Genomic DNA, 56,646 nt, shown 5'->3' on the forward strand with positions numbered 1-56,646 from the left:
TGAGTCATGAGTGGGTCTTTTCGGGCAGGTGGGTGGTGTAGGAACTTCCATCCTGCGGGAGAGGCCCACTCGTCTCATCTCAGCCCGGTACCCATGTCAAGAACCTCATGACCCACAACACCTAGGCTGGAGGGGTGGATCGTCAGCCCCTTCGTCTCGCAGCCCTGGCCGCCGCGGCCGTCCCCGGCCTCGCCCCCGTCTCCGCGGAGGCGAGCCCGGACGACCCCGCGGACTTCTCGACCGCCGTCGTCGTGGACGGTGAGGGCCAGCGGTGGCGGGTCCGCTCGCCCCGCACCCCGGAGGCGGGCATCCGTCTCGAGACGGAGCTGCAGGTGCTGGCGGGCCTGACCCCGGCGGTGCGCGCCGGCCTGCCGTTCCGCACGCCCTCCGTGGCGGGCGCGGTGCGGCTCGAGGGGCTGCGCACCTTCGTCTATCAGGACATGCCCGGGCGTCCCGTCACCCTGGATGAGCTGGCCCGGCTCGGCGAGCCCGCGGTGCAGGACGTGGGCCGTGTGCTGGCCGCGATCCACACGCTGCCCTCGGATGTCGTGGACCACGCGGACCTGCCCTCCTACACGGCGGAGCAGATCCGGCAGCGTCACCTCCACGCCCTCGACCAGGCGGCCACCTCCGGCCGCGTGCCGCCCCTGCTGCTGCGCCGCTGGGAGGAGGCCATGGAGGAGGAGGCCCTGTGGCGGTTCACCCCGGTGCCTGTGCACGGTGACCTGCACGAGGACAACCTGCTCCTCGAGCGCGGCCGCGTGGTGGGCGTGACGGGCTGGACGGACCTGCACGTGGGCGACCCGGCCGGCGACGTCGCCTGGCTGGCCGCCGCCACGGACCCGGACCTGGCCGACCGCGTCCTCGACGCCTACGCGGCCCGGCGGGCCGACGCGGGGGCCGCCGACGACGGCGACGCCCACCTGATGCGCCGTGCGGCGCTGCTCGCCGAGTTCGCCCTCGCCCAGTGGCTCACGCGGGGCCTGGACCGGCACGACGCGGGGATGGTCGCCGAGGCGGAGGCCATGCTGGCCGAGCTCGAGGGCGACGTGCGCGCCGCGCAGGAGGCGGCCGCGCGCCAGGCGGAGGCCGACGCGGCCGCCGACGCCGCCGAGGACGCCCGGGATGCGGCGGAGGACGCCCGGGAGGCCGCGGCCGCGAGGACCGCGGACCCGGAGACGGGCCCGCTGCCCGCCGTCGAGGTGGTGCGGCCGATCAACGGCGGGCCAGGGCGTCCGTGATGTGACGCTCGAGCTCCTCCTCCCCCGGCAGGTCCGGGAAGGAGCGCTCCTGCCCGTGGGCCACGTACACGAAGCTGGCCCCGATCCGTTCCAGCGGGATCCCGTGCAGCCGTGACCAGGCGAGCCGGTAGACGGCCAGCTGCAGCGACTTGAGCTCGAGGTCGCGGCCCCGCGGCACGGCGCCGGTCTTCCAGTCGACGAGCTCCCAGTCGGCCTCGGGGTCGAAGGGCAGGCGGGGGTCGCCGCCGGAGCGGTAGATCGCGTCGACCCGGCCCCGCAGTGTGATCCCGCCGACCGTCGTCTCGACCGGGGCCTCGACGAAGGCCGGGGTGCGCTCCGCCCAGCGCGAGGAGCGGAACCACTCCTGCATCGGGCCGAGGTCGAGGGCCTCGTCGACCCACAGGTCCGCGGCGTCCTCGGCCGAGTCGATGTCCAGCATGCCGGTGGCCCCGAAGCGCTCCTCGAGCCACGCGTGGAACGCCGTGCCGCGCCGCGCCGCGTGCGCGGGCGGCCGGGGCAGGGGCCGGCGCAGCTGCTCGGCCACGGCCTGCGGGTCGGCGGCGAGCTCGCCGTAGAGGGACACGGAGACGTGCTCGGGCAGGGCGGTCTCCCCGCCCGTCCCGGCGACGTCCCGGCGGCGCAGCAGCACCCAGTCCACCTGGCGGGCCAGCTCCGGGTCGTCCCCGAGCGCCGCCGGGTCCGCGGCGTGCACGGCCGCGGCGGCCGCCTCCACCCCGTGCCGGCGGGCCCGGGAGCGGCGCGGCAGCGGCTGCCAGCGTTCCTCGTCCTCGGGGTCCTCCGGGTCGGCGACGAAGGCCTCCGGGCCGTCGAGCGGGTCGAAGGGCCAGCGGGCGACCAGCGTCCGGCCCGCGGCGGGGTTGGCCTCGGGCAGGTCGTCCTCGGCCGGGGCGGGGCCGAGCGCGACGCCGGGCACCTCCCCCGCCAGACCGGCCACCTCCTCGAGGAAGGCCGAGGCCGGCAGGGGCTCCTTGTTGACTCCCTTGAACAGGGAGGTGCTCAGCCACAGGGCGGATCGCGCGCGCGTGTACGCGACGTAGGCCAGGCGCCGCTCCTCGCGCTCGGCGTGGGCGGCCACGGCCACGGCATAGGGGTCCGGGTTGCCCTCCTGGGCCGCCTTCGAGCTGTATCCGGTGCCGGCCGACTGGACCCAGTCCCGCTGGTCCTGCGCCCACGAGCCGTCCCACTGCGGCAGCGACGCGCGGTCCCCGCGCAGGGGCCACGGCAGCGCGCCGGCCCGGGGGCTGGTCCAGCGGTCCGCCCGCGTGGAGGGGAACGTGCCCTCCTGCAGGCCGGGGACCGCGACGACGTCCCACTCGAGCCCCTTCGAGGCGTGCGCGGTGAGCACCTGGACCAGGCCGGGGGTGGGCTCGGCGTTCTCGACGCCGAGGCCGTCCTCGTGCTCGAGGACGGACTCCGTCCAGGCCAGGAACGCCGTCAGGTCCGTCGCCGTGGTGCCGGCGCCGAAGTCGCGGGCCGCGTCCTGGAACGCGTTCAGGTGCCGCCGGGCCGCGGCCGCGGAGACGCCGGGCCGCAGGGCCACCTCGACGTCCAGCCCCGTCTCACGGATCACCTCCGCGATGAGGTCGGCCGGGTCCTCCCCGGTGCGCGTAGAGAGCCGGCGCAGCTCGGCGTTGACGGCCCTCAGTCGGGCCAGGCCCTCGGGTGAGAAGCCGCGGCCGCGCGAGCCGACCCAGTCCGTCCCCTCCCCGGGCAGGGAGTCGAGGGCCTCCAGCAGGGCGGCGGCGTCGGCGTCCTCCTCGGGGCTCACGTCCCGGGCCGGGTCCGGGGCGTCCCCGGCGGGGTCCTCCCGCCCACCGCCGGCCCGCCGGGCCCGCAGCCGCGAGACGAACCGGGCGCGCTCCTGCAGCACCTCGAGGTCGGCCACGCCGATGCGCCAGCGCGGGCCGGTGAGCAGGCGGACGAGCTGGTCGCTGCGCGTGGGGTCGGCCAGCACGTGGAGGACGGCGAGCACCTCGGCGACCTCCGGCAGCGCCAGCAGCCCGGAGAGCCCGAGCACCTCGTAGGGCAGGCCGGCGGCGTCGAGCGCGTCCAGCACGGGGCCGAACTGGGCGCGGGTGCGGCACAGGACGGCGCGGCTCGGGGTGGCCCCCCCGGGCCCGGACCCGGTGAGGGCGCCGAGGCGGGCGACGACGTCGGCGGCCTCCTCCTCCGCGGTGACGAACCGGTCCACCCGGACGACGCCCTCCCCCGCGCCCGGCCGGGGCCGCAGGGTGCGCACCTCCACCGGCGCGCCGCCCGTCGCGGCGGCGTGGGCGTTCAGCGGTGCGGCGACGGCGTTGGCGACCGCCAGGATCGACTCCTCGTTGCGCCACGCGATCGTCAGGTGCGAGACGTCCGCGTTCACGCGCCGCGGGGCGCCGCCGGGGCCGGTCTCCAGTCGGGGGAAGGCGTGCGGGAAGGCGAAGAGCTGCCCGGCGGAGGCGCCGCGGAAGCCGTAGATCGACTGGTGGGGGTCACCCACCGCGGTGACGCAGTGCCCCAACCCGGGCGCGTCGTCCTCGGGGCCGCGCGGGCCGAACAGCCCGGCGAAGATCCGCATCTGGGCGTGGGAGGTGTCCTGGAATTCGTCCAGCAGCACCACGGGGAACCGCGCGCGCTCCTGCTCGCCGGCCGCCGGCACCTCGACGGCGATGCGCGCCGCGTGGCGCAGCAGGTCGCCGAAGTCCATCACGTCCTGCTCGCGCTTGACCTCGTCGTAGCGGGCCACGAGGTCCGCCATGAGGGCGCGGTCCGCCAGGCCGGTCAGGAACTCCTGGATCTCCTTCGAGGGGGTCTTGGCGCGCGGGGGCAGCGGCAGGGCGCTCCCCTGCTCGGCCAGCCGGGCGAGGAACTCGCGCACCTCGTCCGCACTCACCAGGTGCTCGGCCATGTCCCCGGCCAGCCGCAACGCCTGCGTGATGAGCCGGGACGGGGCCACGCCGAGGGTGTCCGCGACCACCGGATGCGAACGCACGACGGCGCCCATGAGCCGGTGGGCGTCCGCGCCTCCGAGCAGCCGCGCCTCCGGTTCCACGCCGATCCGCAGGCCGTGGTCCCTGACGAGCGCGCCGGCGTAGGAGTGGTACGTGGACACCGAGGCGCGGCCCAGGTCCTCGGGCTCCCCGTCGAAGCCGGGGATCTCGAGGCCGGAGCGCAGCAGGGCGTCCACGCGCCCGTTGATCCGCTCGGCGAGCTCACCGGACGCCTTCCGGGTGAACGTGACGCCGAGGACCTCGTCCGGGCGCACGAGACCGTTGGCCACGAGCCAGACCACGCGGTCGGCCATGGTGGCGGTCTTGCCGGAGCCGGCGCCGGCCAGCACCAGGCGCGGAGTGAGCGGGGCGGTGACCACCTCGGCCTGCTCCTCCGTGGGCGGGGGCAGCCGCAGCCGTGCCGCGATGTCCTCCGGCGAGTGGACCGCGTCCTCGACGCGCGGACGATCGGTCTGGGCGGCGGGATCGCCGGTCAGCGGGGCCATTCGGTGACCTGCCTTCCTTCGGAGCAGAGCGGACAGACGGAGGGCAGCGCGCACCGGCGGGCGCCGGCCTCGTGGAGGGCGAGGAAGCGCGGCCCCGTGGTGCGGCGGGCCGCCGTGAACACCTGCTCGAGCGCCCAGGTGTCCTCGTCCTCGAGGGCCGGCTGGTCCTGCACCTTGGTCTTCTGGGTGCCGGCGCCGAGCTGGACGAGGGCCGCGCCGGCCGGTGTCGTGGGGTGCTCCAGACCGGCGAGCGCGGCGCGCAGGGCGGGGTCCGTGGCGGGGTCGTCCCGGACCTGCTCCAGACCGCCGGCGCGGACGGCCACCTGATAGGCGGCCAGCTGGGGCTGGCGCGCCATCTCCGCGCCGGTGGGCGCGCTGCGGCCGGTCTTGAGGTCGGCGATGAAGGGTCGGCCCTGCGCATCCGCCTCGAGCCGGTCCACGACGCCGGTGATCCGGACGGTGGTCCCGCCCCAGGTCAGGTCCGCGAGGAGCCGCACCTCCTGGGCCACGGGCCGACGCCCGGCCGCCCGGGCGATGCTCCAGTAGCCGATGTAGGCGTCCACCAGGCCGCGGGCCCGGTCGTGCTCGATCTCCGTGATCCAGCCCTCCGGCAGGCCGAGTTCGGGCAGGCGGCGTTCCAGTTCGGCGCGCACGTCCTCGGGCACGCCCTCGGGGTGGTGTTCGGCCACCGAGTGCACGAGCGTGCCCACGGACTGGGCGAGGGTTCCGCCCGCGTTCGCGCCGACGTGGTACAGCACCCAGTTCAGCGGATTGCGCAGGGCCGTCTCCACGCGGGAGGGCGAGAGCGCGACGACCTCGCGCTCCGGGTCGACGAGCGCGGCCTCGGTGGACAGCGGCAGCAGGCCCCACCAGCGTCGGGGGTCCGCGACGGTCACGCCGTCCTCGGCGAGGACCGCCAGGCCGGCGGCCGCCGCGGCCCGGGATGTCGCCCCGTCGGCCGCGTCCGCCTCGTCCCCGGCCTCCAGGACGCGGCGCAGCCGGCCGACGAGCGCGGACGCCGTGATCGGGTCGGGGACCGCGGTGAGCCGCCGGACGCCGGCGGCGTCGCGCGCCTCGGCGGGCAGCCGTTCGGGCGGGTCCACCAGGTCGAGGAAGTCGGAGGGGCCCTCATCCGGCGAGCGGACGGCCGTGACGACCACCTGACGCCGTGCCCGGGAGACCGCGGCCGCGAGCATGCGCAGCTCGTCCTGACGCACCTCGCGCAGCCGGGTGCGGTGATCCGTGGGCCACGGGGCGTCCGCGGGCAGGGTCACGAGGTCCACGAGGTCGGTGGCGCCGAGCAGCTGGCCGCGCAGCCGGGTGTTCGGCCACACGCCCTCCTGCAGGCCCACGACGATCACCGTGTCCCACTCCTGGCCGGCCGCCGCGGCGGGGGTGCGCACGTGCACGGCGTCACCGGACTCGGCACGGCGGGCCAGGGTGTCCACGGGCAGGTCCTGGGACTCCATGTAGACGGCGAACGACTCGGGCGACGCGCCCGGGAACTGGTCCACGAAGCGCTCGGCCACCTTGAACAGGGCGACGACGGCGTCGAGGTCCGCGTCCGCCCGGCGGGACTCGCGGCGGTCGTTCGCGTGCTCGGCGGGCCGCAGCGCGAGCGAACGCCACCGCTCGGCCCGACCGGAGGCGGACCACAGCGCCCACAGCACGGTCTCGGGCGAGGCCGAGGGGGCGCGGGCGGCCTCCAGGCCGTCCCGGAGCATCCAGTGGACGCGGCGCAGGGCGCGGTGCCGCTCGTGCTCGGGGCCGGCCAGGCTCGGGTCCAGCAGGGCCGCGGCGAGCAGCGCGTCCGAGGTGCGCCGGCCGCCCCGGCCCCGCTCGGCGGCCAGCAGGTCCTGGCGCAGCCGCCGCACGTGCAGCGCGCTGGCCATCCCGTACCGGCCGGTGAGCAGTCCCACGACCTCGTCCGGGTCGAGCACGTCCTCGACCCGGGCCTCCGGATCCTCCGCGAGCGCCCCCGCCGCGTCCACCAGCGTGAGCAGGGGCGCGACGGCGGGCTCCTCCTTCAGCACGAGCCCGGCGGCGTCGCGCAGCACGGGGACGCCCTCGGCCTCCAGGTGGCGGGCGAGCGCGGCCACACGGGAGCCGGAGCGGGCGACCACGAGGATCCGGTCCAGGGGCACCCCGTCCTCGTGGTGGACCCGCAGCACCCGTTCGAGGACGAGCTGGTCCTCGTGGGCGCGGGTGGGCACGACGTGCGCGCGGACGGCGCCGTCACCGTCCGCCGGGACGGTCTCGGTCCGGGTCCGTTCGACGCCGGCGGTGCGCTGGCGGACCCGGCGGGCCACGCGCAGGTAGGCGTCCTGGACCTCGGCGCGCATGCGGTGCCCGCGCGTCAGCACCCGGACGCGCCCGTCCGGGGACGCGGGCGGGGCGGCCCCCGGCACGGGATCGGGGTCGAGGACCCCGGGGTACCGGGCGAGGAGGTCGGGCCGGGCGCCGCGGAAGCCCTCCACGGTGGTGTCCGGCGACGCGGTGAGCAGCACGTCCCGCCCGCGTCCGAGCACGGTGAGCAGGTCGTGCACGGCGGGGGTGGCCTCGTGGAGGTCCTCGACCACGAGCACGGCCAGGCGGTCCCGCTCCGCCGCCACGAACGCCTGCGCCGCGGCGTCGCGCTCCGGGTCCTCGGGATGCCGCTCGGTGAGCACGCGGACGGCGGCGGACAGCAGCCCGGCGGCGTCGAACGCCTCGGCCATGCCCAGGTCGATCCGGTCCCGGTAGTCCTGCAGCAGCACGGCCGCGGCCTCCCACTCGGGGCGCCCGTGGGCGGTGCCGAGCTCCTGCAGGCGGCCCGGCTCGAGGCCGAGCTCGCTCATGCGGTCCACGAGCTCGCGGACCTCGCGGCGGAATCCCCGCGCCTCCACGGCGGGGGCGACGTCGGCCGGCCAGTCCGGCGCGGCGGCGAGGCCGGCGGCGTAGCCCTCGAGCAGCTCGGCGATGACCGTGTCCTGCTCGGCACCGGTGAGCAGCCGGGGGGCGACCTCCAGATGCCTCAGCGGTCCCGTGACGCGGGCACGGCGCAGCAGGTCGAACGCGTAGGAGGACCAGGTCCGCACGGGGGTGACGGCGCGGGTGCCCCGACCGGCGGCGGCGAGCCGGCGGGTCAGCGCGTCGCGCAGCCGCGCCGCCGCATCCCGGCTCGGGGCCAGCAGCAGGAGGGACTCGGGGTCCAGCCCCGCCTCGATCCGGCGGGCCGCGTACTCGACCGCCACGGTGGTGCGCCCCGTGCCGGGGGCGCCCAGCACGAGCACGGCGTTGTGCCCGGGGGCGAGCGAGGCGATCGCCTCCTGCTCGTCCGTGAGCGTGATCCGGTCCTCGGGCGCGGCGGCCGTGCGCACCAGCCGAGCGGCCCGTTCCGGCGCCGCCGCGTCGTCGTCGAAGGGGTCCACCCCGTGTTCCCTGGTCATGGCCTCATCCTCGCACCGGGCCCGGACACGATACGGTCGGCGATCGCACGGATCGCCCGCGCGGCGCCGTCGTCGGGCTCCCAGCGGGCCCGGGGCAGGTCCACGCGCCCGGCCGGGGTGCGGGGCATGGCCTCGCGTTCGTGCTCGACGGCGGCCCGCGCGGCCAGCTCCGGAGGCAGCGAGCCGTCGGCCCGGACCACCCGCCACCACGGCGTGCCGGGGCTCGATTCGGCCATCGCCCGGCCGGCCTGCCGCGGACCGCCGACCCCCAGCAGGCCGGCCAGCCCCCCGTAGCTGACGGCGCGTCCGGGCGGGACCAGACGGGCGAGCGCCTCGAGCCCCTCGCCGAGGGTGAGCGGTCCGTCGTCGCGGTGGCGGGCGCCGGGGAGCACAGGGTGATCGGTCACGACCCCATCCTGTCGTGTCCGCCGCTCCGGGTAGCGTGAGGCGCGTGACTTGGCATGAGAGCATCCGCGCCGGCTTCGACCTCGAGACCACCGGACGTGATCCGCGCACCGCGCTGATCGTGACCGCCACCCTGGTGATGGTGGACGAGCAGGGCCGCGCCGCGTCGTCGGCCGAGTGGCTCGTGGACCCGGGCGTGCCCATCCCGGCCGAGGCGGCCGAGGTCCACGGCGTCACCACGGAGCGGGCGCAGGCGGAGGGCATGCCCGCCGCGCAGGGTGTCACGGAGATCACCGAGACCCTGCGGGACCTGTTCGCCGCGGGCATCCCCGTGGTGGCGTTCAACGGCGTGTACGACTTCACGGTGATGGACCGGGAGGCGCGCCACCACGGGCTGACGCCGCTCGAGGCCCGCCCCGTGATCGACCCGTTCGTGCTGGACAAGCAGGTGGACCGGTTCCGCAAGGGCAAGCGCACGCTCTCCGCGGTGTCCGAGCACTACGGGGTGACCCTGGAGAACGCGCACACCTCCGCGGCGGACGCCCTCGCCGCCGTCCAGGTGGCCGACGCCCTGGCCGCCCGGTACGAGCAGCTGCGCGTCGCGCCGGTGGACCTGCACGAGCGGCAGGTCCGCTGGAAGGCCGAGCAGGCGGAGAGCTTCGAGCAGTACCTGCGACGCAAGGACCCGCAGGCCACCGTCTCGCGCCACTGGCCGGTCGAGGCCGAGCGCTGAGCGCCCGGCCCCGACCCGCACCCGGGTCTCAGCCCTGGGGCGTCGCCGCCGCGGCCGCCTTCGCCGCGGCCGGCAGCGCGTCGAGCACCCGGGTGACCGCCGCGTCGTCGTGGGCGGCGGAGACGAACCAGGCCTCGAACACGGACGGCGGCAGGTACACGCCGGAGGCCAGCAGCGACTGGAAGAACGGGGCGTAGCGGAAGACCTCCTGGCCCTGGGCGTCCCGGTAGTCCCGCACGCCGGTGCCGGAGGTGCCGAACGCCAGGGAGAACAGGGTGCCGGCCCGCTGGATCGAGTGGTCCACGCCCTCGGCGTCGAGCGCGGCCACGAGGCCCTCGCGCACGGCGTCCGAGGCGCGCGTCACGGCCGCGTAGACGGCCTCGTCGGCGCGGGAGAGCGTGGCGTGGCCGGCGGCCATGGCCACCGGATTCCCGGAGAGGGTGCCGGCCTGGTACACGGGGCCGAGCGGGGCCAGGTGGTCCATGATCTCGGCGGAGCCGCCCAGGGCGGCCGCGGGCATGCCGCCGCCGATCACCTTGCCGAAGCACCAGACGTCCGGGGTCCAGCCCTCGGGCTGTCCGGACAGGCCCCAGCCGCCCGTGGCGGTGGCGCGGAAGCCGGTGAGCACCTCGTCCCAGATCAGCAGCGCGCCGTGGCGGCGGGTGATCTCGCGCAGGAACGCGTTGAAGCCCTCGGCGGGCTCCACGACGCCCATGTTGCAGGGCACGGCCTCCGTGATGAGCGCGGCGATGCGCTCGCCGTGCTCGGCGAACACGGCCTCGACGGCGGCGCGGTCGTTGTAGTCCACCACGAGGGTCTCGGAGGCGGCGGCCTCGGTGACGCCCGCGGAGCCGGGCAGGGCGGCGGTCGCCACGCCCGAGCCGGCCGCGGCCAGCAGGCCGTCCGAGTGGCCGTGGTAGCAGCCGGCGAACTTCACGATCAGGTTGCGGCCGGTCACGCCGCGGGCCAGGCGCAGGGCCGTCATGGTGGCCTCGGTGCCGGTGGACACGAAGCGCACGCGCTCGACCGGGACCTTGGAGGCGATCAGCTCGGCCAGCGCGGTCTCCTCCAGCGTGGAGGTGCCGAAGCCGAGGCCGCGGTCCACGGCGGCGTGCACGGCCTCGACGACCTCGGGGTGCTGGTGGCCCAGCAGCATGGGGCCCCACGAGCAGACCAGGTCCACGTACTCGTTGCCCTCGACGTCGGTCAGGTACGGGCCGCGTGCGCCGGCCATGAACCGGGGCGTGCCGCCCACCGAGCCGAAGGCGCGCACGGGTGAGTCGACGCCGCCGGGGATGACGGCCTGGGCCGCGGCGAAGGCGGCGGCGTTGGTGGTCGGCTGGGACGCGGTCACAGGGACCCCTCCTTCATCCAGCGGCCGAGCTCGGCCGCCCAGTAGGTGAGCACGGAGTCGGCGCCGGCGCGCCGGATGGAGAGCACGGACTCGACGATCGAGGCCTTCCGGTCGATCCAGCCGTGCGCGGCGGCGGCCTCGATCATCGCGTACTCCCCCGAGATCTGGTACGCGGAGACGGGCACGTCCGCCATGTCCGCCACGTCGCGCACGATGTCCAGGTAGCTCATCGCGGGCTTGACCATCACCATGTCCGCGCCCTCCTCGAGGTCGAGGGCGACCTCGAGCAGGGCCTCGCTCCGGTTGGCGGCGTCCATCTGGTAGGTCTTGCGGTCGCCCGTGAGCTGGGAGTCGACGGCGTCGCGGAACGGCCCGTAGAACGCCGAGGAGTACTTCGCGGCGTAGGCGAGGATCGCGGTCTCGTGGTGGCCGGCGCCCTCGAGGGCCTCCCGGATCACGCGGACCTGGCCGTCCATCATCCCGGAGGGGCCGAGCACGTCCGCACCGGCCTCGGCCTGCGCGACGCCCATCCGGGCGTAGATCTCCAGCGTCGCGTCGTTGTCCACGGCGCCCTCGGCGGTGAGCACGCCGCAGTGGCCGTGGTCGGTGAACTCGTCCAGGCACAGGTCGGACATCACGACGAGCCCGTCCCCCACCTCCGCCTTCACGTCCCGGATGGCCCGGTTCAGGACGCCGTCCGGGTCCAGGGCGGCGCTGCCGACGGCGTCGCGCGTGGTCGGCACGCCGAACAGCATGATGCCGCCCAGGCCCAGCTCGGCGGCCTCGGCCGCGGCGGCCTTGAGCGAGTCCGCGGTGTGCTGCACGACGCCCGGCATCGAGGCGATCGGCACGGGCTCGGCGGCGCCCTCCTTGATGAAGGCCGGCAGGATCAGCTCGGCGGGGTGCAGGCGCGTCTCGGCGGCGAGGCGGCGCATCGCGGCGGACCGGCGCAGACGCCGGGGACGGTGCAGCGGGAAGGACATGACGGGGTCACACGCTCCTGGTTCGGGGACCCGTCCAGTCTAGGCGCGGAGGCTGACCGCGCGCCGGGTACAGTCATGGCGCCCCGTTCGCCGTCGAGAGGCCCGTGATGCCCCCGCGCCTGCGCCCCGGTCAGACCCTGCTGCTGGCCTCGCTCGTCTTCGGCCTGTTCTTCGGCGCCGGCAACCTGATCTTCCCCGCCGGCCTGGGCCGGGATGCGGGCGCCGCGGTCACGCCGGCCACGCTCGGCTTCCTCGTCACGGCGGTGGGGCTGCCGGTCCTGGGCATCGTCGCCTCGGCGGTGACGGGGGCGCGCTCGGTCCGTGAGATGACGGCGCCCGTCTCCCGGCGCTTCGCCGTGGCGTTCACGTGCCTGCTGTACCTGACGATCGGCCCCCTCTTCGCCATCCCCCGCACCGCCACGGTGTCCTATGAGATCGGTGTCGCGCCCCTGGCGGGCGACGGCGGCCTGCGGCTGCTCGGCTTCACGGCGGCGTTCTTCGCGGTCGCCGCGGTGGCGGCGTTCCGTCCGGGCCGGCTCATGGAGTGGGTGGGGCGCTACCTGACCCCGGCGTTCCTGGTCCTGCTCGGCGCCCTGGTGGCGGCCGCCGTCGTGGCCCCGATGAGCACGGGCGCCCTGCCCTCGCCGACCCCCGCCTACGCCGACGGGGCGCTCGTGCGGGGCCTGCTGGACGGCTACAACACCATGGACGCGCTCGCCTCGCTCGCCTTCGCGGTCGTGATCGTCGACGCCGCCCGGCGCCTGGGCGTGACGGGCCCGCGCCGCATGGCGGTGGAGCTGGGCAAGGCGGGGCTGCTCGGCGGTGCGGCGATGGCGGTGGTCTACGCCTCCCTGGCGTACGTCGGCGCCACGAGCCACGGCGCGTTCGCGCAGGCCGCGAACGGCGGCGACGTCCTCGCCCGCAGCGCGAGCCACTTCTTCGGCGCGGCGGGCGTGTACCTCATCGCGGCCATCGTCGTCGTCGCGTGCCTGAAGACCTGCATCGGACTGATCGTGGCGTGCACCGAGATGTTCGCGGAGATGTTCCCCGGGTCCTACCGGCTGTGGGCGAGCCTCTTCCTCGTCGTGTCCTTCGCGCTCGCCAACCTGGGCCTGGAGGCGATCATCGCCTGGTCCGTCCCGGTGCTGATGTTCCTCTACCCGATCGCCGTCGTCGTCATCCTGCTCGGTCTCGCCTGGGCCTGGGTGCGGGACCACCCGGCGGTGGCCCGCTGGGTGGTCGCCTGCACGGGGCTCGCCGCCTTCTTCGACCTGCTGGGCGCCCTGCCGGAGGCGCTCGCGACGACGCCGCCCGTCACCGCCCTGACGGGCCTGGCCGGCCGGGTGCTGCCCGGCTACGCGGTCGGCTTCGGCTGGGTGGTCCCGGCGCTCGTCGGGCTGGTCGTCGGCACGCTGGCCGCCGCCTCGCGGCCCCGCCCGCGCCGGGGCGAGCGGGAGGCGATCCCGGTCACCGCCGGCCACGGGCGCACCGCCGCCGACTAGGGTGGGACACATGCCCGAACCCACCCCCGCATCCCTGCGCATCGCCGTCCTGATGGACAGCGACAACGTCTCCCCCAAGTTCGCCCCCCTGATCCTCGAGGAGCTCGCCACCTACGGCACCCCCACGATCAAGCGTGCGTACGGCGACTGGACCACGACCAACCTCAACGGCTGGAAGAAGGCGCTGAACCACCACGCGATCCAGCCGGTCCAGCAGTTCGCCTACACCGTGGGCAAGAACTCCTCGGACTCCGCGCTCATCATCGACGCGATGGACCTGCTCTGGATGGGCAACGTGGACGCGTTCGCCCTCGTCTCCTCCGACTCCGACTTCACGCGCCTGGCCACCCGCCTGCGCGAGGGCGGCAAGCGCGTGATCGGCCTGGGCGCCCGCAAGACCCCCGCCTCGCTGCGCAACGCCGTGGACCAGTTCATCTACCTCGAGCTGCTCGGCACCGCCACGGACCACGACGTCGACGACGACGAGACCGGCGAGGACGCCCCCGCCAAGGAGGAGAACGCCAAGGCGTCCGAGGGCTCCGGCCGCTCGGGGTCCCGCCGCGGCGGTCGAGGCCGCGGTCGCGGGTCCAAGACCACCGACGCCGCCGAGTCCCCCGAGGCCACGGACGCGGACGCCGAGGCCCCCGCCGCCGACGCGGCGCCCGCCGGGGACGCGGCGCCCGCCGGGGACGCCGCCGCCGGCAAGGACGGCAAGGCCGCGGAGGCGAAGTCCGGGGCCGGTCGGCGGGGCCGCCGTGCGTCGTCGTCGGACGTCACCGAGGACCCGACCCCGCCCGAGGTGCCGGTCGAGGCCGAGCCCGAGCACGACGAGGCCGACGCCGCCCCGCGCATCGACCTGCAGGCCGCGCTCACCAAGGCCGTCAACGCCACGAGCACCGACGACGGCTGGGCCACGCTGTCCCTGATCGGCCAACACCTGAGCCGCACCCACGTGGACTTCGACCCGCGCGACTTCGGACACTCCAAGCTCTCCACCCTCGTGGAGGACCAGCCGTACCTGCGCACCCGCACCGAGGGCCGGACCATGGAGGTCTCGCTGGTCCGCCGCCGCAGCCGCCGCGCCGAGGGCTGAGCGGCACGGCCCGTCGTCCCCCGCGGCCGGCGGGCCGGTCCACCGGCCGTTCACCCGCCGGCCACCCGCCCACCACGCCCGTTCGGTAGGCTCCCCGGCATGGGGAACACTCTGGACTTCCTGCGCGGCGTCGACCGCCTGCACGCCTTCTACACGGAGAACGTGCGCATGCTCGCGCACGCGTACGACCTGACGGATGAGGAAGCCTCGGAGCTGCTCGCCAACACGGGCTTCACCAACGTCTCGGTCGCCATCCTGCGCGGCCCGCGGGTGGACATCATGGCCGCCGCCACCGGCGTGCCGCAGGACGAGAGGCACGACGCCGGCCCGGCGCCGACGGAGGACGACGCGCCCGACCCGGACGGCGGCCGCCCCGACTGAGCCTCGCCTCGAGTGCGGACGGGCGGCTCAGGCCGCAGCGCGCAGCACGGCCAGCACTCCGGCCGCATCCGGCGTGGGGGCCGTCCCGAGCAGGGGCAGACCCCGCCGCGCGCATGTGTCCCGGGTCGGCGCGCCGATCGCCACGAGCCGCACCCGCTCCCCCACCAGCGGCGTCAGACCCGCGGCCACGAACTCCTCCGCCGCGGACGAGCTGGTGAGCACCACGGCGGTCCCCGCCGCGACCGCGGCCAGCCGCGCGGGCGTCACGACGTCCCCCCGGCCCTCGTCCGCCGCCCCGTCGAGCAGCCGCCTGCCGGCCTGCGCCGGATACGGCACCGTCCGGTAGGCGAGCCCGGTCCGCACGTCCCAGCCCGCCGCGCGCAGGCCGTCGGCGAGGCGGGACCGGGCCCGATCGGACTGGGGCAGCCACGCGCGGGCGCCGCGGGGATGCAGGGCGGCGAGTCCGGCGATCAGGCCCTCGGCGGAGCGGTCCTCGGGCGGCAGCCACGGCGCCGCGTCGCAGCCCGCCTCGGTCAGCACCCGTGCCGTGCCCGGTCCGGTGACCGCGATCCGCGCGCCCGCCGGGACATGGCCGTCCCAGCCGACGGCCCTGAGCGCGCGCACGGTGTTGGGGCTCGTCACCACGAGCCAGCGGGACCCGTCCGAGCGCACCGGCCCGGCCGCATCACCGTCGGCCCCCGCCCAGTCCGCGAGCAGCGCGCGCAGGGGGCCGTCGTCGTCGGGCAGTGCGAAGTCGGTCAGCGGCAGGAAGCCGACCCGCAGCCGCCGCCCCGCCACCTCGGTGCCGGCGAGACCGGCCTCGAGGTCGCCGGCCTGGGCCGGCTGGCGGGTGAGCAGGACGCGCATCTCAGGCCGGGTCGTCGGGGCGCGGGGCGCCGTCGCCCCGGTCCACCCCGCGCACCGTGCCGGGCAGCAGGTCGGCGCCCTCGGCCACGAACTGCTCGGCCACGTGCACGCCGAGTGCCTCCGCGGCCACGAACAGGGTGTCCTCGAGCCACTCGTCGCCGGCCGCCGGGTCGCCGGCCACGTCGGTCGGCACCGGGTCGAGCTGCACGGACGAGGTCCGGCGCAGCACGCGCGAGCCGTCGAGGGCGGCCACCATCGCGGTCATCTCGATGCGCGGCGCGCCGGCCTCGCCGTCGGTCACGCGGGCCACGGCCCCGATCGGCGCGGCGCAGCCGGCCTCGAGGCGGCGCAGCAGGGCCCGCTCGGCGGTGACCGCCACGTGGGTGTCCCGATCGTCGACCAGCTCGAGGGCGGCGTGCAGCCTCCCGACCGGCGCCTCGGGGTCCAGGAGCGCCCGACCGAGGAAGGACTCGTCCTCGGCCCGGATCTCCACGGCCAGGGCGCCCTGCCCGGGGGCGGGCACCATGACCTCCGGGTCGATCCGCTCGGTGATCACGTGGTCCAGGCCGAGCCGGTTGAGCCCGGCACAGGCCAGGATCACGGCGTCGAGGTCACCGCGGGGCGAACCCGCGGCGGCCGGGGCGTGATCGTCGTGCTGCTCCAGCCCGGGCACGCGGGCCAGGCGGGTCTGCACGTTGCCGCGGATGTCCACCAGCTCCAGATCCGGGCGCAGCGCCTTGAGCTGGGCCACGCGGCGCGGCGAGCCCGTGCCCACCCGGGCGCCCTCGGGCAGGGTCGCCAGGGTGAGGCCGTCGCGGGCGCACAGGGCGTCCCGCAGGTCGGCCCGGGCCGGCACCGCGGCGATCTCGAGGGTCTCCGGCTGGGCGGCCGGCAGGTCCTTGAGCGAGTGCACCGCCGCGTCCACGACGCCGTCGAGCACGGCGGCCCGCAGCGCCGAGGCGAACACGCCGGTGCCGCCCAGCGAGGCCAGCGAGCCGGTGGTGACGTCGCCCTCGGTGCGGATCACCACCAGCTCGTGGGCCAGGCCGGAGCGCTCCGTGAGCGTCTCGGCCACGTGGCTGGTCTGCGTGGTCGCCAGGGCGGAGCCCCGGGTGCCAATGCGCAGGGGGGTCACGGTCTCAGGCCTCCTCGGCGGGGGCCGCGGCGCCCGCCTCGTGCTCGGCCAGCCCGCGCACGGCGGCGTCGACAGCGGACGTCGTCGGCCGCGTCGAGCCGTCCCGCATCACCTTGACGCAGCAGTCCGGCCGGCACACGTCGTACCACGCCGGGAAGCAGCCGACCGCGGCGCGACCCTCGCGCCGGCCCAGCCGCTCCTCCACGATGTCCACGAGCCCGGCCACGAACCGCGGGTCGGTGCCCGGGGTGGGGCTGCGCCGGAACCCCACGCCCAGCCCCTCGGCGGTCTCCTTGGCCTCGGTGTCGAGGTCCCAGACCACCTCCATGTGGTCCGAGACGAACCCCAGCGGCACGACGACGAAGCCCGCCACGGCGCGCCCCTGCGCGTCCGTCTCGGCGCCCTCGCCCGCGAGGTGCTCCATCGCGTCGTTGATGTCCGGCTCGAGCCACGGCACCGAGGGCGGGCCGGAGCGCGACTGGTACACGAGCGACCACGGCACGTCCGCGGCCTCGGGCACGCCGGCGAGGATCTCGCGGGCCACATCGAGGTGCTGCGCCGAGTACACGTCCGCACCCTCATCGCCCGGCTCCGCCCCCGCCTGCGCGCGCAGGTCGGCGGCGAGGCCGCGCGGGCCGGCGGCGGCGGCGTCGGAGGTGGGGATCGAGTGGGTCGCGAAGAGCACGTGGATCCGCGCGTCGTCCCCCAGCTCCGCGCGCAGCGAGGCCAGGTCCGCGCGCAGGCCGTCCCGGAACGGCTCGATGAAGCCGGGGTGGTTGAAGTACTGGCGCGTCTTGTCCAGGTCCACCTTCCCGGTCAGGCCGGTCTGCTCCATGGCCATGCCCATGTCCTCGCGGTACTGGCGGCACGAGGAGTAGCAGGAGTACGCGGAGGTGGTGACCGTCAGGATGCGGCGGTGCCCGTCGGCGTGCATCCGCGCGAGGGTGTCCGGGAAGTAGGGCTCCCAGTTGCGGTTGCCCCAGTACACGGGCAGGTCCAGGCCGCGGGCGGCCAGCTCGGCCTCGATGGCCGCCTTCAGCGCGCGGTTCTGCGCGTTGATGGGGCTGACGCCGCCGTTGGCGCGGTAGTGGGTGGCGACCTCCTCGAGGCGCTCGTCCGGGATGCCGCGCCCGCGCGTGACGTTGCGCAGGAACGGGATCACGTCGTCCTGGCCCTCGGGCCCGCCGAAGGAGGCGAGCAGCAGGGCGTCGTAGTCCTTGGGGGCCATCACGCCGCACACGTCGTAGTCGACGCCGGCGGCGGCCTTCTCGGGCGTCCGGAGGGCCGGGGCGACGCCGGCGTCCGGGCCGGTGTGGACGGGCGCGTCGGCGCGGGGCTCGGGGGCGGTAGTCATCAGGCCAGCACCTCCGCGATCTCGGCGGTCTCCAGACGGCGTCCGGTGTAGAACGGCACCTCGCTGCGCACGTGCAGGCGGGTCTCGTTGTTGCGCAGGTGGCGCATCATGTCCACCAGGTCCGTCAGCTCGTCCGCCTCGAGGCCCAGCAGCCACTCCCAGTCGTTCAGGCCGAACGCGCTGGTGGTGTTCGCCCATACCTGCGGGAAGTCCTGGCCGAGCTGGCCGTGCTCGCGGAGCATGCGGGCCCGCTCCTTCGGGTCCAGCAGGTACCAATCGTACGAGCGCACGAACGGGTAGAAGCACAGCCACTTCAGGGCCTTGCGGCCCATGGCGAAGGCGGGGACGTGGTCCTTGTTGAACTCGGCCATGCGATCGGCGCCCATGGCCGAGAGCACCATCGTGGTGCCCTCGAGCAGACGGGTGCGGCGCAGCTCGCGGATGGCGGCCTGCAGGTCCTCGGGCACCTGGCCGTACATCCACACCATGACGTCGCCGGCCTCGCGCATGCCCGAGACGTCGTAGACGCCGCGCACGGTCACGCCGGTCTGGGCCACCCGCGCGACGGCCTCGTCGAACTCCTTGGCGGCCTTCTTCGCGTCACGGCCCTCCAGTCCCAGCCAGCCGGGCTCGCCCTGTGGGCGGGCGAACACGGTGTAGGTGGTGAACCAGTCCTTGCCGGCCTCGGCAGGGGTGGTGGTGCTGTCCTTGGTCATGGTCCTCTTCCTTGAGATCCGATTGCGTCAGGGGTGGTCTGGGGGCGAGGTCAGCCCGCGGGCGGCGCGTCGGCGCCGAGGGTGCGGTCCACGCCGGCGACGACGGCGGCCAGCCCGGTGCCGTGCACCCAGCTGCCCACGAGGTCGAGGCCGGGCACGTCCCGTGCCCAGTCGATCAGCGTGTCCGCCTTCGCGCGGTCGGGGCCGGCCTGCGGCGGGATGGAGCGGCGCCAGCGGGTGACGGTGCGGGCGACGACGTCCTCCTCCGCCAGCGGCACCCCGGTGAGAGTCGCCGTGTCCACGAGCGCCTGCGCGAGCAGCTCCTCGTCCGCGCTGCGGTGGCCCAGGGCCTCGGGCCCGCCGCCCTGGCGGCCGTAGGACAGGCGCAGCACGTGGCGGTGGGGATGGCGGGCGACACCGTCCTCCTGCGGACGCGCGACGACCTCGCGCAGCCACGCCCACTTGGCGGTGGCGTGGGTCAGGGCCTTGGCGGCCACGTCCGTCCCGGCGCCGACCAGCACTCCGGTGCCGCGTGGCGCGTCGTCCAGGCCCGCGGCCTCGACGACGAGCGTGGCCAGCGCGATGCCCTCGCCGAGGGCGGGGCCGGCGTCGGGGTCCAGGGCCTCGGCCGAGAGCGGGGCCAGCAGGTCCCAGGCGGTGACGCCGTCCACGGCCAGCACGACGCGGTCCACGTCGAGCCCGCGGACGACCTCGTCGTCCCGGTCCGAGATCTGGGCCCACCAGCCGCCGGTGGCGGGCACGCGGGACAGGGCGGCCACCCGGACACCGCGCAGGACGGTGGCCCCGTCCTCGCGCAGCGCCTCGACGAGCCGGCCGGTGAGGCGGACCATGCCGCCGTCCAGACCGGCCACGAGCGAGCCGGGGGTCCCGGTGGACCGCAGCGCGGCGACGCCCGCGGCCAGCCCGCCGTGCTCCACGGCGGCGGCGAGCAGGCCGGGGGCCACGCGCTCCAGCTCGACGACCGCGGGGTCGGCCGAGTGGACTCCGGCGACGACGGGGGCCACGAGGCGGTCGAGCACCTCGTCGCCGAGGCGGTCGGCCACGACCTGCGCGACGGTCACCGGTTCGCCGGCCGCGAGCGCGGCGGCACAGCGATCCATGGGGGCCTCGGCGTCCTGCCGGGCGCGCTCCAGGCCGGCCGGCGTGAGGGCGGCGGCGAGGTCCTCGGCGTCGAGGTCGCCGGGGATGCCGACGATGCCGAGACGCGGGGCGCGCACGGGGCCGGCGGGACCGTGCAGCCACGAGCCGAGGGGCTCGGGCGCGACGATCTTCTCGCCCAGCCCGAGCTCCTCCACGAGCGCGCGCACGGCGGCGCCGCGGACGGCGAACGACTCGGCGCCGCCGTCGAGTTCGAGGGTCTGGGTCTCGGGGGCCCCGGTCTCGCCGTGCGAGGGGACGTCGAGGAAGCGCGGGGAGACCGCGCCCCCGAGCACGGAGGTGGCCTCGGCGAGGGTCACGTCCCAGCCCGCCGCGGACAGTCGGTGGGCCGCGACGAGGCCGGCGATGCCGCCGCCGACCACGAGCGCCGTGCCGCTCATGCGCGCTCCTCCCGCTCGGCGGTCTCGACCCCCGGTGCCGGGTCCTGGCCCTCCCGCTCCGGCACGGGCAGGGAGTGGATCAGCTCGACCACGCGGGTCAGCACGGCCGCGTCCGTCTCCGGCGGCACGCCGTGGGCGAGGTTGACGACGTGGCCGGGCGCGACGGCGCCGGAGGCGACAACGTCGCGCACGTGGGCCTCGAGGACCTCCCACGGGGCGGCGAGCAGGGCCGGGTCGATGTTGCCCTGCAGGGGCACGGCGCCGCGTCCGTCGGGGCCGGGGTTCGCGCTGAGCCGGCGGTGCGCCTCGGCGAGCGTGAGGCGGTGGTCCACGCCGACGGCGGTCGCGCCCGCGTCACGCATGTGGTGCAGGAACTCTCCGGTGCCCGTGCCGAAGTGCAGGAGCGGGGCGCCGTCGGGGACGCCGGGCCCGGCGAGGTCGGCGACATGGGCGAGGGCCGCCGTCGAGTGCGGCTGCACGTGCTCGAGGTAGTCGTCCGCCGAGAGCGAACCGGCCCACGAGTCGAACAGCTGCGCGGCGGAGGCGCCGGACTCGAGCTGGGCGCGCAGGAACTGGCCGGACACGGTGGCCGCCCAGCCGGCCAGGGCGGCCCAGGTCTCGGGGTCGGCGTGCATCATGCGTCGCGGGCCGAAGTGGTCGCGGGAGGGACGGCCCTCCACCATGTACGCCGCCAGCGTGAAGGGGGCGCCGGCGAAGCCGATCAGGGGGCGCGGGCCCAGCTCGGCGACGGTGGCCGCGACGGCCTCGCGGATGACGTCCAGGGCGGCGTCCTCGAGGACGGGCAGCGCGGCGACGTCGTCGGCGGTGCGGACGGCCTGGCCGAGCACGGGGCCCACGCCGGGCTGGATCTCCACGTCCACGCCCGCCAGGCGCAGGGGGACCACGATGTCCGAGAAGAAGATCGCCGCGTCGACGTCGTGGCGGCGCACCGGCTGCATCGTGATCTCCCGGACCAGGTCCGGCATGAGGCAGGAGTCGAGCATCCCGATCCCCTCGCGCACCTGGCGGTACTCGGGCAGCGAACGGCCGGCCTGCCGCATGAACCACACGGGGTGGCGGTCGGGGCGCTGGCCGCGCAGCGCGCGGAGGAGCGGGCTGGCCACGGTCGAGCGTGACGGATCCTCGGTGCGCAGCGGGTGCTCGGCGGGCAGTGCCGGGACGGCCGCGGGGGTCTCGGGGGTCTGGGACAGGGCGGACATGCCCCCAGTGTCCCACCGGTCGTGTCGCGGTGGCACATCCGCGTCCTCCGTGAGCGTCGTCACACTGGCCGACGGCACCCGGGTCAGGTCCGCCTTCCCGGACGGGCGGGGCGGTCGGGGCTAGACTTGGCCCGCTGTGACTGTCTTCTCTCTCGTCGCCTCCCACCATGATCTGGACCTGGACACGGTCGCCCGCCTCAGCGCCGGCGCGACCGGGGTCGGGCCCGCCCTGCCCGGCAGCGGTGCGGCGGGCGCCGTCGTGCTGGCCACGTGCAACCGCGTGGAGATCTACGCCGAGGCCGACGGGGCCGGCGTCGAGGCCGCTCGCGCGGGGCTGCTGTCCGCCGTCGCCGCCTCCACCTCCCTGCCCGACGAGGACGTGCACGCCGCGTTCCGCACACTCGACGCCGACGCCACGGCCCGTCACCTCTTCGAGGTCGGCGCCGGACTGGACTCCGCCGTGGTGGGCGAGCGCGAGATCGCCGGTCAGGTCCGACGCGCCCTGACGGCGGCCCAGGAGGCCGGCACCGCCTCGGGTCCGCTCGTCCGCCTCTTCGAGTCCGCCACGCGCACGGCCAAGGACGTCGGCTCCCGCACGGCGCTCGGCGCGGCCGGCCGCTCGGTCGTCTCCGTCGCCCTGGACCTCGCGGAGGAGCTGCGCGGTCTCACCGACGCCGCGGCCCAGCGCGACTTCTGGGCCGGGGCCACCATCCTGCTGATCGGCACGGGCGCCTACGCCGGCACCACGCTCGCGCAGCTGGCGGACCGGGGCGCGACCACCGTCGGCGTGCACTCGGCCTCGGGCCGCGCGGAGCAGTTCGTCGCGGACCGCGGCGGCTGGGCCCTCGCGCTCGGCGGCGAGGCCGTGGCCGGCGCCGTCGCCGAGGCGGACGTGATCATCGGCTCCTCCGGCGGCGAACGCCAGATCAGCCCCGAGCGCCTCCAGGAGCTGCGCAAGGGCGGACGGCGTCCGCTCACGGTGGTCGACCTGGCCCTCTCGCGCGACTTCGACCCGGCGGTCGCGGACCTGCCGGACGTCGATCTCATCACCCTCGAGTCGGTGCGGCTGGCCGCACCCGAGCAGGCCCAGGTCGCCGTCGCGGAGGCCCGCGCGCTCGTGGACGACGCCGTCGAGGAGTACCGCGCCGCGCAGCGTGGCCGCAGTGCCGACGCGGCGATCAAGGCCCTGCGCCGCCACACCCTCGGTGTGCTCGACCGGGAGCTCGAGCGCGTGCGCGCCCGCCACGGCTGCACGGCGGCCGCCGAGGAGGTGGAGTTCGCCCTGCGCCGCATGGTGAACCAGCTCCTGCACGAGCCCAGCGTGCGCGCCAAGCGGCTCGCCGCCGAGGGCCGGCTCGACCGCTATGAGGACGCCCTCGAGGCGGTCTTCGGGATCGAGGCCCCCGGCCGCCCCGCCCCCGCCGTGGGCACGGTCGAGGCGGTCTGTCCCGCGCACGAGGACGAGGGCGGCGCCGCGCGCATCGCGTGAGCCCGCCCCGCGCCAGGAGGACCCCGTGACCGACCACCCCGCCGCCACCGCGCCCGACGAGCCCGGGCGAGGCCGCCGTCTGCCCCGGCAGGAGCGTCGTCGCCAGCTGCTGGACTGCGCCCGCGCGGTCTTCGCCGCGGAGCGGTACGCGGGGGCCTCCATGGAGCAGATCGCCGAGCGGGCCGAGGTCTCCAAGCCGGTCCTCTACCAGCACTTCCCCAGCAAGCACGAGCTCTTCCTCGAGCTGCTGGACGCCGAGGTCGCGAGCCTGCGCGCGCTCCTCGAGGCGGCGATGGACACCCGCCGGGACAATCGCGAACGGGTGCGGGCCACCGTCGCCGCCGTGTTCGAGTACATGGCCTCTCCCGAGCGGACCCACCGCCTGATCTTCGACTCCGGCATCGACGGGGACCCGGAGGTGCGCACGCGCAGCGAGGCCGTGCACCGGCTGCTCTCCTCCGAGGTCGCGCGCACCATCCGCGCGGACACCACCGTGGCCGAGGCCGAGGCCGAGGTGCTCTCCCGCGGACTCGTCGGCTATCTCCTGGGCGCCGCCCGCCACTGGGCGGACCGGCTCGACGCCGACGCCCGCCCCGCCGCCGCCGAGATGGCCCGCACGGTGGACGCGCTCGTCTGGCGCGGCCTCGCCTCGCTGCCCTCCGCGGACGACGCGCCGCGCTGACCCGGCCGTCCGGCCCGTTTCGCCCGCGGGTGAACCTCGGGGGTGCCCGTCCACCCCGCCGAGCGGTCCCGTAGGCTGACGGCGGACCGCACAGGACGCGACGAAGAGAAGAGGTTCCCCATGGAGATCCGCATCGGTGTGCAGCACGTCGGCCGCGAGGTCGTCATCGACAGCGAGCAGTCGGCGGACGAGGTCCGCTCCCTCGTGGACGCCGCCGTCTCCGACGGCACCCCGCTGGTCCTGGCGGACGCCAAGGGCCGCCAGGTGGTCGTCCCCGGCGACCGCATCGGCTTCGTGGAGATCGGCGCGAAGAAGTCGGGCCCGCTCGGGTTCGCCGCCTCCTGACCCGCCCGCACGCCCCGGTGATCCGCCGGGGCGTGCGTCGTCTCGGCCCCCTGCCCAGGAGCACCGCCATGACCCCTCACGCCCTCGGCCTCCGCGGCCCCGCCGACCCGACCCTGCTCGAGCGCCTCGCCGCCCTGCGGACGGAGCTCGAGTTGCCGCCGGCCTTCCCCGCCCCCGTCCTGGCCGAGGCGGAGGCGGCCGCGCGTGAGGTGCACGCGGGCCTGACCGGGAGCCCGGACCACGCGGACCGCACGGCCCTGCCGTTCGTCACCGTGGACCCCGCCGGCTCCACGGACCTGGACCAGGCCCTGCTCCTGACCCCCGCCGACGACGACGGCATCCTGGTCCGCTACGCGATCGCGGACGTGCCCGCCTTCGTGACCCCGGGCGGCGCCGTGGACGGCGAGGCCCGCCGCCGCGGCCAGACCGTCTACCTGCCCGACGGCCGGGTCCCCCTGCACCCGGAGGTGCTGAGCGAGGACGCCGCCTCGCTGCTGCCCGACCGCGAGCGCCCGGCGTTCGTGTGGACGTTCCTGCTGGACGCCGCGGGCGCCGTCGTCGAGACCGGCCTCGAACGTGCCCGCATCCGCTCCCGGGCGCAGCTGACGTACGGGCAGGTGCAGGCCTTCCTCGACGCACAGCCGGGGGCGCAGGCGCCGACGACGCCGCGCCCCGGGGTCACCGACGCGGACCGGGCCGCCGCCGAGGGGTGGCCGGCCGAGGTGCGCGACTCGCTGGCGCTGCTGCCGGAGGTGGGCCGACGGCGGGCCGCGCAGGAGGCCGCCCGCGGCGGCGCCTCCCTGAACCTGCCGGACCAGGAGGTCCGTGTCACCGAGGACGGGGCGCACGAGCTCGTGCACCGGGCGCCGTTGCCGGCGGAGGAGCACAACGCCCAGCTCTCCCTGCTGACCGGCATGGCCGCGGCCGAGCTGATGCTGGCCGCCGGAGTCGGGATCCTGCGTACGATGCCGGCGCCGGACACCGACGCCGTCGCCGCCTTCCGAGAGCGCACGCGCGCCCTGGGCGCCCCGTGGGACGAGGGCCAGGACTACGGCGCCTACCTGCGTTCCCTCGACCCCGCCGACGCGCGGCACCTGGCGGTGCTGCACGCGGCCACCGGGCTGTTCCGCGGCGCCGGGTACACGGCCTTCGACGCGCAGGCCGAGGACCCGGCCCTGCGCACCCCGCCGGACGAACCGGCCCAGGCCGCGCTCGCCGCCCCCTACGCCCACGCCACCGCTCCGCTGCGCCGGCTCGTGGACCGCTTCGTCCTGGCCCTGTGCCACGCCCATGCCATCGGCGCCCCCGCCCCCGCATGGGTCCGCAGCGCCCTGCCCGCGCTGCCCGCCCTCATGGCGGACTCGTCGCGCCGGGCCTCGGCCGCGAGCCGGACGGCGGCGGACCTCGTGGAGGCGGCGGCACTCGAGTCCCGCGTCGGCGCGGAGCTCGAGGGGATCGCGGTGCGCGAGGCGAAGGACGGCACGGAGGTGTGGCTGCTCGACCCGGCCGTGAGCCTGCGGGTGCCGGGCAGCGTCCCGGCGGGCACCCGGGTGCGCGTGCGGATCGAGGGCGTGGACCGCGCCTCGGGTGCGATCACGGCCGCGGGGGTAGACTGGCCGCACAGCTCACGCTGACCCAGGATGACCGGTCGCTCTCTGATCACCCTGACCCGCCGCCCGCGCCCCTGACGCCCGGGACGGCACCATGACCTGCCGGATCCGGCACGGCCCGCCGCGTACGGCGCGCCCGCCCGGTTCCACGGGGCGCCGCCCGTCGGCCGCTCCGCGTGCTTGCCTCGCGATCGGCTTCCGCTTGAACCGCGCGCACGGCGGAGCCGGGCCTTCCGCCCGCCGTGACGACGCCTGACCAGGAACGCGAGTCGCCATGACCCAGAACTCCGAGCACACCCCCGCCTCCGCCGACCTCGACCCGACGGTCGCCGCGATCGCGGAGGACATCGTCACCGAGGACGCCGCCCCCGTGGCCCCCGAGCAGACCTTCGCCGACTTCGGGGTGCACCCCGCGATCGTCGAGGCCCTGGAGGCCAAGGGCATCGTCCACCCCTTCCCCATCCAGGCCATGACCCTGCCGGTCGCCCTCGGCGGCCACGACATCATCGGCCAGGCCAAGACCGGCACCGGCAAGACCCTCGGCTTCGGCATCCCCGCGCTACAGCGCGCCATCGGCCCGGGCGAGCCCGGCTGGGACGGCCTCGAGGCCAAGGGCACCGCGGGCGCCCCGCAGGCCCTGATCGTCGCCCCGACGCGCGAGCTCGCCGTCCAGGTGGCCGGCGACCTCACGGCCGCCGCGGCCCGGCGCCCCCTGCGCATCGCCACCATCTACGGCGGCCGCGCCTACGAGCCGCAGATCGAGGAGCTGCAGCGCGGCGTCGAGATCGTCGTCGGCACCCCCGGCCGCCTCATCGACCTGATGCGCCAGCGCCACCTGCGCCTGGACCTGGTGAACACGGTGGTGCTGGACGAGGCCGACGAGATGCTGGACCTCGGCTTCCTCCCCGACGTCGAGACCCTGCTCGCCGCCGTCCCGGCCGTGCGTCAGACCATGCTGTTCTCGGCCACCATGCCGGGTCCCGTGGTCGCGATGGCGCGCCGCTACATGACGCAGCCGACCCACATCCGCGCGGCGGACCCGGAGGACGAGGGCCTGACGAAGAAGGACATCCGTCAGCTCGTCTACCGCGCCCACCACATGGACAAGGACGAGCTCGTGGCCCGCGCCCTGCAGGCCGAGGGCCGCGGCCGGACCATCATCTTCACGCGCACCAAGCGCACGGCCGCTCGCGTGGCGGACGAGCTGACGGCGCGCGGCTTCGCGGCCGGCGCGCTGCACGGCGACCTCGGCCAGGGCGCCCGCGAGCAGGCGCTGCGCGCGTTCCGCAACGGCAAGGTGGACATCCTCGTGGCCACCGACGTCGCGGCGCGCGGCATCGACGTCGACGACGTCACCCACGTGTTCAACTTCCAGGCGCCGGAGGACGAGAAGACCTACGTGCACCGCGTGGGCCGCACGGGCCGCGCCGGCAACAAGGGCGTGGCGGTGACCCTCGTGGACTGGGAGGACATGCCGCGCTGGTCCCTGATCGACAAGGCGCTCGGCCTCGGCCAGCCCGAGCCGGTGGAGACCTACTCCTCCTCCCCGCACCTGTTCTCCGACCTCGGCATCCCGAAGGGCACGAAGGGCCGTCTGCCGCAGGCCAAGCGCGTGCTCGAGGGCCTCGAGGGCGAGACGCTCGAGGACCTCGGCGGCCCCGAGGCGAAGCAGCGCGACGGCGGCCGCGGACGGGGTCGCGACGGCGGCCGTTCCCGTGACGGCGAGCGCGGCGGCCGAGGCCGGGGCGGGCGCTCCGGCGAGGGCCGTGACCGGGCGCGCGGCGGAGGCCGTGGCGAACGGAACCGGGGCGGCCGCTCCGGCGAGGGCCGTGACGATGCACGCGGCGGAGGCCGCGGCGAGCGCTCGGGCCGCGGGCGTGGTGAGGCACCCGCCGAGCAGCGCGCCGAGGGCCGGGGCCGTGGTCGCGGCGAGGGCCGCGAGCGCACCGCCTCGCGCTCCGAGGCCCCCGCAGCCCGGACGCCGGAGCCGGTGGCCGGCGTCGAGCTCACGGAGGCCCGCCGGGCCGAGCGCGCCGAGGCCCGGGCCGAGGCCCGTCGTCGCCGGGGCGGCCGCACCCGCACGCGCCGCCGCAACGGCGAGGTCGTGGACGGCTGACCGTCCCTTCCGGGCCCCCGGGAGTCTTCTGCGCGAATGACCCTTCCGACCGCCGTGCAGGCGGCCGGGAGGGTCATTCGCGCAACGGATCCTCCGCCGTCGCCCGGGCCGCCCGGGCTCAGCCGCGGATGATCGCCGTGCCGGTGCCCTGCCGCTCGATCTCGGCGAGCACCTCCGCGCCCGTGGTGTGCTCGCCGATCGGATTCGGCTTGCCGGTGCCGTGGTAGTCGGACGAGCCGGTGACGAACAGCCCGCGCCGGTCCGCGAACGCGCGCAGCCACGTGCGCTCCTCCGCCGGGTTGTCCCGGTGCTCGACCTCGACCCCCGCCAGTCCGGCCTCGGCCATCTGCTCGAACACCTCGTCGCCCACCACGCGGCCCCGCATGCGCGCCCGGGGATGCGCGAACACCGGCACCCCGCCGGCGGCCCGGATGAGCGCGACCGCCTCGGCCGGGTCCGGGGCGAAGTGCGGCACGTAGTACTTGGACCGGCCGGCGAGGATCTCCCGGAACGCCGCGGAGCGGTCCGGGACGGCCCCGATCGTCACGAGGGCGTCGGCCAGGTGGGGCCGGCCGATCGTCGCGTTCTCCGCCGCGTGCTCCTGGACCAGCTCCCACGTGATCGGGAAGTCCGCGCCCAGGCGCCGCACCATCTCCTGCGCCCGGATCAGCCGCGCGTCGCGGGCCAGGCCGACCTCCCGCAGCAGGGCGGGGTCCTCGGGGTCGTGCAGGTAGCTGAGCACGTGCACGCTCACGCCGTCGGCGGAGGTGCAGGACATCTCCATGCCGGGCACGAGCGTCAGCCCGGTCTCCCGCGCGGCGTGGGCGGCCTCGGCCCAGCCGGCGGTCGTGTCGTGGTCGGTGAGCGCGAGGCCGTCCAGCCCGGCCCGCGCCGCCGCACGCACCACGTCGGCCGGCGGCTCGGTGCCGTCGGACTCGGTCGAGTGCGTGTGCAGGTCGTAGCGGGCCATGGCGGCCATGGTACCGAGACCCGCGCGCGGCGGCCCCGACCCGCCCGCGCCCACCGGTGCCATGATGGGGGGCATGACCGATGCCGCACAGCACCCCGCCCAGACCGCCCCCGACCAGCCCGCCGCCACCCCCGAGGCGGGCGCCGACGGCACCGGCGCGGTGAACCCCCAGCCGCTGGCCGAGCGCGTCGACAACCGCTCGCAGCGCCCCGCCTCGAACGCCTTCCGCGACTTCATGGCCTCCGACTGGGCGCCGTCGTCGGACGCCCTGCCCGACGCCGACGCCTCGGCCCCGTACGCCGCCCGGCGGCGGGCCGCCGTGTCCGCGCGCTTCCCGGGCGAGCGGATCGTGGTGCCGGCCGGCCGCCTCAAGGTCCGCTCGAACGACACCGACTACCGCTTCCGCGCGCACTCCGCGTTCGCCCACCTGACGGGCCTCGGCGTGGACCACGAGCCGGACGCCGTGCTCGTGCTCGAGCCCGCGGACCCGGGCACCGGCGACGACGGCACGGACCACACCGCCACCCTGTACTTCCGTCCCCTGGCCGGCCGGGACACCGAGCAGTTCTACGCGGACTCGCGCTCGGGCGAGTTCTGGATCGGCCCCCGTCCGACCCTGGCCGGCCTGGCCGCCCGCACGGGCCTGCGCACGGCGGGGCTCGAGGAGCTCGAGTCCGCCGTGACCAAGAACGTGGCCGCGGACGGCACCGCGGTGCGGCTGCTGGCCGAGACCGACCAGGACGTGGACGCGCTGCTGGCCGCCGTCCGGACCGAGGCCGGCGTGGACCTGACCGCCGCGGCCGAGGCCGACGCCCAGACCGCCGAGTTCCTCTCCGAGCTGCGCCTGGTGAAGGACGCGTGGGAGGTCGAGCGGATGCGCGCCTCGGTGGCCGCGACCATCGCGGGCTTCGAGGACGTCGTGCGGGCCCTGCCGCGCGCCGTGGGCCACGACCGCGGCGAGCGCGTGGTCGAGGGCGCCTTCTTCGCCCGCGCCCGCCTCGAGGGCAACGACCTGGGCTACGACACGATCGCGGCCTCCGGCAACAACGCCACGATCCTGCACTGGATCCGCAACACGGGCGCCGTGCGCCCGGGTGAGCTGCTGCTGCTCGACGCCGGCGTCGAGGACGACTCCCTCTACACCGCGGACATCACCCGCACCCTGCCCGTGTCCGGCACGTTCACGGACGTGCAGCGCCGCATCTACCAGGCGGTCCTCGACGCCGCGGACGCCGCCTTCGCGATCGTGCGCCCCGGCATCCGGTTCCGCGAGCTCCACGCCGAGGCCATGCGGGTGCTCGTCGACCGCCTCGACGGCTGGGGCCTGCTGCCGGTCTCGGCCGAGGTCGCGCTCTCGGACGAGGGCCAGCACCACCGGCGCTGGATGCCCCACGGCACCTCGCACCACCTCGGCCTCGACGTGCACGACTGCGCGCAGGCCAAGCGGGAGCTCTACCTGGACGGCGTGCTCGAGCCGGGCATGGTCTTCACGATCGAGCCGGGTCTGTACTTCAAGGAGGAGGACCTGGCCGTCCCCGAGGAGTACCGCGGCATCGGCGTGCGCATCGAGGACGACATCCTCGTGACCGAGGACGGGGCCGAGAACCTCTCCGCGGTCCTCCCCCGCACCCCGGACGAGATCGAGGCCTGGATGGCGCGGCTCCAGGCGTGATCCGGCGCGGAGGGCGCCCCTAGGGTTCGGACCATGGGTATCGACCTGACCACCGAGCTCACCGCCCTCCGCGACCGCCTCCTCTCCGCCGAGGCGGAGCACGCCGACCTCATCTCCCGCGTCCGGGAGCGCCACCGGGCCTCGGCCCGGAACCTCGTGCACTACGTCGCCCTGCGCGGCACCGACCTGCGGCCCCTGCAGGAGGCGCTGAGCGACGCCGGACTGTCCTCTCTGGGCCGCATGGAGGCCGGCGTGCTGGGCCACGTGGACGCGGTGCTGGCCGCCGCCCGCGCGCTCGACGGCGACCCCGCCCCCGCGCCCGAGGACGACGCCCTGACCTCCGCCGAGGGCCGCGCCATCCTCGCCCGCAACGCGGCGAGCCTGCTCGGTCCGGCCCGCGGCGACCGGGACGCGCGCATCATGGTGACCATGCCCTCCGAGGCCGCCACGGACCCAGAGCTCGTGGCCCGGATCGCCGAGGCCGGCATGGACCTGGCGCGCGTGAACTGCGCCCACGACGACGAGCAGGCGTGGGCCGCCATGATCGCGGCGGTCCGCCGGTGTGCCGGTGCGGGCCGGCCCGCACCCCTGGTCGCGATGGACCTGGCCGGGCCGAAGGTGCGCACCGGCCCCATCGAGCCGGGACCGCGCGTCGTGAAGGTGAAGCCCGCCCGGGACCCCTCCGGGATCGTCACCGAGCCCTCCCGCGTGTGGCTCGCCGCCGGGCCCCACGACGCCGTGGCCACAGCGGACCGGCCGGACGGCGCCGTCGTCGTGCCGCTCGCGGACCCGGAGGGGACGACCCTGGCGGTCCTGCAGCGCGGCGACGAGATCGAGCTGACCGACGCGCGTGGCGCTCACCGCAGGCTCGAGGTCGAGCAGGTGGACGGCGAGGGCGTGCTCGTGCAGGCGGACAAGACGGTCTACTGGGCGACGGGCACGGCGCTGACGACGCCGCACGGGCCGCTCGAGGTCGGGCCGCTGCCCCCGCTCGAGCAGTCCATGCGCGTGCATGAGGGCGAGCAGATCGTGCTGGCCCGCTCGCTCGAGCCGGTCCCCGCGGTCGACACGCCGCCCTACCGGATCGGCCTCACCCTGGCGCAGGCGTTCGCGGACGCGGCGGTCGGCGACCGGGTCTCCCTCGACGACGGGCGGATCGGCGCGCGGATCACGGCGGTGTCCGACGACGAGATCACCCTCGAGGTGACCCAGGCCGGCCCGCGCGGGGCGAAGCTCAAGGCGGAGAAGGGCGTGAACTTCCCGGACACGCACCTGGACATCCCGGCCCTCACGGACGAGGACCTCGCCCACATCCCGTTCGCGGCCCGCCACGCGGACATGGTGAACATGTCCTTCGTCCGCTCGGCCGAGGACGTGGCCCAGCTGATCGACGCGCTCGAGGCCGAGGACGCGCCGGACGTGGACATCACGCTGAAGATCGAGACGGTGGAGGCCTTCCGGCAGCTGCCACGGATGCTGCTCGAGGCGATGCGCTGGCGGGACGTCGGGGTGATGATCGCCCGGGGCGACCTGGCGGTGGAGGCCGGCTTCGCACGCATGGCCGAGCTGCAGGAGGAGATCCTGTGGCTGTGCGAGGCCGCGCACGTGCCCGCGATCTGGGCCACCCAGGTCCTCGAGTCCCTCGCCAAGACCGGCCTGCCCTCACGGGCGGAGATCACGGACGCCGCGATGGCGCAGCGGGCCGAGGCCGCGATGCTGAACAAGGGCCCGTACATCGACCGCGCCGTCACCGTCCTCGGCGACATCCTGGGCCGGATGCACGGTCATGCGAGCAAGAAGCGCGACATGCTCCGGCGGCTCGAGTCCTGGTCCCTCTGACGGGGCTCAGCCGCGCGGCTCGTCCTGGGGCCGGGGCGGGTGGCCGCCGCGCGCCTCGATGAGCTTGGCGACCTCCTCCGGGGGCAGGGTCACGCCGTAGGAGCGGTCCAGGCCGGTGGGCGCGGGGTCCGCCTCCGGGGCGGGCCGGGCCGGCGCCTCGGCTCCGCCGGGGGCCGGCGCCGCGTGGGACCCGCCCGACGACGGCGCGGCGGCCGGGGTGGCCTGCACGGACCCGCCCCCGGCCTCCTCCGCGGCGGGGGCGGGCGCCGGCTGCGGGGCCGGCTGCGGCGTCGGGGCCGCGGCACCGCCCAGGCCCAGCTCCTGGCGGGCGCGGGCGGCGTGGTCGAACGCGACCACGAGGTCGAAGGCCGTCGGCACGACGGCCTGCGAGGACGCGAAGCCGTGCTGGCCCCGACGCATCGCGAAGCCGATCACGCCGAAGATCAGCCACACCGCCAGGCCCAGCAGCATGGAGGTGAGGATCTGCCCCGGGCCGGCCTCGGGGGCCAGCAGGTAGAGGAACATGCCGATCAGTCCGCCGAAGAACACGCCGCGCACACCCGCGGACAACGCCACCTGGGCGTAGTTCAGCCGGCCGCGCACCCGCTCCACGACCCGCAGGTCCTTGCCCACGATCGACACGGCGCTCACGGGGAAGTCCGTGGCGGCGAGGCGGTCCACCTGCTCGCGCGCCTGCGCGTAGGTGGCGTAGGTGGCCAGCAGCTCTCCGCGGGGCAGGCCCTGCTCGGCGCCGGGCTGAGGGTTGGACATCATGAACGACATGGACCCATTGTGCCCGGCCCGGCGCCCGGGCGGGCGGCGGTCCGCCGTCCGCGGACACGGAGCCGCGGTCCGGCACGCCGTAGGCTGGGTCGGTGAGCTCCCCCAAGATCTTCGTGGCCCGCCTGCTGGGCCTGGACGTCTTCGACCCCCTCGGCGACCGCCTGGGACGGCTGCGCGACGTCGTCGTGCTGGACCGCGGCCCCGCCGCAGCCCCGTTCGCCACCGGCCTCGTGATCGAGGTCCCCGGCAAGAAGCGCGTCTTCGTCCCGATGACGCGGGTGACGTCCATGGACTCGGGCCGGATCATCACGACCGGGCTGATCAACCTGCGCCGGTTCTCCCGCCGTGGCGCCGAGCAGATGGTGGCCGCCGACCTCTTCGACCGGAAGGTGCGCCTCTCCGACGGGTCGGGCGAGGCCTTCCTGGAGGACATCGGGCTGGAGCAGCAGCGCAACGGCGACTGGCTGGTCTCGGACCTGTACGTGCGCCGCATCGTCGGCCGCGGCCCCTTCGGCCGCGCCCAGCGGGGCGAGCACCTCCTGCTGAACTGGGACGAGGCCCGCTGGACGGCGCAGGCCGACCCGCAGGGGGCCACGAGCTTCCTCGCCGCGCACGAGGACCTCAAGCCCGCCGACCTGGCGGACATGCTCCACGACATGTCGGAGAAGCGCCGCGTCGAGGTCGCCAGCGAGCTGCAGGACGAACGCCTCGCGGACGTGCTCCAGGAGCTGCCCGACGACGACCAGGTGCAGATCCTCTCCCAGCTGGACATCGACCGCGCCGCCGACGTCCTGGAGGAGATGGACCCGGACGACGCGGCGGACCTGCTCCACGAGCTGCCCGACTCCCAGCAGGAGCTGCTGCTCGAACGCATGGAGCCGGAGGACGCCGAGGACGTCCGGCGCCTGCTCGAGTACGAGGAGGGCACGGCGGGCTCGCTCATGACCCCCGTGCCGGTCATCCTCCCCCCGGAGGCCACCGTGGCCGAGGCCATGGCGACCATCCGACAGCAGGAGATCTCCCCCGCGCTGGCCTCGCTCGTGATCGTGGCCCGGCCGCCGTTGGAGACGCCGACGGGCCGGTTCCTCGGCGTCGTCCACTTCCAGCGCCTGCTGCGGTACCCGCCGCCGGAGGCGATCGGCAACATCATGGACAAGGATCTCGAGGCCGTCTCGGACCTCGCCCCCATCGCCCACGTGACCCGCGAGCTCGCGACCTACAACCTCACGTGCATCCCCGTGGTGAACGAGCAGGACCGCGTCGTCGGGGCTGTGAGCGTGGACGACCTGCTCGACCACATCCTGCCCGACGACTGGCGGGCCATGGACCTCGACGACGCCGAGACCCGCCCCGCAACCTGACCCCCGCGGCCCGCCGCCGCACGACACCGGAGGTGTGAGCATGACCCAGACCGCGCGAGACCTGCGCCCGGGCCGCGGCACCGGCCTGGACACCCCGCTGAGCGCCAGCGGGCGCCGCGTGCCCCGGCTGGCCCCGAACCCGGACGCCTTCGGCGAGGCCACCGAGGGCATCGCCCGCTTCATGGGCACCCCGCAGTTCCTCGTCTGGATGACGCTGTTCTGCGCCGCCTGGCTGGGCTGGAACACGTTCGGCCCGATGGAGTGGCGGTTCGACTCCGCCGAGCTCGGCTTCACCGCGCTCACGCTCATGCTCTCCCTCCAGGCGTCCTACGCCGCACCCCTGCTCCTGCTGGCGCAGAACCGCCAGGACGACCGGGACAGGGTCGCGCTGCGCGAGGACCGTGACCGCGCCGAGCGCAACCTCGCCGACACCGAGTTCCTCACCCGCGAGATCGCCGGTCTGCGGCTGGCCGTCCAGGAGGTCGCCACGCGCGACTTCGTGCGCGGCGAGCTGCGCGGCGTCCAGGACGACCTCAGGGACGACCTCCGCGAGGCGCTGCGCGCCGAGCTGCGGGAGGAGATCCGGGAGGAGATCCGGGAGGAGATCCGGGAGGAGATCCGCGCCGAGCTGCGCGCCGGCCTCCCGGGCGCCGAGGCTCAGCCCCGCAAGAGCAAGAAGTCCAAGGGCCGCGGCCGGGATGCGCGGCGCGGCGACGCCGGCGCCGAGCCCACGACCACCACGCTCGCGACCCTCGCGGCCCAGGAGGCCCGCGAGGCCGACGGGTCCGGTCCGGCGGCCGGTCCCGCCGGCGGTGCGGGCCCGGTGGACGGGGGCGGCCGATGAGCGCCCTGGGCCTGCCCGTGCCCGAGGTCCGCACCGACCTCGAGCGCCGGGTGCTGGAGCGGCTCGCCGCGGTCCAGGACCCCGAGATCCGCCGCCCGATCACCGACCTCGGCATGGTGGAGTCGGTCGTGGAGACCGCCCCGGGCGTCGTCGAGGTCGCGGTGCTGCTCACGATCGCCGCGTGCCCCCTGCGCGGGACGATCCAGACGGACGTGGCCGCCGCCGTCGCCGTCGTGCCCGGCTGTGAATCCGTGGACGTGCGCGTCGGGGTCATGGAGCCCGAGCGCCGCCTGGCGCTGCAGGACGCCCTGCGCGCGACTCGGCCGACGAACCCGTTCGGGGAGGGGACGCTCACGCGCGTCCTCGCGGTGGCCTCGGGCAAGGGCGGCGTGGGCAAGTCCTCGGTCACGGCCAACCTCGCGGTCGCGCTCGCCGCGCGCGGGCTCGCCGTCGGCCTGATCGACGCGGACGTGCACGGCTACTCCATCCCCGGGCTCCTGGGCGTGACCGGCACCCCGACGAAGCTGGACCGGATGATCCTGCCACCCGTGGTGCGGGACGTGAAGGTCATCTCGATCGGCATGTTCCTCGACGCGGACCGGCCGGTGGCCTGGCGCGGGCCGATGCTGCACCGCGCGCTCGAACAGTTCGTCACGGACGTGCACTGGGGCGACCTGGACGTCCTGCTCGTGGACCTGCCCCCGGGCACCGGGGACATCGCGATCTCGACGGCGCAGCTGCTGCCCGCCTCGGAGCTGCTCGTGGTGACCACGCCGCAGCACGCCGCCGCGCAGGTGGCCGCGCGCGCCGGTCAGCTGGCGGAGCAGACGGGCCAGACCGTGGCCGGGGTCGTGGAGAACATGGGGCCGATGACCCTGCCGGACGGCACCGTCCTGGATGTGTTCGGGACCGGCGGCGGCGCCGAGGTGGCGGAGCGGCTGTCCGGAGCGCTGGACACGCAGGTGCCGCTGCTGGGCACCGTCCCCCTGGACCCGGCGCTGCGCGCGGGCGGCGACGCCGGCGAACCCGTGGTGATGTCCGCGCCGGAGAGCCCCGCGGGCCGGGCGCTGACGCAGATCGCGCAGCGGCTGGCCGTGCGGCCGCGCGGGCTGGCCGGGCGGCGCCTGCCGGTCACCCCCCGCTGACCTCGGGGGCCGGCGCCCCGGTCAGGGCCCCCGGCGCGCGCGACGGCGTCAGGTCGCGTCGACGTCGAAGGGGGCGGGCGCCAGCCCGAGCAGCTCGAGGGGGTCCGGCTCGGTCTCGACGGCGGCAGGACGCTCCTCGGCGAGGGCCTCGGCGCGGCCGGAGGCCATCAGGGCTGCGGCGGCGCCGCCCACGGCGGCCGCCCCGGCGGCGGGCGCGGTCGACCGGGTCTGTGCGGCGGCGACGGACTCCGCGGCGGCGGTGCTGCCGCCCCCGGCGGGGCGGCGGAAGAGCGTCCGCGGATCCATGTCCGCCAGGTCCTGGTGGGTGAGGCCGCCGTGCACGTCCTCGGCGCTGATGCCCGTCGCCTGCGCCGCCCGGGACGCGGGCGTGGACGAGCCGCCGGCGGGCTCGCGGAGCGCGTCGCGGATGATGCGGCGCGGGTCGTACTGGCGGGGGTCGTACTTGCGCCAGTCCACCTCGTCGAAGTCCGTGCCGGTCTCCTCCTTGAACTGCGCCTTGGCACCCTCGGCCTTGTCGCGCATGACGCGCAGCCAGTCGGTGAAGGCGCGCGTGTACTCGGGGAGCTTCTCCGGCCCGAGGATGACGATCGCGAGCACCGCCAAGATGATGAACTCGCTGCCGTTGATACCAAACACCCTCCGAACTCTACTAGAGCGGCACCGCCCCACAGCCCGGAGCCGCGGGGGCGGGGCGGCTCAGCCGCGGGGGCGCGGCACGGCGTCCGCGATGCGTTCGAGGCCTCGCTCCAGGCGCTCCTCGACGGCGTCTCCGCCGCCCAGCTCGAGCACCCGTGCCCGCTCGGAGACCAGCAGGTGGGTGAGGACCGCGTCCGCGCGCTCGTCCGGCAGGCTGGCCTCCACGCGGTAGGAGGCCTGCGGCGTGGTCAGCTCGGCCGTCCAGCCGTCCTGCTCCCCCGCCGGGACGATCCGGTAGACGCCGCCGCCGGCCAGCCGACGCTCCTGCACCCCCGTGCTCAAGGGCGCGGTCGAGGCACAGCCCTCCGGGGTGGCTCCCACGATCCGGGGTCGGCACTCACGGACGGTCACGGTCGGCTCGTCCCGACCCCAGCCGACGACGACCTCCACGTCCTCGGCCGTCTGGGCGGTGTCCACGGTGAGCGGCTCCAGGCCGGCCCCCACGAGGGAGGGCACCGTCCAGCCCTGACCCCGCAGCTCCGCGACGGTGCCGCGCCGGTCCGTCGACGCGGTCCCGGCCGCCGGCAGGGCGACGGTGTCCGTCGGGGTCGGGGCCGTGCGCTGGGCCGTGGTGCGGGGCGCGCCGGCCACCCAGACCGCGGTGAACAGCCCGCCGAGCAGGACGACGAAGGTCAGCAGCCCCACCACCAGGCGGCCGGAGACGCCGCGGGCGCGCAGCACCGGGGCGACGACGGCGCCGGCCGGACGCTGGTGCACCGTGCGGGCGGCGTCGAGCACGCGGGCCCGGGCCTGGACGGTGGCGCGGCACTCGGGGCAGCGGTCCAGGTGGCGGGCGATGCGCGCCCGGGACGCGGCGGGGAGGGAGCCCTCGAGGTAGGCGTCCATGTGGCGCTGGGTGTGTCGACGTCCCATGCGGCCACCTCCTCGGTCCTCGCGTCCTCGGTCCGGCGAACGGCCTCCCGCACGGCGGGAGCCGGTTCGTGCCGTGTCCCATCATCGGCCCGCCTCCTGGGAGAACACTGGGTCGCGGCCGCGTGCCGGCCCGTACACTGGCCCGCGTCGCCCGTGCCGCGGGCGAGGTCCCGCCGTCGTCGTCCCGGAGTCAGCCATGAGCGCCCTGCAGCCCCAGCCCACCGACAAGCACGCGTCCTGGGCCTGGTCGGAGAGCCGGGCCACCGAGGACGACGTCGTCCTGCGCGCCCGCGAGCGCGCCGCCGAGCTGGACGTGCCGCCGGTGAGCGAGGGGACGGCGGCCCTGTTGACGGTGCTGGCGGCCACACGGGCCCCCGCGGCGGTCGTGGAGGTGGGCACGGGCGCCGGCGTCTCGGGGCTCGCCCTGATGCGCGGTCTGCCCGAGCGCACGGTCCTCACCACCGTGGACCCGGACGCGGAGGCCCAGCGTGCGGCCCGCGAGGCGTTCTCGGAGGCCCGCCTGCCCACGAGCCGCACCCGCATGATCACGGGGCGCTCCCGGCTCGTCCTCCCCCGGCTCACGAGCGGCGCCTATGAGATGGTCCTGGTGGACGGGGACCCGGCCGCGCGTCAGTTCGACGTCGAGCAGGCCGCGCGCATGCTCGCCCCCGGCGGCGTGCTCGTCGTGGTGGACGCCCTCGACGGGGACCGCGTTCCCCGGCCCGCCGTGCGCGACGAGTCCACCGTGTCCGCCCGGGCGGTGGACCGCCTCATCCGGGAGGACGAGCACTGGCTGTCCGCCGTCGTCCCCTCCGGCACGGGCGTGCTGATCGCGGTGCGCCGCTGATCCGCGTCGAAGGGGTCCGGGCTCAGGCCTGGATGACGCCCTCGAGGCACTCCTTGAGCTCGCGGGCCTCGTCCGCGTTGATCTCCAGCACGAGACGGCCGCCGCCGTCGATCGGCACGCGCATGATCAGGCTGCGCCCCTCCTTGGTCACTTCCATGGGACCGTCCCCGGTGCGGGGCTTCATGGCGGCCATTGCGACTTCCCTTCTGGATGATGTTCCCGTCACGGCGTCCGGTGACCGCGGGAGCGGGCACTGTCCGGACGCCTCCGGCGCCCCCGCACGCGGGCGTGCGCGAGGCCGGTCACATCACCATTATCGCGGATTCCGCGTGCTCGCGCCAAACGATGGCCCGCACCGAGCCCGGCCCGCGACTCAGGCGCGCCCCGCCGGATCGCTCCGGGACGGGTCGGCGGCCTCGAGCTCGGCCACCCGGGCCCGCAGGGCGGTCGCCTCGTCCTCGCGCTCCGCGAGGGCGTCCCGCAGCCGCAGCAGGACGGCGTCCACCTGGTCCCGCTGGTAGCCGGGCACCGCGACGGCCAGCCGCAGCAGGTCCACATCCGCCGCGCGCGGCCGCTCCGGCAGCAGGACGGGGTGCCCGGGCGTCCGTCCGGCCGGGTCTTCGGCCCGGAGCGTGAGCCGGCCCGTGAGGGCGGCGGCCAGGGCCGCCAGCACGACGACGAGCACGGCCACCAGGACGGTCCACTGCGGTCCGCTCACGCGTCGGCCCTCCCCGCCGAGCGGAGCACGCACGCGACGGCCTCCTCGGCCGTGTCCACGAGCTGGACGAGGTCCGGGTCCTCGGGCGAGATCATGCCGCGCTCCACGAGCGTGCCGCGGATCCAGTCCACGAGCGGGCCCCAGAAGCCGCGGTCCACGAGGACCACGGGGAAGCGGGTGACGGTGCCGGTCTGCACGAGGGTGAGGGCCTCGAAGAGCTCGTCCAGGGTGCCGAGGCCGCCGGGCAGCACGATGAACCCCTGCGCGTACTTGAGGAACATGACCTTGCGGACGAAGAAGTAGCGGAAGTCCACGCCCACGTGCACCCAGGGGTTCAGACCGGTCTCGAACGGCAGCTCGATGCCCAGGCCCACGGACTCTCCACCGGCCTCGTGGGCGCCCCGGTTGGCGGCCGCCATGGTGCCGGGCCCCCCGCCGGTGATGACCGTGTACCCGGCCCGGGCCAAGCGGGTCCCGACCTCGTGGGCCAGGGCGTACTCGGCGCTGCCCTCGGGCGTGCGCGCCGAGCCGAACACGGAGACCGCGGGACCCAGCCCCGCGAGGGTGCCGAAGCCCTCGACGAACTCGGCCTGGATGCGCAGGACACGCCAGGCCTCGGACGTCGTCGAGGCGACGTCGGCGGCGGGGCGTGCGGCGTCGCCGGGCCGTCGGCCGTCGAGGAGGAGCTGGTCGAACGTGGGGGTGTGCGCCGCGTCCCCGCGCAGGACCTGCCCGCCGCGGCGGACGCGCTGGGGCTTGGCGGCGACGTCGCCGCCCGAGGGGTGCTCATGTGGGGCCATGGCGTCAGCCTAACGAGCCGGCGGGCCGCCGGGGCCGGCGTCGCACGGCGCACCGCGCCGGGTGTGGCGTGCGCTATATTCCACTGGCATGACGCAGATCACGCCTGAGCAGCCCCACGGCGCCCACCTCCCCGACGAGGCCGGTGTGCGGCGCCGTCGCGGTGCCGCGGGCGATGACCTGATCGTCCTTGAGGGCGTCAACAAGCACTTCGGCGACTTCCACGCCCTCCGACAGATCGACCTGCGGATCCCGCGCGGCCAGGTGGCGATCGTCCTCGGCCCGTCCGGCTCCGGCAAGTCGACGCTGTGCCGCACGATCAACCGGCTCGAGACCATCGACGACGACGGCGGCCGCATCCTGATCGACGGGCGGCCGCTCCCCACCGAGGGCAGACAGCTCGCCCAGCTGCGCGCCGAGATCGGCATGGTCTTCCAGTCCTTCAACCTCTTCGCGCACAAGTCGATCCTGGAGAACGTGACCCTCGGGCCCATCAAGGTGAAGGGCAAGCGCCGGGCGGACGCCGAGCGGCACGCCATGGAGCTGCTCGAGCGCGTGGGCGTGGCCCAGCAGGCGAGGAAGATGCCGGCCCAGCTCTCCGGCGGGCAGCAGCAGCGCGTGGCCATCGCCCGTGCCCTGGCGATGGAGCCGAAGGCCCTGCTCTTCGACGAGCCGACCTCCGCCCTCGACCCCGAGATGGTGCAGGAGGTCCTCGACGTCATGGTCCAGCTCGCCGAGGGCGGCATGACCATGGTCGTGGTCACCCATGAGATGGGCTTCGCCCGCAAGGCCGGGGACCGCGTGGTCTTCATGGCCGACGGCGCCATCCTCGAGGACACCGACCCCGACACCTTCTTCACGAACCCCCGACACGAGCGTGCCCAGGACTTCCTGGGCAAGATCCTCGCGCACTGACCCCGTCCCCCATCGCACCCCACCGCACCGAACCAGAGGAGAGCACCATGCTCCGCACGAAGCTCCTGACCCTGTCCGCCGTCACCGCCGCGGCCGCGCTGTCCCTCACCGCCTGCGCGCCGTCGTCCTCGCAGGGCGGCGGTGGCGACGCCGCCGGCTCGTCCTCGGCCGGCGAGTCGACGTCGTCCGGCTCCGGCGAGCGCCTGCGCATCGGCATCAAGTTCGACCAGCCGGGCCTGGGCTACCGCGAGGGTTCGGCCCAGCCCACCGGCTTCGACACGGACGTGGCCCGCTACGTGGCGGACAAGCTCGGCGTGGCCGAGAAGGACATCGAGTGGGTCCAGACCCCGTCCGCGAACCGGGAGAACGCCCTGGAGAACGGCGAGGTCGACATGATCTTCGCGACGTACTCCATCACGGACGCCCGCAAGGAGCGCGTCGACTTCGCGGGCCCGTACTTCGTGGCCGGCCAGGACCTGCTGGTCCGCGCGGACGACACCGCGATCACCGGCCCCGAGGCCCTCGACGGGAAGAACCTCTGCTCCGTCACCGGCTCCACCTCGGCCCAGAAGATCAAGGACCAGTTCGCCTCCGGCGTGAACCTGGTGGAGCAGGGCGGCTACGCCGAATGCGTGACCTACCTCGAGTCCGGCCAGGTGGACGCCGTGACCACGGACGACATCATCCTCGCGGGCCTGGCCGCCGCCGACGCCAACAAGGGCAAGTTCAAGGTCGTCGGCAACACCTTCACCACGGAGCGCTACGGCGTCGGCCTGCCGAAGGACTCGGAGCGCTGCGAGGACATCAACGAGGCGATCAAGGAGATGAAGGACTCCGGCGAGTGGAAGAAGGCCCTCGAGTCCAACACCGAGGGCACGGGCTACGCCTACGACGAGGCGCTGAACTCCGGCGAGGACGCCGAGTTCGAGCCCTGCGCCTGACGGCCTCCTGCGCCGGGTGGGCCGAGGGCGTGACCTGAACCGTCACCCTCGGCCCGCCCGGCGGCTCCCCTGCCCGTCAGCCTTGTCCCGACCCTCGGAGAAGTCATGGAATCGATCTCCTCGCTCCTCGCGGACTACGGCGCGGACATCCCGCTCGCGTTCTGGACGAACATCAGGCTCGCGTTCCTCGCGACCCTCGGCTCGTTCGTCCTCGGCGTGGTGCTCGCCCTGTTCCGCATCTCGCCCGTCCCCTCGCTGCGCGCCCTCGGCGCCGGCTACGTCAACGTGGTCCGCAACACCCCGCTCACGATCATCATGCTGCTCGGCGTGCTCGCCGTCTGGGGACAGCTGAAGATCAGCTTCTCGTCCGACTTCACGCTGAACTTCTTCATCTACGCCGTGATCGCCCTCTCGCTCTACCACGCGGCGTTCATGTGCGAGGCGATCCGCTCCGGCGTCAACACCGTCCCGCTCGGGCAGGCCGAGGCCGCCCGCTCCATCGGCCTGGGCTTCCTGCCCGCGGCCCGCCACGTGATTCTGCCCCAGGCGCTGCGCGGGGCCATCACCCCGCTGGGCAACACCGTGATCGCGCTGACCAAGAACACCACCGTCGCCGCCGCGGCGTCGGTGGCGGAGGCCTCGGGCCTGATGAAGCGCATGATCGAGTTCAGCCCGGACTTGATGGTGGCGATCTTCCTGACCTTCGCGATCGGCTTCTGCCTGATCGTCATCCCCATCGGCCTGCTGACCACGTGGGCCTCGGAGAAGTGGGCGGTGGCCCGATGAGTGCCCAGGCCTCCGTCCTCTTCGACGCCCCGGGTCCGATCGCCCGCCGGCGGATCCTCCTCGCCAACCTCGTCTCCCTCGCCGCGGTGTTGGTCGTGGCGGTGCTCGTGCTGATCCAGATGAACGCCACCGGCCAGCTCTCCGGCCGCCGCTGGCTGGCCGCCGTCGACGGCAACGCGTGGCGGAACTATTACCTGCCGGGCCTGCAGTTCACCCTGCAGGCCGCGGGCATCGCCGTGGTCTCCTCCGTGGTGTTCGGCCTGGTGTTCGGCTTCCTGCGGCTGGCCCCGGTCGGCCCGGTGCGCTGGCTGGCCGCCGTCGTCGTGGAGTTCTTCCGGGCCGTGCCGGTGCTCGTGATGATGGTGTTCTTCTACCAGCTGTTCGCACAGGTCGCGCGCTCCGGGGCGATCCAGCCCCAGGACGGCCCGTACTACGCGGTGATCGCGGCGCTGACCCTGTACAACGGGTCTGTGATCGCGGAGCTGGTGCGCTCCGGGGTGCGCTCGCTGCCGCGCGGCCAGCGCGAGGCGGCCGCGGCGGTGGGCATGACGAGCACCCAGTCCCTGCGGCTCGTGGAGGTGCCCCAGGCCCTCATCGCCATGCTGCCGTCGCTGCTGAGCCAGTTCGTGGTGATCCTCAAGGACTCGGCGCTGGGCTACCTCATCGGCTTCTTCGAACTCCTGCATTACGCCCGCCAGCTCGGCTCCGGCAACGGCAACATCCTGCAGTCCCTCGTGGTGGCCGCGATGATCTTCATCGTGATCAACTTCCTCCTCACCTGGGCGGCCACCCGGCTCTCGAGGCGGCTGTCGTCGCGGACGGCCGGCGACGCCAGCGCCCCCACGACCCCGCGCGTCGGGGCGCCCACGGACACGGCGGGCTGACCGGGCGGCGGGCGAGGCGGGCCCGCGGGTCGGGCGGCTGGCACCGGCCGACGTCGTCGGGTCAGCCGGCCAGCCAGGCCGCGAGCGCCGCGAGGCACGCGTGGACCGCCTCGCGGGGCACGTGCTCGTCGTCCGTGTGGGCCAGGAGGGCGTCGCCGGGGCCGAAGTTGACCGCGGGCACGCCCAGCTGGGAGAACCGGGCCACGTCCGTCCACCCGTACTTGGGCTGGGGCTCTCCCCCGACGGCGGCGACGAACGCGGCGGCGGCCGGCCGGTCCAGACCGGGGCGGGCGGCGGGCGAGGCGTCGTCGATCCGCACCTGGGCGTCCCAGTCCACGCCGGCCCCCTCCAGCACCGTGCGGACGTGCGCGTGGGCCTGCTCGAGGGTCTTGTCCGGAGCGAACCGGTAGTTCAGGTCCACGGACGCCTCGTCCGGGATGACGTTGCCCGCGACGCCGCCGGCCACGCGGATCGCGTGCAGCCCCTCGCGGTACTCCAGGCCCTCCACCGTGACCGTGGCCGGCTCGTACGCCGCCAGGGCGGTGAGCACGGGGGCCAGCTTGTGGATCGCGTTGTCGCCGCGCCAGGCGCGGCCCGAGTGCGCCGCGACACCGGAGAAGGTGACGCGGTACCGGCACGTGCCGTTGCAGCCGCCCTCCACGACGCCGTCGGTCGGCTCGAGCAGCACCGCGAAGTCGCCCTCCAGCAGCTCGGGGGCCTGGCGGGCCACGCGGGCGAGGCCCGAGAGGTCCGAGGAGACCTCCTCGTGGTCGTAGAACACCCACGTGACGTCGTGCACGGGGGTCGGGCCGTCCGCGCGGCCGAAGCGGCCGGCCAGGGCCAGCTGCACGGCGACGCCGGACTTCATGTCCACGGCCCCGCGGCCGTACAGCACGTCCCCGTCCCACGCCGAGGGCACGGTCCCGCGCGAGCCCGGCACGGTGGGCAGGGGCACCGTGTCCAGGTGCCCGGCCAGGATCACGCGGGTCGACCGCCCCAGAGCGGTGCGGGCGACGACGGCGTCCCCGAACCTCCGCACCTCGAGGCCGCCGAGGGCGCGCAGGGCCTGCTCGACGGCGTCGGCCAGCGGCCCCTCCTCCCCCGAGACGGAGCGCACGTCCAGCAGGGTGGCGGTGAGCGCCGCGACGTCGAGGTCCGGATCGGCGAGGTCGGGCAGGGACACGGGGGTGAGACTCATGTGTCCAGTCTACGGACGGGCCTCTCGCCGCCCTGCAGCGTGCCCCGGCCGCTCAGTAGGCTGAGGCGCATGACCCAGACCGCCGCACAGCAGCCCTCCTCCCGTCTCGTCTCCGGCCACGGCCTGGCCACCACGGCCGCCGACGGCGCCGTCCTGGACGTGTGGTTCCCCGCCCCCGTGGCCGGCCCGCTCTCCGCTGCGGACGCCTCGCTGCGCGACACCCTGCGCGCCCTCGCCGCGGACGACGCGGACCGCGGGACCACGCAGGCCGTCGTCGAGCTGGAGGTCGACCTGGACGCCGCCCCGGCCTCCACCGCGGACGCGTGGCTGCGCCTGCACGCCCTCTCGCACCGCCTGACGCGGCCGAACGAGCTCAACCTCGACGGCGTCTTCGGGCTGCTCACCAACGTGGTGTGGACGAACCACGGACCCTGCGCGGTCGCCGACTTCGAGCTGACGCGGGCGAGGCTGCGTGCCCGCGGCGCCGTGCAGGTGTACGGCGTGGACAAGTTCCCGCGCATGACGGACTACGTCGTGCCCTCCGGGGTGCGCATCGGCGACGCGGACCGGGTGCGCCTGGGCGCCCACCTGGCCGAGGGGACGACCGTGATGCACGAGGGCTTCGTCAACTTCAACGCGGGCACCCTGGGGCACTCGATGGTGGAGGGCCGGATCTCGGCCGGCGTCGTGGTGGGCGACGGGTCGGACGTCGGAGGCGGCGCGTCCATCATGGGCACGCTCTCCGGCGGCGGCACCCAGCGGATCGTGATCGGCGAGCACGTGCTGCTCGGCGCGAACTCCGGCGTGGGCATCTCCGTCGGCGACGACTGCGTGGTCGAGGCCGGTCTGTACGTCACCGCGGGCACGCGCGTGAGCGTGCTGCAGGACGGCGAGGCGGCGCGGACCGTGAAGGCCGTGGACCTCTCCGGCGTGCCGAACCTGCTGTTCCGCCGCAACTCCACCACGGGCCGGGTCGAGGCCCTCCCCCGCGCCGGCCGGACCGTCGAACTGAACGCTGCGCTGCACGCGAACTGACCCGTCGCGCCCGGCCCGCGGCTCTTCCCTCCCCTCCCCGTTCCCCGCCGCGTTGGGGGGCGATTTCCGGTGGTATCCCGCCGGGATAACGCCCACTATCGCCCCCGGAGCTCCACGGCGGTCCGGGGGCGGGGCGACGACGGCGGCACGCGGCGCGGGCCGTCGGCTCCTGCACAGCAGCGCCCGCCCCGCGCGTCATCCCCGTGCCGCGGCCAGCGCGCCCCGGGCGCCTCGCCGGCGTCGTCCGATGGGTGCATGCCGCGCGTCGTCATTCCTCTGCCGCCCGACCAGCCCGCCGTCCTGTTGGCCACGGACCTGGCCCGACTGGGGCTGCCGCCCGACCGCGCCCGCCGGTCGGACCTGGAGCGGGTCGGACAGGGCTTCCACCGGCAGCGGGCACGCCCTGGCACGGGCTGGGCCGACCTGGGCCTGCCCGAGCCCGGGCACGGCTTCTCCCCCGATCACCTCGCCGCGCTCCTGCGCCGACGCCCGGATGCCGTCCTCTCCCACGAGACCGCGGCCCACCTGCACGGCCTGCCGATGCCCGCGCGAGCCTGGCGGCGGCGCGACCCGGCGACCGGCGAGCTCGAGGCCGACCCGCCGGTGCACCTCACCGTGGCCCGGGGGACACGACGCGTCCGGCGGGCTGGTCTGATGGACCACCGGCGGCCGCTGGCGCCCGAGTTCGTCACGCACGTGCACGGCCTGCGCGTCACCACGGTCGATCGCACCTGGCTGGACCTGTGCTCCCTGACTCCCCCGTGGACGTTCGAGGACCTCGTGGCCGCCGGGGACCACGCCGTCCGGCACCCGTGGACGCCCGCGGGCCGGACGGATCCGGCCACCACGATCGCCGCGCTGCGGTCGGCGCTGCACGCGTCCGGACGCTTCCACGGCCGCCCGGCCGCCCGGGAGGCGCTGGATTCCGTTCGCGTCGGGGCGGACTCGCCGCCCGAGACCCGCCTGCGCCTCGCCCTCGTGGCCGGCGGGCTGCCGGAGCCGGAGCTGCAGGCCGCGATTGAGCCCGGGGACCCCTTCTCCCCCGTGGCCGACGTGGCCTACCGTCACGTGCGCCTGGCCCTGCAGTACGACGGTGCGGGGCACCGCACGCGGGAGCAGCAGGCGCGCGACGCCCGCCGGGACCGCTACGGGCAGGCGCGCGGCTGGACGACGCTCCGCGTCACCTGGGCCGATGGGCGCGAGGACTTCCGTGGCGTCGTCGCGGTGGTCCGACGCCGCCTCGGCCACTCCGCCTCGACATGAAGACGCTCCGGCGAACGCATTGGGGGCGGTTTCGGGTGGTATTCCGTCGGAATACCACCCGAAACCGCCCCCAAACGCAGGGTCAGCGCCCCAGGGTCAGCGCCCCCGGGTCAGCGCTGCGGGTACTGGCGCAGCTGCTCGCCCACGTAGATCTGGCGCGGGCGGCCGATCTTGGTGGCCGGGTCCTCCATGAGCTCGCGCCACTGGGCGATCCAGCCGGGCAGGCGGCCCAGGGCGAAGAGGACGGTGAACATCTTCTCCGGGAAGCCCATGGCCTTGTAGATCACGCCGGTGTAGAAGTCGACGTTCGGGTAGAGCTTGCGCTCCACGAAGTAGTCGTCGGCGAGGGCCTTCTCCTCGAGACGCTGGGCGATCTCCAGCAGCTCGTCGTTGCCGCCCATCTTGCCCAGGATGTCCTCGGCGGTCTTCTTGATGATCTTGGCCCGCGGGTCGTAGTTCTTGTACACGCGGTGCCCGAAGCCCATCAGACGGACGCCGTCCTCCTTGTTCTTCACCTTCTCCATGAAGTCCTCGGGCGTGATGCCCTCCGACTTGATCTTCCGGAGCATGTTCAGCACGGCCTCGTTGGCGCCACCGTGCAGCGGGCCATAGAGGGCGTTGATGCCGGCGGACACCGAGGCGAACAGGTTGGCCTGGGTGGAGCCGACCAGGCGCACCGTGGAGGTGGAGGCGTTCTGCTCGTGGTCGGCGTGCAGCATGAGCAGCAGGTCGAGGGCCTTGACCACGTCCGGGTCGATGTCATATTCCTCGGCCGGCACGCCGAAGCACAGGCGGAGGAAGTTCTCCACGTAGTTCAGCGAGTTGTGCGGGTACATGAACGGCTGGCCCAGCGACTTCTTGAACGCGTAGGAGGCCAGCACCGGCAGCTTGCCGAGCAGGCGCACGGTGGAGATGTGGACCTGCTCCGGGTCGTGGGGGTCCAGGGAGTCCGGGTAGAACGTGGACAGCGCGGACACGGAGGAGGACAGCACCGGCATGGGGTGCGCATCCCGCGGGAAGCCGTTGAAGAACAGCTTGAGGTCCTCGTGCACCATGTTGTGGCGCAGGATGTTGGTCTCCCAGGCCTCCAGGGTCTCCTTGGACTCGGGCAGCTCGCCGTAGATCAGCAGGTAGGCCACCTCCATGAAGGAGGAGTGCTCGGCGAGGTCCTCGATGGCGTAGCCGCGGTAGCGCAGGATGCCCTGGTCGCCGTCGATGTACGTGACGGCCGACTTGGCGTTCGCCGTGTTCATGAAGCCCGGGTCGTAGGTGACGTCGCCGGTCTCCTTCAGGAGCGGGGCGATGTTGATGCCGTTGTTGCCCTCTGTGGCGTGCTCGACGCCCAGGTCCAGGCTCTGCTCGCCGACGGTCAGCCGGACGGACTCGTGATGGGTCACGGGTGTGCTCCCTCGTCTTGTCTTCTCGATGGCCCGGGTTCGCACGCCCATGTGGGCGCGCCCACGCGGGGACGACTCTGCTCCAAACTATCAAGGACCGGCCCGGGACGCGCGGTCGCTTCCCCCGACGACGGCCCCCGACCCCGGCTCAGCCGGTCCGCGGCCCGCGGGCCGTGAGTCTCGCCGCGGCCCGGGCGACCGCCTCGTCCGTGGCGGTGATCGCCACGCGGACGTAGCCGTCGCCGCCGGCACCGTAGAACACGCCGGGCCCGGCGATGATGCCCAGGTCCGCCAGTTCGCCCAGCAGGTCCCACGAGTCCTGCGCCGTGGCGTCGGCCGGGTCCAGGTCCGCCCGCCGGGTCCACAGGTACAGCCCCGCCTCGGAGTGGTCCACCGTGTGGCCGGAGGCCTCCAGCGCGGTGCGCAGCGCGTCCCGACGGCGGCGGTAGCGGTCCTTCTGCTCCGCGACGTGCGCGTCGTCGGCCAGGGCCACGGCCATCGCATGCTGCACCGGGGCCGGCACGATCATGCCCGCGTGCTTGCGGGTGTTGACCAGGGTCGCCACGAGCTGCGGATCCCCCGCGGCGAACGCGGCGCGGTAGCCGGCGAGGTTGGACTGCTTGGACAGCGAGTAGACGCTCAGCAGGCCCGTCAGGTCGCCGCCGGAGACCTCGTCGGACAGGATGCAGGGCACGACGGCCCCGTCCCACGCGTCCCAGCCGAGCTCGGCGTAGCACTCGTCCCCGCACACCACGGCGCCCACGCCACGGGCGGCGTCGACCGTGCGGCGCAGCGCCGCGGCGTCCAGCACGGCACCGGTGGGGTTGGCCGGCGAGTTGGTCCACACGAGGCGCACCCGCTCACGCACCTCGGGCGCCAGCGCGTCGAGGTCGTCCGCGGCCACGGCCTCCGCCCCGGCCAGCAGCGCGCCCACTGCATAGGTGGGGTAGGCGGCCTCGGGGTGGACGACGACGTCGCCTGCGCCGAGCCCGAGCAGCGTGGGCAGCCACGCGATGAACTCCTTGGACCCGACCGTGGGCACCACGGCCGCCGGGTCCAGCCCGGACACCCCGCGGCGCCGGGCGTACCAGTCGACGACCGCGCGGCGCAGGGCGTCCGTGCCGTGCGTCGTCGGATAGCCGTGCGCGTCGGCGGCCTCGGTCAGGGCCCGGCGGATCAGCGCCGGCGTCGGATCCACGGGCGTGCCGATGGACAGGTCCGCGACGCCGTCCGGGTGGGCGGCGGCACGCTCACGGTAGGGGGTGAGCGTGTCCCACGGGTAGTCCGGCAGCGTCAGCATGGGGCTCAGGCGTCCGCGTTCTGCAGGGGCAGAGCGGAGATGATCGGGTGGTCCTTGGCGATCATGCCCAGCTTGGCGGCGCCGCCCGGGGAGCCCAGGTCGTCGAAGAACTCGACGTTGGCCTTGTAGTACTCGGCCCACTCCTCGGGGGTGTCGTCCTCGTAGTAGATGGCCTCGACGGGGCACACCGGCTCGCACGCACCGCAGTCGACGCATTCGTCCGGGTGGATGTAGAGCATGCGCTCACCCTCGTAGATGCAGTCCACGGGGCATTCGTCGATGCACGCCTTGTCCTTGACGTCCACACACGGCAACGCGATCACGTAGGTCATGGCTGACCGTCCACCTCTCTCTGGGCACGGGGTTGCGGGGCTGCGGTCCAGGGTACTCGCTCCCCCGGACGCGTTTCGCGGGCGGTCACAGTGGCCCGGCGGGGGCGCGTGGCGGCCTCGGCGGCCTCCGCGGGTCGGCGGTCCAGCCGCCGGCCCGCGGCCAACAGGACCATACCGAGCACCGGCTGGCCGACGTTCCAGGCCACGGAGGCGACGACGGCGCCCGGCGCCGCCGCCCACAGGCCGGCCGTCCAGGACAACCCCAGGGCGTCGTCCACCGGCAGGCGCTGCAGGGCCAGGACGGCGGTGAACGCGCCGGCGACGACCGCGGCCCCCGCCGGCAGGGCGCGCCCGCCGCGGCCCGCGCGTCGGACCATCCACCAGCGCTGTGTCGAGCCCACGAGCACAAGCGCCAGCACCGCACCCCAGGGCAGGGTCCAGCCGCCCGGCAGGGAGGCCAGGTTCAGATGGACGGCGGTGCCGAGCGCGCCGGCGACGACGCCGAGCAACGCCCCGCCCACCACGTCGGCGGGCCGGGCGCGGCGGCGGGGACGCTCAGGCACGGGCGCGGGCGCGCGCGGCCTTCAGGCGCTCATTGGCGTCCAGGACGACCTTGCGGATGCGGATGTCCTCGGGGGTGATCTCCACGCACTCGTCCTCGCGGGCGAACTCGAGGGACTCCTCGAGGGTGAGCCGGCGCGGGGGCGTCAGGCCCTCGAACGACTCGGAGGAGGCCGCACGCATGTTGGTGAGCTTCTTCTCCTTGGTGATGTTCACGTCCATGTCGTCGGCGCGCGAGTTCTCGCCCACGATCATGCCCTCGTACACCTCAGCGCCCGGCTGCACGAAGAAGGTGCCGCGCTCCTGCAGGTTGATCATGGCGAACGGCGTGGCGGTGCCCGCCCGGTCGGCCACGAGGGAGCCGTTGGTGCGGTACTCGATCTCACCGGTCCACGGCTCGTAGCCGGCCGCGTAGGAGGAGGCGATGCCTGCGCCGCGGGTCTCGGTGAGGAAGCGGGTGCGGAAGCCGATCAGGCCGCGGGCCGGGACCAGGAACTCCATGCGGATCCAGCCCGTGCCGTGGTTGGACATCTCCTGCATGCGGCCCTTGCGGGCGGCCATGAGCTGCGTGACCGCGCCCATGAACTCCTCGGGGATGTCGATGGTCATGCGCTCCATCGGCTCGTGGACCTTGCCGTCCACGGTCCGGGTGACCACCTGCGGCTTGCCCACGGTGAGCTCGAAGCCCTCGCGGCGCATCTGCTCCACGAGGATGGCCAGGGCGAGCTCGCCGCGGCCCTGCACCTCCCACGCATCCGGGCGCTCGGTGGGGAGCACCTTGAGCGAGACGTTGCCGATCAGCTCCTTGTCCAGGCGGTCCTTCACCTGGCGGGCCGTGACCTTGGCGCCCTTGACGCGGCCGGCCAGCGGGGAGGTGTTGATGCCCACGGTCATGGAGATGGCCGGGTCGTCCACCGTGATCAGCGGCAGCGGCTTCGGGTTCTCCGCGTCGGTGAGGGTCTCGCCGATCATGATGTCCTCGATGCCGGCGACGGCGACGATCTCGCCCGGGCCGGCCTCCTCCGCGGGCACGCGCTCGAGGCCCTTGGTGGCCAGCAGCTCGGTGATCTTCACGGTCTTCAGGGCGCCGTCCTGGCGGGCCCACGCGACCTGCTGGCCCTTGCGGAGGGTGCCGTTGAAGATGCGCAGCAGCGCGAGGCGGCCGAGGAACGGGGAGGCGTCCAGGTTGGTGACGTGCGCCTGGAGGACCTCGCCCTCGGTGTAGGACGGGGCCGGGATGTGCTCCATGATCACGTTGAAGAGGGCCTCGAGGTCCTCGGCCTCCGGCAGGGCGCCGTCGGCGGGCTGGGTCAGGGAGGCGCGGCCGGCCTTGCCCGAGGCGTAGACGACGGGGACGTCCAACACCGAGTCGAGGTCCAGGTCCGGGTCCTCCTCGGCCAGGTCCGAGGCCAGGCCGAGCAGCAGGTCCATGGAGTCGGAGACGACCCCGTCGATGCGCGCGTCCGGGCGGTCCGTCTTGTTGACCACGAGGATCACGGGCAGCTTGGCCGCGAGGGCCTTGCGGAGCACGAAGCGGGTCTGGGGCAGCGGGCCCTCGGAGGAGTCCACGAGCAGCACGACGCCGTCCACCATGGACAGGCCGCGCTCCACCTCGCCGCCGAAGTCGGCGTGGCCGGGGGTGTCGATCACGTTGATGGTGACGGTCTCGCCCTCGGGGGCGGACGGGCCGGAGTAGAACACCGTGGTGTTCTTGGCGAGGATCGTGATTCCCTTCTCCTTCTCCAGGTCCCCGGAGTCCATGACCCGCTCGGCGACGTCGCCGTGCGTGTTGAAGGCACCGGTCTGGCGCAGCATGGCGTCCACCATCGTGGTCTTGCCATGGTCCACGTGGGCCACGATGGCCACGTTGCGCAGATCGGAGCGGCGGGTTTCGGTCGAGGTCATGGGCGTCCTGTCCGGTTCGACATCAAAGGGGTGGAGGCGCACGACGACGGCGGCCCCCGTGCGATTGTACGCGCAGGGGCCGCCGTGGACAGGCGGGCCGGTGGGCCCGGGGCCGGCGGCGGGACGCGCCCGCCGCCGACCCGCGCGGTCAGTAGACGCCCTCGCCGAGGGAGGCGAGGAACTCGCGGCGCTCCTGGCGACGCTCCGCCTGCTGGTCCGGGTCCGGCACGGGCGCCGCCGCCAGGAGGCGACGGGTGTACTCCTCCTTCGGACGGTGGAGCACCTCCTCCGTGGGGCCCTGCTCCACCTGGCGGCCGTCCTTGAGGACGAGCACCTTGTGGGCCAGCATGTCCACCACCGCGAGGTCGTGGGACACGAACAGGCACGCGAACTCGTAGCGCTGCTGCAGCTCCGCGAACATGTCCAGCACGGCGGCCTGGACGGACACGTCGAGGGCCGAGGTCGGCTCGTCCGCGATGAGCACCTGGGGGTCCAGGGTCAGGGCGCGGGCGATCGAGATGCGCTGGCGCTGACCGCCGGAGAGCTCGTGCGGGTACCGGTTCACCACGGAGCGCGGCAGACGCACCGCGTCCAGCAGCTCCTCGGCGCGGGCGAGGCGCGAGCGCCGGTCCCCCACCTTGTGCACGACCATCGGCTCGGTGATGATGTCGCCGATCGGGAACCGCGGGTCCAGCGAGGCCGCCGGGTCCTGGAAGACCACGCCGATGTTCTTGCGCAGGGCGCGCTGCTCGGCCTTGGGCATCGTCGCCAGGTCGTGGCCCTGGATGCGCAGCGAGCCCTCCGCGATGGTGAGCAGGCCGAGGACCGACTTGGCGATGGTGGACTTGCCCGAGCCGGACTCGCCCACCAGGCCCAGGATCTCGCCCGGGGCCACCTGGAAGCTGACGTCGTGGACCACGCGGTTCTTCTTGCCGCGGTGGTCGTACTCGAGGTGGAGGTTCTCCGCCTCGATCGCGTACCGGGCCTGCGTCTGCGTGGCCGTGACCGGCTCCGGCTCTGCCACCTCGAGGGGCTCGCCGAGGCGCGGCACCGCCGAGAGCAGCTTCTGGGTGTACGGGTGCCGGGCGTGCTGGAGCACCTGGTGCACCGAGCCCTGCTCCACGAGCTCGCCGTGGAGCATCACGCACACCCGGTCCGCCATGTCCGCCACCACGCCCATGTTGTGCGTGATGAGCAGGATGCCGGTGTTCATCTTGTTCTTCAGGGAGCGCAGCAGCTCCAGGATCTCGGCCTGGACCGTCACGTCGAGCGCCGTGGTGGGCTCGTCCGCGATGATCACCTTCGGCGAGCAGCTGATCGCCATCGCGATGACGATGCGCTGGCGCTGGCCGCCCGAGAACTGGTGGGGGTACTGCTTGAGCCGGGTGGCGGCGTCGGGGATGCCCACCATGGTGAGCAGCTCGACGGCGCGCTTGTCCGCCTCGGTGCCGTAGGCGATGCCGTGCAGCTCGAGGGCCTCCGTGAGCTGGTCTCCCACGGTGAGGACGGGGTTCAGGGCCGTCATGGGCTCCTGGAACACCATCGCCACCTCGTCGCCGCGGATGTCGCGCAGCTGCCCCGGGGTCATGGTGAGCACGTCGCGGCCGGCCAGCTGCACGGAGCCGGTGATGTCCGCATTGCCCGGGAGCAGGCCCATGGCGGTGGCGCTCGTGACGGACTTGCCGGAGCCGGACTCGCCCACGAGGGCGACGACCTCGCCGGGCTTGACGTCGAACGTCACGCCCTTGACCGCGTGCACCTCGCCGAACTCGGTCGCGAACTTCACGTCCACGTCGCGGAAGGCGAGCACCGGCTCGCCGCCCAGGTCGTCGTGGCGGGCCACGACGCCCATCGCGCTCGTCGCGGGGCCCGGAGGCACGCCGCCGTCGCCGGAGGAGCCGGGCACGGCGGCGCCGCGCGCCTCGAGGTCGGCCGACGACGCCGCGTGCGAGCCCTGCCCGCCGGCGGTCACGTCGTTCTCGTTCTTCTTGCCGAACATGGATCGGCCTTTCTTGTCGTTCGCGCTCATCGCTGACCGTCCTCGTCCGCGTCGGAGATCCGTGCGGATCCGCCGGCCTCCTCCGCGGGGGCCTCGATCCGGCCGGCCGTCGGGGCCGCGGCCAGACCGCCCGCCGTCGTCGCACCGGCCTCGGTGGCGGCCGCGCGGCGACCGAAGAAGCGGGGCCTGCGGTGGGCGCCCGCACCCTGGCGCGGGTCGAAGGCGTCGCGCAGGCCGTCGCCGAGGAAGTTCACGGACAGGGCGATCGCGAGGATGATCATGCCGGGCCACCAGAACAGCCACGGACGGGTGGTGAACGCGTTCTGGTAGTCGGAGATGAGCAGGCCCAGGGACGAGTCCGGCGCCTTCACACCGAAGCCGAGGAAGGACAGCGAGGTCTCCAGCAGCACCGCGCCCGCGATGGCGAACGTCGCGTTCACGACGATCACGCCGATCGTGTTGGGCAGCAGGTGCTTGAAGATCAGGCGGCCCGGCTTGGCGCCCATGGCGACGGCGGCCGCCACGAACTCCTTCTCGCGCAGGGACAGGACCTCGCCGCGCACGAGGCGGGCCAGGGACGTCCAGGACACGAGGCCGAGCACCACCGCGAGCGGGAGGATGCCCATCTTCATGCCGCTGGCCATCTGGCCGAGCACCGCGGCGAGCACGAGCAGCGGGATGACGATGATCAGGTCGGTCAGGCGCATCAGGACGGAGTCGACCCAGCCGCCGAAGTACCCGGACACGGCGCCGACGATCGCGCCGATCACGGTGGAGAGCAGGCCCACGATGGCCGCGATGATCATGGACTGCTGGGTCCCGCGCATCACGAGGGCGAAGTAGTCCTTGCCCGTGGTGTCCTGGCCGAAGGGGTGCTCGCCCCAGCGGAGGCCCTCGCCCCCGAAGGCCTGCGGCACGACCGACAGCGTCGGGCGACCGCCGTTCACCACGGAGGCCGCGGCCGTGTAGGACTTGTCCCACCAGCCGGGGATGCCGGCGAAGCCGATGGAGGAGAACGCCATCAGCGTGATGAAGACCAGCACGATCAGGGAGATCATCGCCGCCTTGTGGCGGAAGAACCGCTTGCGGACCAGGGCGCCCTGGGAGTAGGACTTCCCGGCCTTGGCGCGGAGCTTGGCGTCCTCCGCCTCCGCGAGGTCGAAGATCTGCTTCTCGTCGAGCTGCGCGCCCGTCGTCGAGGAGTTGTTGGTGGTCATCTGGCTCACACTCGAATCCGGGGGTCGAGGACGGCGTAGAGCACGTCCGCCACGAGGTTCATCAGCACGGCGGCGGTGCCCGTCACGAGGAAGAACGCCATCACGGGCATGGGGTCCACGTCGTGCAGGCCGGTGGCGAACAGCTCGCCCATCCCCTTCCAGCCGAACACCTGCTCCGTGATCACGGCGCCGCCGATCAGGCCGGCGAAGTCGAAGGCCATGATCGTGGTGATGGGGATCAGCGAGTTGCGGAACGCGTGCTTCAGGATCACCTGGCGCTCCGGCAGGCCCTTGGCGCGCGCGGTGCGGATGTAGTCCTGACGCGAGACCTCGAGCATGGAGGAGCGCGTGTACCGCGAGTACGTGGCCACCGAGATGATGGTCAGCAGGATGGTGGGCAGCAGAAGCTGCGCACCGCGGTCCAGGAACACCACCCAGAAGTGGGCGTCCAGGTTCGGGGTGCCCGAGCCGATCGTGGAGATCGGGCGCGGCTTGACCTTCAGGAAGGTCGGCCAGTAGTTCATCAGGTGTTCCGCCACGATCGCCACGCCCATGATCAGGGCGGTCACCAGCGAGGCGGACACGGCCGAGCCCTTGGAGAAGCCGCCGAGCAGGCGGCCCACCAGGATGGCCA

General features: G+C 74.8%; 49 protein-coding genes (1 of these 49 only partly in view). 22 read left to right on the plus strand and 27 right to left on the minus strand.

The features are described from left to right. Nucleotides 1–134: 134 nt before the first annotated feature. Complete coding sequence (locus O3T09_RS07240) at nucleotides 135–1,241, plus strand: phosphotransferase (protein WP_036314344.1); 1,107 nt, start codon at nucleotides 135–137, stop codon at nucleotides 1,239–1,241. On the opposite strand, the gene O3T09_RS07245 is transcribed toward O3T09_RS07240, so the two are convergent. Genes O3T09_RS07245 through O3T09_RS07255 form a run of 3 tightly spaced genes read right to left on the minus strand, consistent with a single transcriptional unit; the run spans nucleotide 1,216 to nucleotide 8,575 of the window. Continuing rightward, nucleotides 1,216–4,740: an ATP-dependent helicase gene (locus O3T09_RS07245; protein ID WP_036314341.1), complete on the minus strand. Its 3,525-nt coding sequence runs from the start codon at nucleotides 4,738–4,740 to the stop codon at nucleotides 1,216–1,218. The two genes, O3T09_RS07240 and O3T09_RS07245, sit on opposite strands and share 26 nt — an antisense overlap. After that, nucleotides 4,728–8,168: an ATP-dependent helicase gene (locus O3T09_RS07250; protein ID WP_036314339.1), complete on the minus strand. Its 3,441-nt coding sequence runs from the start codon at nucleotides 8,166–8,168 to the stop codon at nucleotides 4,728–4,730. Before O3T09_RS07250 ends, O3T09_RS07245 begins: the two co-directional genes overlap by 13 nt. Further along, entirely contained in the window at nucleotides 8,165–8,575 is a 411-nt protein-coding gene (locus O3T09_RS07255; RefSeq protein WP_036314337.1) for an MGMT family protein, read from the minus strand. The genes O3T09_RS07250 and O3T09_RS07255 overlap by 4 nt, the downstream gene beginning before the upstream one ends. 44 nt (nucleotides 8,576–8,619) lie before the next feature. On the opposite strand from O3T09_RS07255, the gene O3T09_RS07260 reads away from it, so the two are divergent. Beyond that, entirely contained in the window at nucleotides 8,620–9,306 is a 687-nt protein-coding gene (locus tag O3T09_RS07260) for a 3'-5' exonuclease (protein ID WP_036314335.1), read from the plus strand. A gap of 28 nt (nucleotides 9,307–9,334) precedes the next feature. Here O3T09_RS07260 and hemL read toward each other — a convergent pair whose 3' ends face one another. Together hemL and hemB are read right to left on the minus strand one after the other, a co-directional pair. After that, nucleotides 9,335–10,660: a glutamate-1-semialdehyde 2,1-aminomutase gene (gene hemL / locus O3T09_RS07265; RefSeq protein ID WP_036314334.1), complete on the minus strand. Its 1,326-nt coding sequence runs from the start codon at nucleotides 10,658–10,660 to the stop codon at nucleotides 9,335–9,337. Continuing rightward, nucleotides 10,657–11,643: a porphobilinogen synthase gene (gene hemB, locus O3T09_RS07270; RefSeq protein ID WP_036314332.1), complete on the minus strand. Its 987-nt coding sequence runs from the start codon at nucleotides 11,641–11,643 to the stop codon at nucleotides 10,657–10,659. Before hemB ends, hemL begins: the two co-directional genes overlap by 4 nt. 107 nt (nucleotides 11,644–11,750) lie before the next feature. Between hemB and brnQ the strand changes: the two genes are divergently transcribed. From brnQ to O3T09_RS07285, 3 genes are all read left to right on the plus strand, one after another. Beyond that, nucleotides 11,751–13,145 carry a branched-chain amino acid transport system II carrier protein gene (brnQ, locus tag O3T09_RS07275; RefSeq protein WP_036339253.1) on the plus strand — a complete coding sequence of 465 codons (1,395 nt, stop codon included), beginning with the start codon at nucleotides 11,751–11,753 and terminating at the stop codon, nucleotides 13,143–13,145. 10 nt (nucleotides 13,146–13,155) lie between these two features. Next, nucleotides 13,156–14,238, plus strand: coding sequence for an NYN domain-containing protein (locus O3T09_RS07280; protein WP_036339251.1), 1,083 nt, complete (start codon nucleotides 13,156–13,158; stop codon nucleotides 14,236–14,238). A 99-nt stretch (nucleotides 14,239–14,337) separates the two neighbouring features. After that, nucleotides 14,338–14,619: a hypothetical protein gene (locus O3T09_RS07285; protein ID WP_036314326.1), complete on the plus strand. Its 282-nt coding sequence runs from the start codon at nucleotides 14,338–14,340 to the stop codon at nucleotides 14,617–14,619. Nucleotides 14,620–14,646: 27 nt separating this feature from the next. On the opposite strand, the gene O3T09_RS07290 is transcribed toward O3T09_RS07285, so the two are convergent. Genes O3T09_RS07290 through hemE form a run of 6 tightly spaced genes read right to left on the minus strand, consistent with a single transcriptional unit; the run spans nucleotide 14,647 to nucleotide 21,470 of the window. Continuing rightward, entirely contained in the window at nucleotides 14,647–15,486 is an 840-nt protein-coding gene (locus O3T09_RS07290; RefSeq protein ID WP_036314324.1) for a uroporphyrinogen-III synthase, read from the minus strand. A 1-nt stretch (nucleotide 15,487) separates the two neighbouring features. Next, nucleotides 15,488–16,621, minus strand: coding sequence for a hydroxymethylbilane synthase (gene hemC / locus O3T09_RS07295; RefSeq protein WP_036314322.1), 1,134 nt, complete (start codon nucleotides 16,619–16,621; stop codon nucleotides 15,488–15,490). A gap of 4 nt (nucleotides 16,622–16,625) precedes the next feature. Continuing rightward, nucleotides 16,626–17,975: a ferrochelatase gene (locus O3T09_RS07300; RefSeq protein ID WP_036314320.1), complete on the minus strand. Its 1,350-nt coding sequence runs from the start codon at nucleotides 17,973–17,975 to the stop codon at nucleotides 16,626–16,628. Then, entirely contained in the window at nucleotides 17,975–18,691 is a 717-nt protein-coding gene (gene hemQ, locus O3T09_RS07305) for a hydrogen peroxide-dependent heme synthase (RefSeq protein WP_036314319.1), read from the minus strand. The genes O3T09_RS07300 and hemQ overlap by 1 nt, the downstream gene beginning before the upstream one ends. 50 nt (nucleotides 18,692–18,741) lie before the next feature. Further along, nucleotides 18,742–20,250, minus strand: a complete 1,509-nt coding sequence (locus O3T09_RS07310; RefSeq protein ID WP_269295455.1) for a protoporphyrinogen/coproporphyrinogen oxidase — start codon at nucleotides 20,248–20,250, stop codon at nucleotides 18,742–18,744. Further along, on the minus strand, nucleotides 20,247–21,470 hold the full coding sequence (hemE, locus tag O3T09_RS07315; protein WP_041103347.1) for a uroporphyrinogen decarboxylase: 1,224 nt from the start codon (nucleotides 21,468–21,470) through the stop codon (nucleotides 20,247–20,249). Before hemE ends, O3T09_RS07310 begins: the two co-directional genes overlap by 4 nt. A gap of 136 nt (nucleotides 21,471–21,606) precedes the next feature. On the opposite strand from hemE, the gene O3T09_RS07320 reads away from it, so the two are divergent. The 5 genes from O3T09_RS07320 (at nucleotide 21,607) to O3T09_RS07340 (ending at nucleotide 27,712) form a co-directional block, all read left to right on the plus strand. Further along, nucleotides 21,607–22,959: a glutamyl-tRNA reductase gene (locus O3T09_RS07320; RefSeq protein WP_049147265.1), complete on the plus strand. Its 1,353-nt coding sequence runs from the start codon at nucleotides 21,607–21,609 to the stop codon at nucleotides 22,957–22,959. Between the two features lie 25 nt (nucleotides 22,960–22,984). Beyond that, the gene (locus tag O3T09_RS07325; protein WP_049147262.1) at nucleotides 22,985–23,641 is read left to right on the plus strand and encodes a TetR/AcrR family transcriptional regulator; all 657 of its coding nucleotides are present in this window, start codon (nucleotides 22,985–22,987) and stop codon (nucleotides 23,639–23,641) included. Between the two features lie 120 nt (nucleotides 23,642–23,761). Next, nucleotides 23,762–23,986, plus strand: coding sequence for a DUF3107 domain-containing protein (locus O3T09_RS07330; protein WP_049147259.1), 225 nt, complete (start codon nucleotides 23,762–23,764; stop codon nucleotides 23,984–23,986). Between the two features lie 68 nt (nucleotides 23,987–24,054). Continuing rightward, nucleotides 24,055–25,620 (plus strand): RNB domain-containing ribonuclease, encoded by a 1,566-nt coding sequence (locus O3T09_RS07335; RefSeq protein ID WP_049147257.1) that lies wholly within the window; start codon nucleotides 24,055–24,057, stop codon nucleotides 25,618–25,620. A 250-nt stretch (nucleotides 25,621–25,870) separates the two neighbouring features. Next, nucleotides 25,871–27,712, plus strand: a complete 1,842-nt coding sequence (locus O3T09_RS07340; RefSeq protein ID WP_269295456.1) for a DEAD/DEAH box helicase — start codon at nucleotides 25,871–25,873, stop codon at nucleotides 27,710–27,712. 118 nt (nucleotides 27,713–27,830) lie between these two features. Here the strand turns inward: O3T09_RS07340 and O3T09_RS07345 are convergent, their stop codons facing one another. Next, nucleotides 27,831–28,691, minus strand: coding sequence for a PHP domain-containing protein (locus O3T09_RS07345; RefSeq protein WP_269295457.1), 861 nt, complete (start codon nucleotides 28,689–28,691; stop codon nucleotides 27,831–27,833). 64 nt (nucleotides 28,692–28,755) lie between these two features. On the opposite strand from O3T09_RS07345, the gene O3T09_RS07350 reads away from it, so the two are divergent. Beyond that, a complete protein-coding gene (locus O3T09_RS07350; RefSeq protein WP_134377037.1) occupies nucleotides 28,756–30,354 on the plus strand; it encodes an aminopeptidase P family protein in 1,599 nt (532 codons plus the stop codon). 33 nt (nucleotides 30,355–30,387) lie between these two features. Next, entirely contained in the window at nucleotides 30,388–32,193 is a 1,806-nt protein-coding gene (locus O3T09_RS07355) for a pyruvate kinase (protein ID WP_269295458.1), read from the plus strand. 6 nt (nucleotides 32,194–32,199) lie between these two features. Here the strand turns inward: O3T09_RS07355 and O3T09_RS07360 are convergent, their stop codons facing one another. Then, nucleotides 32,200–32,976 (minus strand): general stress protein, encoded by a 777-nt coding sequence (locus O3T09_RS07360; RefSeq protein WP_269295459.1) that lies wholly within the window; start codon nucleotides 32,974–32,976, stop codon nucleotides 32,200–32,202. A gap of 92 nt (nucleotides 32,977–33,068) precedes the next feature. Here O3T09_RS07360 and O3T09_RS07365 point away from each other — a divergent pair, with 92 nt between their 5' ends. Genes O3T09_RS07365 through O3T09_RS07375 form a run of 3 tightly spaced genes read left to right on the plus strand, consistent with a single transcriptional unit; the run spans nucleotide 33,069 to nucleotide 36,326 of the window. Then, the gene (locus O3T09_RS07365; RefSeq protein WP_036316492.1) at nucleotides 33,069–34,337 is read left to right on the plus strand and encodes a magnesium transporter MgtE N-terminal domain-containing protein; all 1,269 of its coding nucleotides are present in this window, start codon (nucleotides 33,069–33,071) and stop codon (nucleotides 34,335–34,337) included. A 40-nt stretch (nucleotides 34,338–34,377) separates the two neighbouring features. Next, nucleotides 34,378–35,181, plus strand: coding sequence for a DUF1003 domain-containing protein (locus O3T09_RS07370; protein WP_269295460.1), 804 nt, complete (start codon nucleotides 34,378–34,380; stop codon nucleotides 35,179–35,181). Beyond that, complete coding sequence (locus O3T09_RS07375) at nucleotides 35,178–36,326, plus strand: Mrp/NBP35 family ATP-binding protein (protein ID WP_269295461.1); 1,149 nt, start codon at nucleotides 35,178–35,180, stop codon at nucleotides 36,324–36,326. Before O3T09_RS07370 ends, O3T09_RS07375 begins: the two co-directional genes overlap by 4 nt. 48 nt (nucleotides 36,327–36,374) lie before the next feature. Here the strand turns inward: O3T09_RS07375 and O3T09_RS07380 are convergent, their stop codons facing one another. Together O3T09_RS07380 and O3T09_RS07385 are read right to left on the minus strand one after the other, a co-directional pair. After that, nucleotides 36,375–36,983 (minus strand): Sec-independent protein translocase TatB, encoded by a 609-nt coding sequence (locus tag O3T09_RS07380; RefSeq protein WP_206495955.1) that lies wholly within the window; start codon nucleotides 36,981–36,983, stop codon nucleotides 36,375–36,377. Between the two features lie 60 nt (nucleotides 36,984–37,043). Continuing rightward, a complete protein-coding gene (locus tag O3T09_RS07385) occupies nucleotides 37,044–37,916 on the minus strand; it encodes an anti-sigma factor family protein (RefSeq protein WP_269295462.1) in 873 nt (290 codons plus the stop codon). Nucleotides 37,917–38,112: 196 nt separating this feature from the next. On the opposite strand from O3T09_RS07385, the gene O3T09_RS07390 reads away from it, so the two are divergent. Beyond that, a complete protein-coding gene (locus tag O3T09_RS07390; RefSeq protein WP_036316483.1) occupies nucleotides 38,113–38,763 on the plus strand; it encodes an O-methyltransferase in 651 nt (216 codons plus the stop codon). 22 nt (nucleotides 38,764–38,785) lie between these two features. Here the strand turns inward: O3T09_RS07390 and O3T09_RS07395 are convergent, their stop codons facing one another. The 3 genes from O3T09_RS07395 to O3T09_RS07405 all read right to left on the minus strand — a co-directional run bounded on the left by O3T09_RS07395 (nucleotide 38,786) and on the right by O3T09_RS07405 (nucleotide 40,281). After that, complete coding sequence (locus O3T09_RS07395) at nucleotides 38,786–38,956, minus strand: DUF3117 domain-containing protein (RefSeq protein WP_002855133.1); 171 nt, start codon at nucleotides 38,954–38,956, stop codon at nucleotides 38,786–38,788. A gap of 180 nt (nucleotides 38,957–39,136) precedes the next feature. Further along, on the minus strand, nucleotides 39,137–39,481 hold the full coding sequence (locus tag O3T09_RS07400; protein ID WP_269295463.1) for a cell division protein DivIVA: 345 nt from the start codon (nucleotides 39,479–39,481) through the stop codon (nucleotides 39,137–39,139). Then, nucleotides 39,478–40,281: a TIGR00730 family Rossman fold protein gene (locus tag O3T09_RS07405; protein ID WP_269295464.1), complete on the minus strand. Its 804-nt coding sequence runs from the start codon at nucleotides 40,279–40,281 to the stop codon at nucleotides 39,478–39,480. Before O3T09_RS07405 ends, O3T09_RS07400 begins: the two co-directional genes overlap by 4 nt. 178 nt (nucleotides 40,282–40,459) lie before the next feature. Between O3T09_RS07405 and O3T09_RS07410 the strand changes: the two genes are divergently transcribed. The 4 genes from O3T09_RS07410 to O3T09_RS07425 all read left to right on the plus strand — a co-directional run bounded on the left by O3T09_RS07410 (nucleotide 40,460) and on the right by O3T09_RS07425 (nucleotide 43,805). Next, entirely contained in the window at nucleotides 40,460–41,194 is a 735-nt protein-coding gene (locus tag O3T09_RS07410; protein WP_179288613.1) for an amino acid ABC transporter ATP-binding protein, read from the plus strand. A 47-nt stretch (nucleotides 41,195–41,241) separates the two neighbouring features. Then, complete coding sequence (locus O3T09_RS07415) at nucleotides 41,242–42,135, plus strand: glutamate ABC transporter substrate-binding protein (RefSeq protein ID WP_095694771.1); 894 nt, start codon at nucleotides 41,242–41,244, stop codon at nucleotides 42,133–42,135. A gap of 105 nt (nucleotides 42,136–42,240) precedes the next feature. Next, the gene (locus tag O3T09_RS07420; protein ID WP_041105308.1) at nucleotides 42,241–42,921 is read left to right on the plus strand and encodes an amino acid ABC transporter permease; all 681 of its coding nucleotides are present in this window, start codon (nucleotides 42,241–42,243) and stop codon (nucleotides 42,919–42,921) included. Beyond that, nucleotides 42,918–43,805: an amino acid ABC transporter permease gene (locus O3T09_RS07425; RefSeq protein ID WP_251679547.1), complete on the plus strand. Its 888-nt coding sequence runs from the start codon at nucleotides 42,918–42,920 to the stop codon at nucleotides 43,803–43,805. Before O3T09_RS07420 ends, O3T09_RS07425 begins: the two co-directional genes overlap by 4 nt. A gap of 61 nt (nucleotides 43,806–43,866) precedes the next feature. On the opposite strand, the gene dapE is transcribed toward O3T09_RS07425, so the two are convergent. Then, nucleotides 43,867–45,003, minus strand: coding sequence for a succinyl-diaminopimelate desuccinylase (gene dapE / locus O3T09_RS07430; RefSeq protein WP_269295465.1), 1,137 nt, complete (start codon nucleotides 45,001–45,003; stop codon nucleotides 43,867–43,869). 69 nt (nucleotides 45,004–45,072) lie between these two features. Here dapE and dapD point away from each other — a divergent pair, with 69 nt between their 5' ends. Both dapD and O3T09_RS07440 read left to right on the plus strand, forming a co-directional pair. Then, complete coding sequence (dapD, locus tag O3T09_RS07435) at nucleotides 45,073–46,038, plus strand: 2,3,4,5-tetrahydropyridine-2,6-dicarboxylate N-succinyltransferase (protein WP_145950525.1); 966 nt, start codon at nucleotides 45,073–45,075, stop codon at nucleotides 46,036–46,038. Between the two features lie 255 nt (nucleotides 46,039–46,293). Continuing rightward, nucleotides 46,294–47,301 carry a hypothetical protein gene (locus tag O3T09_RS07440; RefSeq protein WP_269295466.1) on the plus strand — a complete coding sequence of 336 codons (1,008 nt, stop codon included), beginning with the start codon at nucleotides 46,294–46,296 and terminating at the stop codon, nucleotides 47,299–47,301. A 110-nt stretch (nucleotides 47,302–47,411) separates the two neighbouring features. Here the strand turns inward: O3T09_RS07440 and O3T09_RS07445 are convergent, their stop codons facing one another. From O3T09_RS07445 to O3T09_RS07480, 8 genes are all read right to left on the minus strand, one after another. Then, nucleotides 47,412–48,698, minus strand: coding sequence for a citrate synthase (locus O3T09_RS07445; RefSeq protein ID WP_081339279.1), 1,287 nt, complete (start codon nucleotides 48,696–48,698; stop codon nucleotides 47,412–47,414). A gap of 148 nt (nucleotides 48,699–48,846) precedes the next feature. Continuing rightward, nucleotides 48,847–49,998 carry a succinyldiaminopimelate transaminase gene (dapC, locus tag O3T09_RS07450; RefSeq protein ID WP_044659396.1) on the minus strand — a complete coding sequence of 384 codons (1,152 nt, stop codon included), beginning with the start codon at nucleotides 49,996–49,998 and terminating at the stop codon, nucleotides 48,847–48,849. Nucleotides 49,999–50,003: 5 nt separating this feature from the next. Further along, nucleotides 50,004–50,330, minus strand: a complete 327-nt coding sequence (fdxA, locus tag O3T09_RS07455) for a ferredoxin (protein WP_036316465.1) — start codon at nucleotides 50,328–50,330, stop codon at nucleotides 50,004–50,006. Further along, nucleotides 50,327–50,893, minus strand: coding sequence for a hypothetical protein (locus tag O3T09_RS07460; protein ID WP_036316464.1), 567 nt, complete (start codon nucleotides 50,891–50,893; stop codon nucleotides 50,327–50,329). The genes fdxA and O3T09_RS07460 overlap by 4 nt, the downstream gene beginning before the upstream one ends. Next, entirely contained in the window at nucleotides 50,886–52,796 is a 1,911-nt protein-coding gene (gene typA / locus O3T09_RS07465) for a translational GTPase TypA (protein ID WP_036316461.1), read from the minus strand. Before typA ends, O3T09_RS07460 begins: the two co-directional genes overlap by 8 nt. A gap of 148 nt (nucleotides 52,797–52,944) precedes the next feature. After that, entirely contained in the window at nucleotides 52,945–54,825 is a 1,881-nt protein-coding gene (locus O3T09_RS07470) for an ABC transporter ATP-binding protein (protein WP_052833441.1), read from the minus strand. Continuing rightward, complete coding sequence (locus O3T09_RS07475; protein ID WP_060973557.1) at nucleotides 54,822–56,012, minus strand: ABC transporter permease; 1,191 nt, start codon at nucleotides 56,010–56,012, stop codon at nucleotides 54,822–54,824. The genes O3T09_RS07470 and O3T09_RS07475 overlap by 4 nt, the downstream gene beginning before the upstream one ends. A 5-nt stretch (nucleotides 56,013–56,017) precedes the next feature. Next, nucleotides 56,018–56,646, minus strand: the 3' portion of a protein-coding gene (locus tag O3T09_RS07480) for an ABC transporter permease (RefSeq protein ID WP_049147577.1). Its footprint extends 892 nt past the window's final position; only the last 629 of its 1,521 coding nucleotides appear in the window; its start codon lies beyond the right edge, outside the window; the stop codon is at nucleotides 56,018–56,020.

The sequence above is a fragment of the Micrococcus sp. H39-S4 genome, from assembly GCF_027158145.1.
GTDB lineage: Bacteria > Actinomycetota > Actinomycetes > Actinomycetales > Micrococcaceae > Micrococcus > Micrococcus luteus.

Bases quoted from the DNA above. Each gene is read 5' to 3' on its own strand.
- O3T09_RS07245 (WP_036314341.1), bottom strand. From the start codon at position 4,740: ATGGCCCCGCTGACCGGCGATCCCGCCGCCCAGACCGATCGTCCGCGC.
- O3T09_RS07250 (WP_036314339.1), bottom strand. From the start codon at position 8,168: ATGACCAGGGAACACGGGGTGGACCCCTTCGACGACGACGCGGCGGCG.
- hemB (WP_036314332.1), bottom strand. From the start codon at position 11,643: ATGTCCTTCCCGCTGCACCGTCCCCGGCGTCTGCGCCGGTCCGCCGCG.
- brnQ (WP_036339253.1), top strand. From the start codon at position 11,751: ATGCCCCCGCGCCTGCGCCCCGGTCAGACCCTGCTGCTGGCCTCGCTC.
- O3T09_RS07280 (WP_036339251.1), top strand. From the start codon at position 13,156: ATGCCCGAACCCACCCCCGCATCCCTGCGCATCGCCGTCCTGATGGAC.
- O3T09_RS07285 (WP_036314326.1), top strand. From the start codon at position 14,338: ATGGGGAACACTCTGGACTTCCTGCGCGGCGTCGACCGCCTGCACGCC.
- O3T09_RS07290 (WP_036314324.1), bottom strand. From the start codon at position 15,486: ATGCGCGTCCTGCTCACCCGCCAGCCGGCCCAGGCCGGCGACCTCGAG.
- O3T09_RS07300 (WP_036314320.1), bottom strand. From the start codon at position 17,975: ATGACTACCGCCCCCGAGCCCCGCGCCGACGCGCCCGTCCACACCGGC.
- hemQ (WP_036314319.1), bottom strand. From the start codon at position 18,691: ATGACCAAGGACAGCACCACCACCCCTGCCGAGGCCGGCAAGGACTGG.
- O3T09_RS07310 (WP_269295455.1), bottom strand. From the start codon at position 20,250: ATGAGCGGCACGGCGCTCGTGGTCGGCGGCGGCATCGCCGGCCTCGTC.
- hemE (WP_041103347.1), bottom strand. From the start codon at position 21,470: ATGTCCGCCCTGTCCCAGACCCCCGAGACCCCCGCGGCCGTCCCGGCA.
- O3T09_RS07330 (WP_049147259.1), top strand. From the start codon at position 23,762: ATGGAGATCCGCATCGGTGTGCAGCACGTCGGCCGCGAGGTCGTCATC.
- O3T09_RS07335 (WP_049147257.1), top strand. From the start codon at position 24,055: ATGACCCCTCACGCCCTCGGCCTCCGCGGCCCCGCCGACCCGACCCTG.
- O3T09_RS07340 (WP_269295456.1), top strand. From the start codon at position 25,871: ATGACCCAGAACTCCGAGCACACCCCCGCCTCCGCCGACCTCGACCCG.
- O3T09_RS07345 (WP_269295457.1), bottom strand. From the start codon at position 28,691: ATGGCCGCCATGGCCCGCTACGACCTGCACACGCACTCGACCGAGTCC.
- O3T09_RS07350 (WP_134377037.1), top strand. From the start codon at position 28,756: ATGACCGATGCCGCACAGCACCCCGCCCAGACCGCCCCCGACCAGCCC.
- O3T09_RS07355 (WP_269295458.1), top strand. From the start codon at position 30,388: ATGGGTATCGACCTGACCACCGAGCTCACCGCCCTCCGCGACCGCCTC.
- O3T09_RS07360 (WP_269295459.1), bottom strand. From the start codon at position 32,976: ATGTCGTTCATGATGTCCAACCCTCAGCCCGGCGCCGAGCAGGGCCTG.
- O3T09_RS07370 (WP_269295460.1), top strand. From the start codon at position 34,378: ATGACCCAGACCGCGCGAGACCTGCGCCCGGGCCGCGGCACCGGCCTG.
- O3T09_RS07375 (WP_269295461.1), top strand. From the start codon at position 35,178: ATGAGCGCCCTGGGCCTGCCCGTGCCCGAGGTCCGCACCGACCTCGAG.
- O3T09_RS07385 (WP_269295462.1), bottom strand. From the start codon at position 37,916: ATGGGACGTCGACACACCCAGCGCCACATGGACGCCTACCTCGAGGGC.
- O3T09_RS07390 (WP_036316483.1), top strand. From the start codon at position 38,113: ATGAGCGCCCTGCAGCCCCAGCCCACCGACAAGCACGCGTCCTGGGCC.
- O3T09_RS07395 (WP_002855133.1), bottom strand. From the start codon at position 38,956: ATGGCCGCCATGAAGCCCCGCACCGGGGACGGTCCCATGGAAGTGACC.
- O3T09_RS07405 (WP_269295464.1), bottom strand. From the start codon at position 40,281: ATGGCCCCACATGAGCACCCCTCGGGCGGCGACGTCGCCGCCAAGCCC.
- O3T09_RS07415 (WP_095694771.1), top strand. From the start codon at position 41,242: ATGCTCCGCACGAAGCTCCTGACCCTGTCCGCCGTCACCGCCGCGGCC.
- O3T09_RS07420 (WP_041105308.1), top strand. From the start codon at position 42,241: ATGGAATCGATCTCCTCGCTCCTCGCGGACTACGGCGCGGACATCCCG.
- O3T09_RS07425 (WP_251679547.1), top strand. From the start codon at position 42,918: ATGAGTGCCCAGGCCTCCGTCCTCTTCGACGCCCCGGGTCCGATCGCC.
- dapE (WP_269295465.1), bottom strand. From the start codon at position 45,003: ATGAGTCTCACCCCCGTGTCCCTGCCCGACCTCGCCGATCCGGACCTC.
- dapD (WP_145950525.1), top strand. From the start codon at position 45,073: ATGACCCAGACCGCCGCACAGCAGCCCTCCTCCCGTCTCGTCTCCGGC.
- O3T09_RS07440 (WP_269295466.1), top strand. From the start codon at position 46,294: ATGCCGCGCGTCGTCATTCCTCTGCCGCCCGACCAGCCCGCCGTCCTG.
- dapC (WP_044659396.1), bottom strand. From the start codon at position 49,998: ATGCTGACGCTGCCGGACTACCCGTGGGACACGCTCACCCCCTACCGT.
- fdxA (WP_036316465.1), bottom strand. From the start codon at position 50,330: ATGACCTACGTGATCGCGTTGCCGTGTGTGGACGTCAAGGACAAGGCG.
- typA (WP_036316461.1), bottom strand. From the start codon at position 52,796: ATGACCTCGACCGAAACCCGCCGCTCCGATCTGCGCAACGTGGCCATC.
- O3T09_RS07470 (WP_052833441.1), bottom strand. From the start codon at position 54,825: ATGAGCGCGAACGACAAGAAAGGCCGATCCATGTTCGGCAAGAAGAAC.
- O3T09_RS07475 (WP_060973557.1), bottom strand. From the start codon at position 56,012: ATGACCACCAACAACTCCTCGACGACGGGCGCGCAGCTCGACGAGAAG.